A 56,069-nucleotide genomic window follows, 5' to 3' on the forward strand; every position below is an offset into this window, starting at 1 on the left:
CGCGTCTCGCCCGCGATCTGCACGCCCTGAGCCTCCAACATGGACTCGGCGCTGGCCAGCGGGAACGGCAACCACCGGCCGCGCAGGTGCTGCGGCCACCCAGGCATGGTCATGTACAGCGTGATGCCGACTCGCAGCACCTCGGCTCGTAGATCCTTGCCCGCGACCGAACTGTCTGCGGTCATCATCGTCAGCAGGGATGGCGGGTCCGCGGTGTGGTTCGAGACTGCTCGGTAGGCGTTAGCCGGCCCGTTGACATCGGCGCGCGTCGTCCAGGTGAGTGAGCCTTCGTCGCCGATCTGCATCACCTGGGTTTCGATGTGCTCCGCGGTGGTGGCCATGGTCTTGGTGACCGCGGTCTTGACCTCGTCGAGCTTCGCGGGATCGCCCGAACACGCGCTCGTGGCGAGCAGGCTCGCGGTCAACGCGAGGCCGAATCTGGCAGGGATCGATGTCACTGGTGGTTTCCCCCTTTAGATGACAAGAGCGCTGAACACTACACCCGTGTTCAAACCGGTCGAAAAGGTTATTGCGCAATGGTTTCCGGCACTGCTGCGATCGGGCTAACACGTTGTGGCGAATTGCCGCCGGATGACCGATCGCCTGGATGTACCGCCGGTAGTCTCGAAGGCGGATCGAGGTGGGAGGAACCGTGCCGGAAATCGGATCCCTGTCAGTTGCCATCGTCGGCGGAGGTCCCATCGGGAAGTGGACCGCGCTAATGCTTGCCAAGGCTGGCGCGAGCGTCACCATCTTTGACGATGGTTCACTGAATACCGGTCATGTCAATGCGGGCTGGGGATTCGCCTATCACTCGCACGATCCCGCCGTCGGGCATCTCGCCACCCAGGGAATCGAACTTTACCTCCGGATGCAGGACGAAGTTCTGCCGCCCGGTGTCGTCACCGAGGAATGGTCGACCGTGCAGCGATCAGCTACGGCGGCACCGTTCCCGGAAGGGCTCGACGAGCTTGAGGGATACCGGCTGCTCGACCCTGCTGACTTGGCCGTGAACATGGTCGAAGGCGTTGTCGTGCATTCGGTCGTGGTCCCTGGCGAATTGCTTCTCGGAGCCTTGGACGAACTCCATAAGGACCTTGGCGTCAAACTCATCCGTGAGCACGTGGCGAATCCGGCGGACATTCCCGACGCGGACTTCGTCGTCAACGCGACCGGGTTGGCAAGCGCTTGGCTGTACAACGACCGGGAGTTCACGCCGTCGATGGGAACTGTGGTCAGGCTACGGAAACCGGAAGGCTTCAGCGGTGTCTACGCCTGGGACGACGCGACAAACTGCGCGCCCTACGCCATCTCGCAGGAAGCGACGGGAAACGTGGTCATCGGCGGCACCACGAAACCGGTCACGATCGAGGAAGCCCGTGACTGGGTCGAAGCCGGTTCTCCGCCCGATTTGGCCACCGGCGAGTTTCTCGTCGACCACATTTCCACGTACCTGCCCGAACTGGCCAATACCGAATACGTCCGCACGGACACAGGCATCCGGCCTGAGCGAAGCGACATTCTCCTCGCCAAGGACCAGAACGACCACAGGCTCATTCACGCCACGGGCTTTGGCGGCTTCGGTGTCACGGTCGCGCCCGCGGTAGCCACACGGATCCTGGACATAGTCGTGAGTGGTTAGACGAGTTAGAACCGGCCTAACCACTCACGACAGACTCTAGCCTCGGTCTTTCGCGCGATATCCTGTTGATCTTGCCGGTGGTTTTGTTGATCTTGTGTTGGGCGGTTCGACAAACGGGCGTGGTTGGCTCGCCGACCTGCTCATGTCGGCTGCTCCGGGGTCTTTCGGGTGGTAGGGACAGAAGGCTTGGGGTCAGGTGAACGCGGCGCGGATCGTCAACCAGCCCGTGGCGACAGCCTTGGCGTACTTACAGGTTTCGTCGATGCGGACACGGACTTGCCGTGCACCGCGTGTCATGCGGGCGCCTACGTGTAGCACCAGATTTCGGAACGTGGCGATTTCGGCGTGAGCCAGCGTGGGCGTGCTGGTGAAACCCAGTACTTTCGCCCAGCACACCAGATCGGTAGCCGATAGCAGTGTGTGCAGCCAGGCGGTGTTCTCCGCGAACCCGCGACAGGGCAGATTCCGCAGGCCGCTGGCCTTGGCTTCCCGGATCCGGTCTTCGACCCGGGCGTGCTGGCGGTGGTGCAGTTCCAGCCCTGCGGTCTGGCCGGGAATCATTCGGTCGGGGATGTCGGTGATCAACGCGGTGATCCGATGCCCATCCACATCGGTGAATCGCAACTGGGCACCAGGATGAGGGCGTTCAGCACGCACGATGACCGTCGCACCCTCCGGCCAGGCCGACAGATCCAGCATCCCGGTGACATCCGCGACCCAGGCACCGTCACGGATCCCGCCATCGCGCTGGATGGCCGCTTCCCAAGCCCGGTCGGGAATCTGATCAACCACGGCCTGGATGCGGGCATCCACCGGGAACCCGAAGGAAAACCACACTCCCTTCGTCCGACACGCCTTCGCGAACGCATGCGTTGCACCGGCGGAGTCCGAGCGGGCCACCACCCGCACCGAGTCCGGATCACCTGCACGCGGCCGAGCACGGGCAGGTAACGCGGCCAACGCCTGCTCCAGCACCGCAACGTGATCCGCGGCCGTGTTGGAGCCCGCGTTCCCCGGACGCAGCAGACCGGCCAGCGCTTCGCCACCCGAGACCTCCGGGCGGTCCAGAAACGCCAGCAACGGATGAAAACCAAACGTCCGTTTCCACGTCTTCGCCGCGTTCTCCTTGTCCTCCGAATGGGAAATCGTGACCGTGGCATCGAAATCGATGTCCAACAGATCGCTCAAGTCCGGGCCGGCACCCGCGGCCCACGCCCGCTCTCGCGCCGCCGCCCGCGCCGCGAGCACCCCTGGCAGATGTTCAGCGTCGACCCGGTCGAGCATCCGCCAGGTCGTCGGCATGCTGGCCACCGGCCCGCACACCTGGTGCTGGTCACCGAAGACCTCGATATGCGAGACACAGTCGGCGCCATCAGCGATGGCCACCGCCATATCGGCGAACACCTGGCCCGGTGCGTGCTGCCACGGACCGGCATAAGTATCGGCCAAGGCGGCGGTCACACCCTCGACCAAGCCGCTGTCCTGAGCCAACTCCCGTAACATTCCCACCCCGGCATGCGACACGACCCCAACACCGTCCGCGCTGACCTTGACCCGCTTCGACCACTTGCTACGCTTCACCCGCAAAGTGCCTTCCCGTGAGGACCACTACAGACCTAGACAATCCGTAGTTTCCCTTACAGGACAGGCACTTTCGCGCATTCAAGGACACGATCTGCGTCACACCACATGAAAGACCTGGGCTAGAGCCTGGTGGGAGCTTCGATCCCCAGGAGATCCAAGCCCAGCGTGAGCACCTTGGATGTCAAGGCGCACAACACCAACCGGGACGCACGTAGCTCCTCGGACTCGGCCTTGAGCACGGGACACTTCTCGAAGAACGCGGTGAACGTTGTCGAGGTCTCGTACAGGTAGGTCGCCAGTTTGTGCGGGGTGTAGCCGTCGATCGCGGCCTGGATCGCGGCTGGCAGCTGTAGCAGTTGCACCGCGAGGTCGCGTTCGGCTTGCTCGGCCAGGATCACCTTCGTGCCCGGTTCGACTGTCTGGCCGGACTTGCGGATGATCGAAAGGTTCCGCGCGTTGGCGTACTGCAGGTACGCGGCCGTGTTGCCGTCCGTTGCCAGCATCCGCTCCCACGAGAAGGTGTAGTCCTTCTCCCGGTCGTTGGACAGGTCGGCGTACTTGATCGCGCCGATGCCGACCGCGTGGGCGACTTTGGCCTGGTCGGCCTCGTCGAGCTCGCTGCGCGACCGGACCAGTTCGGCGGCCTTGTGGATGGCCTCGTCCAGCAGGTCGCTCAGCTTGATCGAGCCGCCTGCCCTTGTCCGGAACATCTTGCCGTCCTCGCCGAGGATCGACCCGAAGTTCACGTGCACAGCGGTGTGTTCGGCGCCGAGCCAGCCCGCGTCCCGCGATGCCGCGAAGACCATCGCGAAGTGCTGGGACTGCGGCGTGCCCACGACGTAGACGAGATCCGTGGCGCCGCGCTCACCGGTCCAGTACCGCACAGTCGCGAGGTCGGTGCTCATGTAGCCGTAGCCGCCGTCGCTCTTGCGCACGATCAACGGCAGCGGATCGCCTTCACGGTTGACGAAACCCTTGGGGAAGACGCAAACCGCGCCGTCGCTGATCTCGGTCAGGCCCTTTTTCTCGAGCTCGTCGACGGTGTCGGCAAGGAACGGGTTGTAGAAGCTCTCGCCGTAGTTGTCCTCAGGCGTCAGGCCGATGCCCATCGTCTGATAGACCTTCATGAAGTGCCGCATGGACTCGTTCACGAGCTCATGCCACAGCCGCAAGGTCTCCTCGTCGCCGCCCTGCAGCTCCACCACGCGCAGCCGGGCCCGCTCGGCGAAGTCCGGGTCGGCGTCGAACTTCTTGCGCGCTTCCTGGTAGAAGGTGTTCAGGTCGCTGATCGAGTGCTCAGCGCTGAAGCCCTCGTCGATCAGGTGCTCGATCAGCATCCCGAACGGCGTTCCCCAGTCACCGAGGTGGTTGTGCGGGATGACCTCGTCGCCGTTGAACCGCAGCAGCCGCACGAGCGCGTCACCGATGATCGTCGACCGCACGTGACCGACGTGCATCTCCTTGGCCACGTTCGGGCTGGAGTAGTCGATCGCGATCCGCCGTGGCGTGTCGGTCGCTTTGACGCCAAGCCTCGGGTCGCTGAACAGGCCTTCCATCTGGGTGGTGAGCCAGGTGTCGGTCAGCGTCAGGTTGATGAAACCGGGACCGGCGATCTCCGGTTCGACGATCAGGTCGGTGCCGTCCAATGCTTGAACGATCGCGGCGGCGACCTCCCTCGGCGGCCTGCCGAGTTTCTTGGCAAGGCCCATGGCGGCGTTGCACTGGTAGTCCGCGCCCGGTCGGCTTGACGGGCGGATCAGCGCCTCCGCCAGCGTGATGTCCAGGTCAAGCGACGACTTCACCGCGGCGGCGACCCGCGCGGCCAATTCCAGTCCAACGTCTCCGTGTAGCACCTATCCAGTATCCCAAATGGCGCCAACCGAGTATCAGCCGAGCTTGTCCCAATGCTCCTGCGCGGCCGGGCGCCATTCCTGATGCTTGCGGTGGAACACTTGCGCGGCGTGCGCGCCACGCCAGTTCGCCGGCAGCAAGTCGGCTGGCAACTGCGGGTCGAGGAAGGGGAAGCGGCGCCATTCGTGCACCAGCATTGTCTGCGCGTGCAAGGTGGACGGGCCGTCCTCCGGGTCGAGCGCGCCGAACTCGTCGATGAACTCCTCGTACCGGCGCTCCACTTCGGACAGATCCCACGCGCGGGCGACCATCGAGCCCACTTCGCCGACCGAGCCGTACTCGGCGACGAACGACATGGCGCCACGGGTGAGTTCAAGGCCGGTGAGGATGCCTTTGGCCTCTTCCTGCCTGCTCGCGTCCGGGCAGATCCACACGCCTGCTTCCGGCGAGCCGAACCCTGCCCACGTCAACCGGGTCCGCAGCCGGTGCCGCAGGTCGCGTTTAGACTCAGGCACCGAGACGAGCAACACCAGCCAGCGGCCGTCCCACTGGCGTTCGACGCTGCCGAACTCGTAGATCCGCTGCGCGCCTTCGGTGAGCAGTTTGCGCCCTGGCGGGGTGAGCGACCAGCGGACCCGGCGGCCGACTCGGTCCGAGGTCAGCCAGCCTTCGGCGGCCGTGCGGGCCAGCGCCTGGCGCGCGGACTTCTCCTCGATCTCGAATTTGGCCAGTGTGTTGACAAGGACGGAAGTCCACACGGGGTTCTCGCGGGGCAGCACGTACTCACCGAGTATGGTCATCAGCAGTGAACGCGCGCTGGTGTGACTGACTTCCCTGCGCCGGGTCACCATCGGTCGGCTCATTCCCGACATAATACATGATGTGGACGTGTCGTCACGTTTTTGTAGAACTTCGGTTGTATCTAATTTATACGGGCCGCCCCGAGACTCTCGCTGAGCATCAAGCGAAGGGATCGGGATGAGACTCAGGCGGTTGATGGGGTTGGGTGTCGCGCTGCTCAGTGCGACCGGATTCATTGTCTTCGCGGGGGCGGCGGAGGCGGCCGGGCCACGGCCTGCGTTCCAGTTGCCCTTCCCGTGCAATCAGGCGTGGCACGGCAACTCCAGCAATTCCAGCGCGCACCGGGCATGGGAGATCGACTTCAACCGGGGCAGCACAGCGGACGCGGATCTGGGTGACACAGTTGTCGCCGCGGCCGCCGGCAAGGTGGTGATCTCGGCACATCAGGGTTCCGCGAACGGCTACGGAAACCTCGTCAAGATCGACCACGGCGGCGGCTGGTCGACCTACTACGCGCACCTGCGGATGCGCTCGGTGGCGCTGAACGCGCAGGTCAGCCGTGGCCAGAAGATCGGCGAAGTCGGCGACACCAGCAAGCCTGGCAACAACATCTCGCCGCATCTGCACTACGAGGTCCGCACGACTGACGCGGCATATCCGGCGAACATCCAGAAAGCGGTGTTCAACGGAACGACCTTCGGCTACCCCGACCAAACGGTGACGTCCCGCAATTGCGACGGCGGCGGATCCAACAACCCGTACGACGCGACCGAGGTTTGCGGCAGCGGATTCAATGTCGTCGACTCCGCGGTGATCGGCAGTTCGGCCGCGACGGCCTATTTGCTGTGGAACGCGGGCACATCGCAGAACTGCGTGGTGACGCTGAAGAACACCTCGGTCGGCAGTGCGACGTCGGTGTCGGCGTATTTGGAGGTCCAAGGCTCGGCCCGGCAGACCGATTCCGGAAATTTCGAGTACTACGCCGGACCGGTGAAAGCCGCCGCACCTGACAAATGCGTCAAGTGGGGCGGCTCGTCCGGATCAAGCCGCTACGACAGCCCGTTCGAGCACTGCTCGTGACGGCGCTGCAGCTTTGACGGCTTGGCCGCGCTGGTCATTTACGCACCGCAACACGCCCGACATCGCCCCAGCCATGCTGACGCTCAGCGCACAGCGGAGATGTCGGCTGCGTGGGGCGGGGTGGAAATGACCGGCTCCCGGCGGCCAAGCCCGTCCGAGCGGAGCGAGGACAATGCAACACAGGCGAGGGCTGCCACGGCCGCTACTTCGGTGATGAGCAGCCCTCGCTCGACGGCGCCGAGCGGGATCGCGACCCACCAACGAACACCGGTGGCCGGCTGGAGCATCACGGCACCGAGGATGAACGCGAACCAGCCGAGCGACAGCACGCCAAGCCACATCGGCCACGCGGCCTTCGCCTTACGGCCCACGATGATCGCGGCGATGGGTAGCGTCACGAACGCGACGACGCTGGCGTAGCGATGGATCATGCCGCCGAAGCTCGGCCCGATGGCCCCGTTGTTCTTCGGGAACGCGACGATCGCGATCAGGCACACCGCCCACAACCCGATCAGGATCGACGCGGACGAGAGGGGTTTGATGACCTGGCGGCTGACCAACGCGGCGATCACCGCGAAGGACCCGATGGCCAGTGCCATCACCCCGACATTGAACACCCATGCGTCTTCCAGTAGCGCGTACTCGCTGATAGTTCGGCGAACCGGGCTGACCTGTGACGACGGCGGCAGGACGTGCAGCAGCCCGATGGTGATGACCGAGGCCGCGACGCCGAGAAGGCCAAGGTTGCCGGTCGCTCGGGACCAAGGTGTGATCGCGGCCATGGGGACTACCTCCTGCAGGTGAGTGTGTCTGACAAATGGACCAACTTCCGAAAAATTCGCGTCGTTCCCGGCGACAGGGGTTTGACAGCTTGGGGTGCTGGGTAACCCCCGGCCATGTTTGCCGGCGCCGAGGAACGGATGCTTGGACCACTGGTCTGGGTGCACCTGGTGATGTACAGACCGGTGCTGTTGCCCGACAGGTCGGTCACGGACGTGGTTCGTGACGTCGAAGAGTTGGCCGGGCTGATGGCCGATCTCCTCGCGGTCGATTCCCCGCAACCCGCGGCGCACATCGCGGAAGCCAACCGCGTACTGGACGAATGCTGCGCGTTCGTCGAGCGCTGGACGCTGGGGCAGGAGCGTCAAGGTGCCTTCCGTGGCGACGTGCTCAGGCTGCGCATGCGCCTGGACACGATCGCGAACCGCCTGGTGCCGGACGCGGAGCTTGAGATGGCGCAAAAGGCGTCGTAATCCAGGGGTCTTGCCCTTATCGTTCCCCGGCATGGACGAGGTCTTTGCCGGGGTTCCGCGCGTCAGCGGCAAGGTTTCCGGGTGCTCGCGGTGCTATTCGGAGGCCGAGCTCGAGCTGTTCGGCGGCGATCCGGCGCTGGTGCCCGACCGTCTGGTCGTCTCGTTCGCCACTGACGCCACCGATCACTGGTCCGAGGACCAATATGGCCTGATTTGGCGTGGTCTCGCGCCCCGGATCCTGAGGCTGCTCGACCCGGATCCGGATGAGCGCGTACTGCGCGGCCTGTCCTTCGCCCGATTCTCGACATGGCCGGAGGAAGAACAGGCCGCCGTTCGCCACGAGGTGCGCGAGATCGTCACGCGTGCTTTCACCACTTGGGACCACCCGTTTCCGCTTGAAGAGCTGCTCTGCGCTGTCGCTTACGTGGACGGGGAGTTGGCGCCGTGGCTGGGCTACCTGGACACGCTGGGCGCTGACGCGGATGCCCCGATCGCGTTGCTCGCCGAGCAGTGGGCCAGCGAACTGCCCAAGGGAACGCTGTTGCAGTGGCGGTTGCACGACGAAGACTCGACGGAGCCGATCCGTGACTGGCTCTACTCGGACGCCTTGCACGACCGCCTGAAGCGCATGGGTGACTAGACGAAGGCCGCGACACCTTCGTACTTCGCGGTCGGGGCGACGCCGACGGGTTCGTAGTGCAGCAGCAGCATGCCCGTCGGTGTCACCTCGTGCTGAACGAGCGTGAGGCCCACGGGGTGGTCCAGCAAACGGCGCCCAGTCCCCAGAACTGTGGGCACGACAACGAGCCGGACCAAGTCGACAAGTCCCGCTGCCACAAGCGCATTACCCAACCGGGCGCTGCCGTGGATCTGCAGTTCACGCCCCGGCTGCGCCTTGAGTTCCCCGACGGTCTTGACCGGATCGCCGCGCAGTACGGTCGTCGGGTCCCAGTCGCCCGAGGTAAGGGTGTTGGTCACGACATACTTCGGCAACGCGTTCATCCGCTCGGTGAACGGGTCGTCGGGATCCGTTATCTGCGGCCAATCCCTGGCGAACGCCTGATAAGTCCGGCGGCCGAGCAGCAGGCCGTCCGCGAGGTCTAGCCATTCCGACGTCCGGCGCACGAACACCTCATCCAGGTACGGCACGAGCCAGCCGCCCAGGGTGAAGCCGTCGGTGGTGTCCTCGGTGGGCGAGCCGGGGCCCTGCGCCACCCCATCAAGGGTGACAAAGGATGTGAGCGTGACCTTCACTGTTCCGCCACCTCGGCCAGCTGCTTGGTCACGGTTGCCCAGCCTTCGAAAAAGCCCATTTCCTCGTGACGGGCACGCGACGCTGGATCCCCATGCCGAACAATCGCTTGATAGTCCGTGCCATCCGCGTGATCGCGAAAGATGATCTCAGCCGTGAGGGCCACGGGCTCAGGACTCACCGGCCGCCATGAGCTGTCGATCGCGTTGGTGAACACGAGCCGCTCGAACTCCTCGACCACGAGGAAACTCGCGTCCATGTGTGGCGTGAACTGCACGCCGTCCTCGCTCATCTGCGTCACGAGCCCGCCGCCGGCATGGGCTTCGAGGCGGTCGACCCGCAACACCAGTGGCGCCGGGATGAACCATTTGGCGAAGCGGGCTGGATCTGTCCACGCCGCCCAGACGGCTTTACGTGGGGCGCGGATGATGCGCGAGATCGTCAAATCAAGGTCGGGGTTCATTCGTTCTCCTCGGTGACAAGTCGTTCAAGGCGGTCGGTGCGCTCTTCCCAGACTCGGCGCTGCTCGTCGAGCCAGCCGTCGACCAGCGCGAGCCGTTCGCGGTTGAGCACGCAGGTGCGCACACGGCCGACCTTGTCCGTGCGGATCAGGTCGTTCGCCTCGAGCGTCCGGACATGCTTCATGAAGGACGGGAGAGTCATCGGAAACTCGCGGGCCAGGTCACCCACGCTCGTCGGGCCGCGGCCGAGCCGCCGGATGACGTCTCGCCTGGTCGGGTCGGCGAGGGCGATGAACACGCCGTCGAGCTCAGCCGAATACTGTGCCATGCGGCTAAGTATTAACCCGGCTCGATACTTAGCGCAAGGGCTAAGTATTAGCGAGCCGAGCAGGTCACATCGGGCTTCACCGGGTTCGGGCCGGTGGTTCCGGCGATGAAACCGAACGATGTCGACGAGTCCACGGCCTTGTTCCACTGCGCCGGAGCCACCTGGATGGCCGTGCCGGCCTGTGACAGGGTGCCGTTCCAGAGGTTGTTGATCCGTTGGCCGTTGGGCAGCGTCCAGCTGACGGTCCAACCGTCCAAACGGGCCGTCGCACGGATCGTGACGAGGGCTTCGTAGCCGTTCTGCCACGAGTTCGTGATCCGATATTCGGCTTCACATGTCGACTGTGGACGGCTGCTGGGAGTGCCAGGGGGAATCACGAGTGGCTCTGGCAATGCTTGTGGAGGCTGGCCGCGGTTGATCGCAAGGCCCACCACGAGTCCGATTGCGACAAGGAGGACGGCTGCCGCTGCCAAGAGAATGCCGCGCTTTCGAGGTTTTGGCGGCGGCAGGGCCATAGTCGCTGTCCGTGGTTGAAACTCTGGCGGTCGTTTGCCGGTCCGCAGATAGTCCTCGGCTTCACGCATGGTCGGGCGTTCGGTGGGATCCGTGCGTAACAGCCATAACAGCAACGGACTCAGGGGACCGGATTGTCGAGGTGGGACTATCTCGCCGGTGGAAACCCTGCGTAACAAGGCGATCGTGTTTTCGTCCACACCGAACGGAGGCGTGCCTTCCGTTGCGGCGTACAGAGTTGAACCAAGTGAGTACACATCGGACGGAAAGCCTGCCTTGTCGCCGCCCGCGACTTCCGGCGCCAGGAACGCCGGTGTGCCCGCGATGACGCCGACACTGGTCATCGTCGCGTCGCCGATGGCACGGGAGATCCCGAAGTCGGTGATCTTCACCGTGCCGTCCGGCGCTATCAAAACGTTGTCAGGCTTGACGTCCCGGTGCACGATGCCGACGTCGTGCGCGGCCGCCAACGCCCCGGCGATCTGGGCACCGATCCTGGCTACCTCGTCCGCGGGCAACGCGCCACGGTCGTTCAACACCGCCGACAGGCTTTCCGATGGCAGGTATTCCATGACCAGACAAGGCCTGCCGTCGTGCTCGACGACATCGTGCACCTGGATCGCGTTGGGGTGCTGGATCTTCGCGGCGAGACGGGCCTCGCGCATCACGCGCGCGTCGGCCTGTTCGCCTTCCGTGTCACCGAGAGCCGCGTCGAACGACAGGAGTTTGACCGCGACCGTCCGGTCAAGACGCTCGTCATGCGCGCGCCAGACCACCCCCATGGCCCCGCGGCCGATCTGGCCGACCAGCCGATATCGGTCGGCGACCAGGTCGTCCTTGTTCGTCACCCAGCCGATTCTACTTTTGATCGGCCCATTCCGGGGCCAGCATCGACCAGACCTGTGCGTCCTGGCGGCTCCCGCCGATCGCATACTCGGAGCGCAGCACTCCTTCGAGCGTCATGCCAAGTCGTTGTGCCACAGCGGAACTACGTTCGTTCTCCGGCGCGCACCGCCACTCGACGCGGGACATTCCGCGAACGCATACCGCCCAGTCGATCATGTGCCGCGCGGCGCGTGTGATCAAACCGCGTCCGGCGGCGTCCGGATCCAGCCATACGCCGATCTCGCAGGTGCCGTTGCGGGCGTCGAACGTGCGAAACAGTGTGCCGCCCATCAGCTTTCCGTCGATCCAGATGCCGTAGATCCGGCCTTCGTCACTGGCCAGCTTGTCGATGTAGCGCTGCAGGATCACGCGCGCGCTGTCGGTGTCCGTTATCGCGTGCGCCATGCCGACCCACGGTCCGATGTAGTCGCGGACGTGATCGATGTGCGTCGCGAACTCCTCGGCGTTCCACGGCTCCAACGCGCGTAGTTCGGCATCGTCGGTCAATCGCAACGAGAGCATCCCCAGAACCTCCGTACCAAACGTTTGTTATGTACCATCATGCCATGCCTCCGGCCCCCGGTGACCACGACGCCCGCAGACGTGACGTGTCCGAAGCGGTCTGGCGCGTCCTGGCCGCCCGCGGATTCGGCCAGCTCACGCTGCGTGCCGTCGCCGCGGAGATGGGCGCGTCGACCGGCATGCTCACGCACTACTTCCCGGCCAAACGCGACCTGGTCCGCTATGCCCACTCCGTCGCCGAAGAGCGCACGCTGGCCGCGCTGTACGGCGATCTTGACGTAACCGGGCTGGCGGCGCTATGGAAATACCTGCTCGACGTCCTGCCGCTGACGCCGGAGTCGGTCGCGATGAACCGGGTCTGGGTGAGTTTCTGGGACGCGGCGATCGGCGACGAGGAACTCGCCGCGACCGAGACCGCCCGCTACGAGCGGTGGCGCGGCAAGCTTCGGCCACATGTCCTCGCCGCGGTCGACAAGGGCGAGATCCCGGCGGACAAAGAAGTCGACGACGTGGTCGCATCGGCGGCAGCGCTGACCCACGGCCTTGTCGTGCAGTCCCTTTTCGACCCGGCCCGGTTCCCGCCGGACCGGCAGATCCAGCTGATCGACGACTACCTGAGGACGCTGACATGCCCATCCGCGACCGGTTCGACCAGATTCCCGGCAGCGCGCCAGGCGTCGGATACACCCACGCCATAACGGCATCCGGGCAGTTGGCGTTCGTGTCCGGCCAGGTCGCACTGGACGAGAACGGACAGCTTGTCGGCGCCGACGACTTCGCCGCGCAGGCCCGGCAAGCCTTGCGGAACCTGGCGAACGTCCTGAAGCGGCTCGGCGCGACCTGGGGCGATGTCGTGCGGTTCAACTGGTACCTGGTCGACACGTCCGAGCTGCCGATCCTGCGGCAGATCCGGGACGAGTTTATCCTCCCTGCGCTCGACGGCCGCCCGGCTCCGGCCAGCACGTTGATCCAGGTCGCCGGGTTGTTCCGGCCGGACTGCCTGATCGAGGTGGACGCGGTGGTAGCTATCCCCTGAATCCGCAGGTAGACCCTCGTGAGTGGTTATCAGGGTTAGAACACGGATAACCACTCACGAGGGTCTACCTGGGGCTCGGCACTCGAATGGGCCTGTTTTCCGCCTCGGGCGCGGGGTAGCACGGAAGCTATGCGAGCTGTGTGGCGGGGAACCGTGGCGATTGGCCTTGTGACAATAGGTGTACGCGCCTACACCGCGACCAAGGATCATGATTTCCGGTTCCACCACGTGCATCGGGTCGATGTCGGCCGGATCCGCTACCGGCGGGAGTGCGAGGCGTGCGGCGAGGAGATCGACTTCGCTGACGTGGCAAGGGGTTACGAGCTGCCCGACGGGCGCCTCGTCCTGCTCGACCGTGCTGACTTCGACTCGCTGCCGAGCTCGTCTGACCGCACGATGCAGGTGCGGTACTTCGCGCGGGCTGACGACATCCACCCGGTCTACTTCCAGCGCAGCTACTACCTCGAACCCGAGGACAACGCGGTGCAGTCGTATGCCTTGCTGCGACAGGCAATGGAACGCACAAACCGGCTCGCTGTCGTGAAGATCTGCTTGCGCCGCAAGGAAGTTCTCGCTGCCGTGCAGCCACGCGGCGATCTGCTGGTACTGCACACCATGTTTTGGCCTGACGAGATCCAGCCCGCTGATTTCCCTGTTCTGCAACGGGAAATCACGGTCCGTCCACAAGAGATCGCTGCCGCGACCGCGTTGGTGATGAGTATGGCTGCGGAGTTCCGGCCGGGGGAGTTCGCCGACGACTACCAGGAAGCGCTTGCTCGGCTGATTGAAGCGAAGACCGACGAGGCGCAGTCGCCGCCGATTCCCGTACAGCGAGACGGGGATACGACGATGGATTTGATGGAGGCGTTGCGGCTCAGCGTAGAGCGCGCGCGGTTGGACGATTTCTAGCAACCACGCAACAGGCGAGCAAACGCAACGACAGGCCGTCCAAAGACGTCCATACGAGTGGGGGTTCCCATCCGGCCTTGACCGCTTCCTGGTGAATCTCCTCGGCGTAGATTGCCAATAGCACCAACGGTGGCGCCTGGACAAGGTCCTTACGGATGGCGGCGTCTCGGTCCAATTGGGTTAGTACCACGTGGACATGGTTGTCCAGTGCCGCGGCGATCACTGGATCGTGGTCAGCCGCGGTGTGGCCATGCTGAAGACGGTCGTCCAGCCTGCGCAGCCAGCGCCGGGCGGACCACCTGGCAGCACGGTCCCAAATGCTCACGTATCAGATTCTGTTAGACGGACGTGGTTTCGGCGGCCGTACAAATTTACGCTGTACGGCCGCCGAACGCTCACACCGGCTCAGGAACCTTCTCGTGCCGCTCCTGCTGCCCGATGTGCCGGGCAAGCGTTTCGCCTTCCACATCCACGTTCGGGGTAATCCGATCGAGGAAGCGCGGGAACCACCACGCGGCCTTGCCGAACAGCGTCATCAAGGCTGGGACCAGCGTCATCCGGATCACGAAGGCGTCGATCAGCACACCGAACGCCAGCGCGAAGCCCATCGACTTGATGACCGTGTCGTGCGAGAACACGAAGCCCATGAACACCGCGGTCATGATCAGCGCGGCGGCGGTGACCACGCGGGCGCTGTGGCCGAGGCCGTCGACGACCGCTTGCTTCGGTGTGTCCCCGTGCACGAAGGACTCCCGCATGCCGGACACCAGGAACACCTCGTAGTCCATGGCGAGGCCGAACAGGATGCCGGTCATCAGGATCGGCAGGAAGCTGATGATCGGCGAGCCGTGCGTGACGCCGAGCAGGTCGCCGAGCCAGCCCCACTGGAAGATCGCCACCACGGCGCCGATCGACGCGGCGACGGTGAGCAGGAAGCCCGCGGTCGCCTTGATCGGCACGAGGATCGACCGGAACATGATCGCCAGCAGGATCAGCGACAGGCCGACAATGACGATCAGATAGGTCGGCAGCGCGTTGGACAGCTTCTGCGACACGTCGATGTTCAGCGCGGTCTGGCCGGTGATCCCGATCGTCGAGCCGGTCTGTGCCCTGATCTCGCCCGTCTGCGCGCGCAGCTGCGCGACCAGGTCCTTTGTGGCCTCAGTGGACGGTCCGCTGTTCGGGATCAGTTGCAGTACGGCGGTTGTGCCATCCGGGCTCACGCCCGCGGGCACGACCCTGGTGACGTCCTTGACCGTGCTCAACTTGCCGACCAGCGCACCAAGCGCTTGCTGCGGGTTCACGCCGGACGGCAGGTCGGCGACGACAACCAGCGGGCCGCTGAAGCCGGGCCCGAAAGCCTCGGTGACGAGCGCGTTCGCGCGCTGCTGCGGGCTGCCCTCCGGCGCGGTCGAGTCGTCCGGCAGGCCCATTTCCAGCGAGAACGCCGGAATCGCGATCGCGCCAAGGGAAACAACGATCAGCACGAGCGCGGTGATCGGACGCTTGGACACCGCGCGGCCCCAGCGGTAGCCGAACGCTTCCTTCTTGTCCGGGTCCATGTCCTTGGCGCGGGACTTCTCCGAGACGATCTTCTCCCCGACAAACCCGAGGATCGCCGGGACCAGCGTCAACGCGACAAGAACGGCGATCGCGACGGTCGCGGCAGCGGCAAGACCCATGACCGACAGGAACGGAATCCCGACGACGGTCAGGCCGACCAGCGCGATGATCACCGTAAGACCTGCGAAGAACACCGCGCTACCAGCGGTTCCGATCGCCCGTGCGATGGATTCGTTGACCTCCATGCCACCAAGCACTTGCTTGCGGTGCCGGTGCACGATGAACAGCGCGTAGTCGATGCCGACGGCGAGGCCGAGCATCAGCGCGAGCACGGGCGCGGTCGAGGACATGTCGATCACGCTGGTCAGCGCGTACAGGCCACCGATGCCGATGCCGACGCCGATCAGTGCCGTCAACATGGGCAGACCAGCGGCGACGAGCGAGCCGAACGTCAGGATCAGCACGATCGCCGCGATCACCACACCGATGCCTTCGGTGACGCCGATCGCGACCATCTCGCCCGCGATCTCCTGGCTGTACGCGGCCTCGATGCCCGAGTTCGACGCGGCCTGGACGGCGTTCTTGATCGCGTCCTTCGTCGACTCCTTGACCTCAGGCGGCGAGACCGAGAACTGCACCTGAGCGAGGCCGATCCGGCCGTCCTGCGAGATCGCCTGCGTGACGAACGGGCTGAACGCGCCCGCCACCTGCTCGGTCTTGCCGATCTGCGCGATCACGCCGTCGATGACTGGCTGCTCCTGGGCGAGGGTCCTACCCTGCGGAGCAGCGAACACGATCCGGCCGGACGCGCCCGCGGCCTGCGGCAGCTTCTCCTTCAGGTGATCGAGTGCCTGCTGCGACTCGACGCCAGGGATGGAGAACTGGTTGGTCGTCTGGCCTGCGAATCCGAGTGCACCGACTCCGGCGACCGCCAGCACCAACAGCCAGATGCCGAGGACAAGACCTCTACGCCGTCTGGCCGCGTGCGCGAGCCGGTAGAGCAGCTTCGCCACGGGCGTGCTCCTTCTTGGGATGTTCTTGGTGTGGGAACCGATCCGCGCTGATCAGCTCTGAGGTTGGAATCCGGTGCGCAGGTAGCCGAACGCCTCGTCGACGAGGGCGCTCACGTTGGCTTCCGGGTCGTCACCGGCATGGTTGATCGCGGCAGTGACCAGCCCGAACGCGGCGTGGACCAGTGCGAGAGGGAAGAAGGTGGGGCAGCCGGACGGCATCCGTTCGGCGAGCGCCTCGTGCGCGCCCTGCACCATCCGTTCCCGCACAGCCAGCTCGTACGGAACAAGCTCGGGGTAGTCGGAAGCGATCGTGGACAACCGGTTGATCAGGCCGAGGTTGTCCGGGCGGATGACCTGCTCGACGACCAGGCGCAACGAGTCGAGCAACGGCTCGTCGGCGGGACGGTCTCGCAGTGCGGCCATGCCGTCGTCGAAGACGAACCCGCCGACCGCGACAACTGCCTCTTCCTTGCGGTTGAAGTAGTTGAAGAAGGTCCGGCGGGAGACGTTGACCCGGTCGGTGACGTCCTCGACGACAAACCCGTGCAACCCCTGCTCCGTGGCGAGTTCGAATGCCGCGAAGCCGAGCGCTCGTCGCGTCTCGTACTTCTTCGCCTCGCGAATCCCCGGTTTGGGTGTCACACGATCAGGCTACCGCGTAATCTTGCCCGCCGTGCAACTTTGCCCGCCGTGCAGGAATGTGACCTTGCTCATGGGTTAGCGTTCCGGGGTGCCGAACGTGTTCGATCCACGGGTGTTCGCTGCGGGCATGCCGCACGAGGCTTTCCAGGAACTACGCGACACAGCACCGGTCAGCTGGCAGGACGAGCACGCGGTGCTCGACTGGCCCGCGGGGCCGGGCTATTGGGCGGTGACCCGGTACGCGGACGTGCGGCACGTGCTGCGAACGCCCGAGGTGTTCTCCTCCTGGCTCGGCGCGACCCAGATCCGTGACCCGGAACCCGACGATCTGGCCTTCATCCGGCGAATGATCCTCAACATGGATCCGCCGGAGCACCAACGGCTTCGAAAGATCGTCGCGGCGGTGTTCACCCGGCGCAGGCTGGAACAATCGGCTGCCGAGATCACGGCCCGCGCGTCGGCTTTGCTGTCTTCGGTTGTTTCGCGCGGTTCGTGCGATCTGCCTGTCGACGTCACTGACGACTTCCCGTTGCTCAATCTAGCCGACCTGCTCGGTGTGCCGCCATCGGACCGAAACCTGTTGCTGCGCTGGACAAATCGTGTGATCGGCTACCAGGATCCGGAACACGCCGACGAGGTCGTGCGGGATGCTTCGGGCAAGCCGCTCAATCCACGCTCGCCCGCGATGCTCGCGGACATGTTCGGGTATGCGTCGGAATTGGCTGAGTACAAGCGTAAGCATCCCCGTGATGACCTGATGTCCGCTTTGGTCAGTGCCACAGTGGACGGTCGGATGCTCGACGATGCCGAGCTGCAGATGTTCTTCTTCTTGGTGGTTATCGCCGGAAATGACACGGTTCGCAGTGCGCTGCCTGGTGGCGTCCTAGCGCTTGTTCAACACCAAGGGGAGTATCGCCGATTGAAGTCCAATGTGGACTTGGTTGACTCGGCGGTCGAGGAGATTCTGCGCTGGCACCCGCCGGTGCTGAGCTTCCGCCGGACCGCGGCATGTGACGTTGTCCTTGGCGGGCAGGAGATTCGCGCTGGTGACAAGGTTGTCGTGTACCACGTGTCCGCGCATTACGACTCGCGGCAGTTCCCGGACCCGTTCCGGTTCGACATCACTCGGACGCCGAACGACCATATGGCCTTCGGACAAGGCCCGCACCTGTGCCTCGGGGCGCATTTCGGGCGGCTGCAGATGCGGATCTTCTTCCGGGAGTTCCTTCGGCGGTTGCCGGAGGTGGAGCTGGACACCGAGCCGGTGCGGTTGACGTCGAACTTCATCAACGGCATAACGCATTTGACGTTGAGGTGGAGATAGCGGGTTTCTCAGCCGATCTCGGCAAGAACCGCATCACTCAACACCGGCCACACCTCAGCCGCCCACTCGCCGAAGGCCCGGTCGGTCAGCGCGATCGTCGAGATCCCGGCCTGCGGGTCGACCCACAGGAACGTGCCGCTCTGTCCGAAGTGCCCGAACGTCTCCGGCGAGTTGTTCTTGCCGGTCCAATGCGGACTCTTGTGGTCCCTGATGGAGAACCCGAGCCCCCAGTCATTGGGCTTCTGCGGGCCGAATCCAGGCAAAACCCCGTTCAACCCTGGAAAGACAACGGTCGTCGCCTCCGCGAACAGCTCCCCGGAAACCAAAACAGGCTTCAACAACTCAGCGGCGAACTTGCTCAAATCGGCGCAAGTGGACACACCGGCATGCGCGGCACTGCCCTTGAGCGTCGTGTCGTTCATGCCGAGCGGCGCGAAAACAGCCTCGGCGAGATAGGCGTTGAACGGAATGCCCGACGCCTGCTGAACGGCCTCGGCGAGCGCGTCGAACCCCATGTTGGAGTAGATCCGCCTGGTGCCGGGCTGCGCCTGGATCCTGTCCTCCGACATCGCCAGCCCGGACGCGTGCGCGAGCAGGTGCCGGATCGTCGAACCTTCGGGACCCGCGGGCTCGTCCAACTCGACCGCACCCTCCTCGACCGCGATGAGCGTCGCGTAGGAGGTCAGCAGCTTGGTCACGGAGGCGAGCGGGAACAGTTGCTTCTGGTCACCATGCGACCCGAGGACCTGCCCGTCGCGGCCGACCACGGCCACAGCCACGTTGTCGACCGGCCACGTCTTCACCAGCGCCAAGCTCTCCATGGGCCAAACGCTATACGATCGCCAAGGTGCGGAAGTTCTCGGTGACGGATACCGATCGCCACCCCGTCCGAGATCTTCTTCAGGTGGACTTGCGCTGAAACACGCCAGGGTCAACCGTGATCGAGCCGGTAGCAAGGAAGAACGGCGACGGAACCGGCGGCCGTCGGAGCCTGAGTAGCCGCTGCAACGCAAGCACTGGCCAGTGAGGTGCACGCCTTGTCCCGCTGAAGAACACGGTCGCGGATTCCGGATCCTCGAACGCCAGCGAGGGACCGTAGGTTCCGTGGCCGAACCATGACGGAGTTCCTGGCAAGTCAGTATCGAGGAGACGCTGGGGTGCGGACCATTCCGACCGGCGCCCGCTGGGATGCCGTGCGGTCATCCACCACAGGCCCTGCTCCGGGAAATCAGGCGTGCCATGCAGGTTGGAGCCACGAGCGAGTACCATAACCCACTCGTCGCCGCGGCGAACGACTGTGTTGTCGAAGAATCCTTCCGAGGAGTCTGCGAAGACCGCCGGCGGAGTCCAGCCGGTGAGGCCATCCGAGCTTTCGGTGTACCGCAGCTCGTAGTCCGGTAGCTCGCCAGGACCGACCTCATGGGGATTGGCCTGGTACCACATCCGGTAACGACCTTCGGCGTACACGACGAGCGGTTCAAGGACACTTGACCGCCGCGAATCGCCGACAATGACAGGAGAGTCTCGGCGCACCCATTCGCCGTCGCGCCGCTCCAGTACGCCGATCGAGTATCGGCTCTTTGGCCCGTAATGCTTTGAGGTCAGTCGGCCGGTATAATAGATGCGCTCGCCGTGGCCGCCTGCCGGTGGCACGTAGCTCGGCGTATGCATTCCACCCGCATCCCAGGAACCCCGTGGCGCGTCTGGAGCGAGCGCGGCAACCCGACCTCGGCTGTCCGTATCGAAAACCCAGGCGCCCTCGACCAACTTCGCGCGGTACAAGCGATTGCGGAACCGGGTGGAGAAGCCGCCAAGGAACATCGTCCACTGGCCATCGATATCGTGCACGTCGGGATCGCCGACACCGAGCAACCCTCGGGGCATCGGCCCGTCGACCATGTCCCACAGCACACGGGCTGTCATGACAAACGACCTCCTGAGCAGGGACTCCCCTGTGGCCCAGGTAGGTCGTTGTCACGACATTAGCAGAAAGTTACTTGGGGTCGAGGACGAACACCGGGATCTGCCGGTCGGTCTTGGTCTGGTACTCGGCATAAGGCGGATAGGCCGCGACGGCCCGCTCCCACCATTCGTCCCGCTCGGCGCCGTCGACCTCGCGCGCGACGAAGTCCTTCGTCACGGTCCCGTCCTGGAGCGGGAACTCCGGGTACGCCTTGATGTTGTGGTACCAGGTCGGATGCTGGGGTGCGCCACCCTTCGACGCCACGACCGCGTACCGGCCATTGTGCTCCACCCGCATCACTGGGGTGTAGCGCAGCTTGCCGGTTTTCGCGCCACGCAGCGTCAGCAAAACGATGGGCCTGTCGTAAACCTCGACACCATCAGTGGTGCCGGTCTCGAGGATCTTCGTGGTCTGGTCGTGCACCCAATCCGTCGGGCTGAGCTCTACGGTCTCGTCTGACATGGTCGCTGCCAACGCTCACCGCGCCACGTTTATTCCCGGCGGCGCGATCTGTCCAAAAGGGAGTTGGGCGAGCGCGTCAGCGGCTGCGCTTGAATGCTCTTCGGCTTGCGCGTAATTGCCTTCGGAGCGGCACAGCTCGCCGAGTCCGGACCGAGCGCGGACCTCGGCGAATCCGGCAGCCGGAGCCTGCTGGTCACCAGCACCAAGTGACCGGCCGATTCCGGCACACCGAGATGCACGTTCCGGCACGCCGTGTCCACCGTTGCGGCACATCGTGTCCACCGTTCCGGCACATCGAGTCCGCCTTTCCCATCCGGCGAGGGGAATTTCGGTGTGCCGGAATGTGCGACTCACTGTGTCGCAATGGTGGACACGCCCGGGGGTTTTTAGACCGTGGTTTCCTCGCCGTCGAGGTGCTTGGAGATCAGCCGCAGCAGGCGGTTGTTGTTGACCGGTTTGGTGACGTAGTCGTTCGCACCGGCCGCCAGGGTCCGTTCGCGGTCCTCCGGCATCGCCTTGGCCGTCACGGCGATCACCGGCAGATCCCGGTGTGACGACATCTCGCGGATCGCCGCGATCGTCGCGTTCCCGTCCAGCTCGGGCATCATCACGTCCATCAGGACCAGCGTGATGTCCTTGTACTGCTCCAAAGCACGCACACCCGCGACGCCGTTGTCCGCGTAGACCACGTCAAGGCCGTGCTGTTCGAGCATGGCGGTCAGCGCGAAGACGTTACGCAGGTCGTCATCCACGATCAGGATCTTCTCGCCGTGGAAGCGCAGCGACAACGGGATGCTCGGGTCTTCATCGACCTCGTCCTCCAGCACCGGCGGGCTTTCCACCACCATCGGCGCGGGCGCGGGCGCGGGTGACACCAGCAGCGCCGCCTTCTCCGGCTGTTCCACCGCGAGGTACAGCGTGAAGATGCTGCCAGACCCAGGTTCGCTGGTCACGTGCAGCTCACCGGCCAGCAGTTGGGTCAGCTGCCGGGAGATCGACAGGCCGAGGCCGGTTCCACCGTACTTACGGCTGGTCGTGCCGTCTGCCTGCTGGAACGCTTCGAAGATGACTGCCAGTTTGTCCTGCGGGATACCGATTCCGGTGTCCTCGACGGCGAACGCGATCACCGCGTCGGCCGACCGCATCCGCGCGGTCTTCATCATCGCCGGGTCGACCATCGTGATCCGCAGTTCCACCCGGCCTTCGTGGGTGAACTTCACCGCGTTGGACAACAGGTTCCGCAGGATCTGCTGCAGCCGGTGCTCGTCGGTGTGCAAAGTGGACGGTACGGACGGCTCGACGGTGACCGCGAAGTCCAGCCCTTTCTCCGTGGTCAACGGGCGGCACAGCGCGTCGACGTAGCTGACCAGCTCGGGCAGTGCGAAGTCGTTGACCTGCAGCTCAAGGTGCCCGGCCTCGACCTTGGTCAGGTCGAGGATGTCGTCGATCAGCTGCTGCAGGTCGCTGCCCGCGGAGTAGATCGTCTTGGCGAACTCACGCTGGCGAGCCGTCAGGTTGCCTTCGAGGTTGTCGCTCAACAGCTTCGCCAGGATCAACGCGCTGTTGAGTGGCGTACGCAGCTCGTGCGACATGTTCGCCATGAACTCCGACTTGTACTTCGACGCGGTCGCCAGCTGCTGCGCGCGGTCCTCGAGCTCTTGGCGGGCCTGCTCGATCTCGGAGTTCTTCACCTCGATGTCACGGTTCTGCCTGGCCAGCAGTGCCGCCTTCTCGGCAAGCTCGGTGTTCGAGCTCTGCAGCTCGTCCTGCTGCGCCTGCAGCTGCTCGGAACGGGCCCGCAGCTCGCGCGTCAGGCGCTGCGACTCGGCCAGCAGCGCCTCGGTGCGCGCGTTGGCCAGCAGCGTGTTCATGTTGACGCCGATGGTCTCCTTGAGCTGATTGAGCAAGTCGTGGTGGACCGGCGTGAACTCGTTGACCGACGCCAGCTCGATCACGCCGAGCACCTGGCCCTCGAACAGCACCGGCAGCACGATCACGTTCTTCGGCGACGTCGAACCAAGCCCGGACGAGACCTTGATGTACTCGGCGGGCGCGCCGGTCATCACGATCCCGCGCTTGTCCACAGCCGCTTGCCCGACAAGGGATTCACCGAACTCGAACTTCACCGGACCGTCCGCTTCGGACCGCCCGTACGCGGCGATCCGCCGCAACCACGTCCCCGCGTCGCCGCTCTCGGCCAGGAACACCGCGCCGTACTGGGCGCGGACCAGGGGAGCAAGCTCGCTCAGGATCAGCGACGTGACCGCGCTGAGGTCACGGTGGCCCTGCATCAATCCGGAGATCCGGGCGAGGTTGGTCTTGAGCCAGTCCTGTTCCTCGTTGGTCTTCGTCGTTTCCTTGAGCGTCAGGATCATCTGGTTGATGTTGTTCTTCAGATCCGCGAGCTCACCGGACGCGTCCACGGTGATCTGCCTGGTCAGGTCGCCCGCGGTCACGGCCGTGGCGACCGCGCCGATCGCACGCACCTGCGTGGTCAGGTTGCCTGCGAGCTCGTTCACGCTCACGGTCAGCCGCTGCCACGTGCCCGACACGTCGACCACGTTGGCCTGACCACCGAGTTTGCCTTCCGTGCCGACCTCGCGGGCGACACGCGTGACCTCGACGGCGAACGACGACAGCCGGTCGACCATCGTGTTCAGCGTGTTCTTCAACTCGAGCATCTCGCCACGGGCCGTCACGTCGATCTTCTTCGACAGGTCACCGTTGGCCACGGCCGTGGTCACCTGAGCGATGTTGCGCACCTGCGTGGTCAGATTCTCGGCCATGACGTTGACGTTGTCGGTCAGTTCCTTCCACGTGCCCGCCACGTTCGGCACACGCGCCTGACCACCCAGCGTTCCGTCCGTACCGACCTCGCGCGCCACACGCGTGACCTCGTCACCGAACGCGCGGAGCGTGTCGACCATGCCGTTCATCGTTCCGGCCAGGTCAGCGACCTCGCCGCTGGCGTCGACGTTGATCTTCTTCGACAAGTCGCCGTTGGCCACCGAGTTCGCGACCGTCGCGATGCTTCGCACCTGGGTCGTCAGGTTCTCGGCCATGACGTTGACGTTGTCGGTCAGGTCCTTCCAGGTACCGGCAACGCCACGGACCTGCGCCTGGCCGCCGAGCTTGCCTTCCGTGCCCACTTCGCGGGCCACGCGCGTGACCTCGTCGGCGAAGGCTGACAGCTGGTCGACCATGGTGTTGAGCGTGTTTTTGAGCTCCAGGATCTCGCCGCGCGCGTCAACGGTCATCTTCTGCGTCAGGTCACCACGGGCCACGGCCGTGGTCACCTGAGCGATGTTGCGGACCTGGTCAGTCAGGTTGTCCGCCATGAAGTTCACGGAGTTGGTCAGCTCACGCCACGTTCCCGCGACACCAGGCACCAACGCCTGACCACCCAGCCGCCCGTCGCTACCGACCTCGCGGGCCACGCGCGTGACCTCGTCGGCGAAGGAGGAGAGCTGGTCGACCATGGTGTTGAGGGTGTTTTTGAGTTCCAGGATCTCGCCGCGCGCGTCGACGTTGATCTTCTGCGTCAGGTCACCACGCTGCACGGCCGCCGCGACCGTCGCGATGCTTCGCACCTGGTCAGTCAAGTTCCCGGCCATGAAGTTCACCGAGTCGGTGAGGTCACGCCACGTACCCGCGACCCCGGTCACCTGCGCCTGACCACCCAGGATGCCGTCCGTGCCGACCTCGCGGGCCACGCGGGTGACTTCCTCGGCGAAGGAGGAGAGCTGGTCGACCATGGTGTTGAGGGTGTTTTTGAGCTCCTGGATTTCGCCGCGGGCGTCGACGTTGATCTTCTGGGTCAGGTCGCCCCTCGCCACCGCGGTCGCCACGGTCGCGATCTTGCGGACCTGGTCGGTCAGGTTGCCCGCCATCAGGTTCACCGAGTCGGTGAGGTCTCGCCAGGTCCCGCCAACCCCAGGAACAGTGGCCTGACCACCCAGGATGCCCTCGGTACCCACTTCGCGGGCCACACGCGTGACCTCGTCGGCGAAGGAGGAGAGCTGGTCGACCATGGTGTTGAGGGTGTTTTTGAGCTCCAGGATCTCGCCGCGGGCACCCACGTTGATCTTCTGCGTCAGGTCACCACGCGCCACCGCCGTCGCCACGCGCGCGATGTCACGCACCTGGTCGGTCAGGTTCCCGGCCATCAAGTTGACCGAGTCGGTCAGGTCACGCCAGATGCCGATGACACCGGGCAGCTGCGCCCGGCCGCCGAGAATGCCCTCGGTACCGATCTCCCGGCCGACCCTGGTCACCTCGGACGCGAACAGCGAGAGCTGGTCGACCATCCGGTTCACGGTGTGCGCGAGGTCCAGCACGTCACCGCCGAGCGGCTTGCCGTCGATCTCCACCGGCATCCGCTTGGTCAGATCACCCTCGGCCACGGAGGTCAGCACGTGGTTGATCTCGACAGTCGGCCTGGTCAGGTGGTCGATCAGCTCGTTGACGACCGACGTCGCCACGCCCCAGCCGCCAGTGTCGCCGGTCGGCCGTAGCCGTTCGTGCAACACGCCCTGGGCCGCGACGCTCTCGCGCACTCTCAGTAGCTCGTTGACCAGCAGCTGGTTACGCTCCGCGATCTCGTTGAACGCGGCGGCCAGCTGCGCGGAGCGGCCTCCGCCGGTGGCGACGATGCGGCGCCGGAAATTGCCTTCACGCAGGTCTTCCATCGCGACCAGCAGCCGGTCCAGCGTCGTGTCCTCGCCATCCTGGCTCACAGAATCTTGGTTGATGTGCGTAGTCACGGCGACTGCTCCCCGGATCGAGGCGACGTTCATGGCCTGGGGCGTGTCTGTTCAGACACGCCCTTACCTTGCCATGTTTATCCACAGCCGTGGTGGCAGGTAGCTACCTGCGTCGTCGCAGGCGCTACGGTTAGACCTGAAGTTGCCGAAGCGTCAGCGAGGTGCGGGATGACCGATGCAGCGGCATCGGCCCGTCCGGCCGTTGCCCAGCAGGGTGATACGGCCTTCCTTGCCGAGGTGGGCGGACGGCTCTGCGGCAGCATGGACACCGACACGGCCGCGACGATCGTCGCGGAGCTCGCCAGTCCTGTACTGGCCGAGCGTGCGGTGGTGTTGTTGCCTGCGTCGCGTGGTCGTTGGGAGTGGTGGAGCCACGTCCTTGACGGCCGGTCCACACACGGCAGGGTCAGGAGACTGGCTCCCTCGATAGCGCCCGTGCTCGCCAGAGCCATGTTCGCGACGCAGCCGACGGTCAGAGTGTTGCCGCAGGCCGAGGTCGACGCCATTCCCGGCACGTTGCACGAGATGTTCGCCGAATGTGCCGAGGTCAGCGTGGTCCCTCTGGTTGCGGCGAATGAAACCCCCGGTGTGCTGATCTTGGCCAGGAGCGAGGCGCTGGCCGAGCGGGAGAGGCATGTCGTCATGCAGTTCGCCGAGCGTGCCGGAGCGGCACTCGGCGCGGCAGCCGTGCTCGGCAAAGTGCGTGCCGCGATCGAAGGCCTGGAATCCACGCTGCACCCGGCCGAACTGCCGAGCGTCCCCGGCGCCCGGATGGCCGCGTTCTACCGCCCGGCTGCCAGTCCACTGCAGGTCGGCGGCGATTTTTACGACGTGCACCCGCGCTCGGACGGCACCTTGTTGTTCCTGCTCGGCGACGTGTGCGGCAACGGCCCCGAGGCAGCCGCGCTGACCGGCAGCATCAGGCACGCCCTGAGCGCGTTGCACCTGGTCGAGAAGGAGCCGCAGCGGCTGCTGGACCTGGTCAATCAGACCTTGCTGGCCACGGGGCGCAGCCGGTTCGCGAGTCTCGTGGTCGGTTCGCTGACCGCGCGCGGCGCGGACACGATGCGTCTTTCGTTGGGCTCCGGAGGGCACCCGAGCCCGCTGGTCCTCCGCAGGGACGGTCGCGTCGAAGAGGTGATCATCCCAGGCATGCTCGTCGGGGTGACCGCCAACGCGAAGTTCGGCCAGGAGTCCGTCGAGCTACGCCGTGGCGACATCTGCCTGCTCTACACCGACGGCATCAGCGAAGCGCGCGGCGGACCGAGCGGTGACGAGATGTACGGCGAAACCAGGTTGCACGAGCTGCTGTCCAGCAGCCTCGGGATGCCGATGGACGCCCTGCTCACGAAGATCAACACCAGCGTGCGCGAATGGCTGGGCGGAAACGACCACGACGACATCGCGCTGCTGGCGATCCAGCCCTACTGAACCCCTCGTGAGTGGTTAGGCGGGTTAGAACACGCGTAACCACTCACGAGGTGTTCAATGCAGCCAATGCATCAGGGATCGATGGATAGATCGGCAGGACCTGTTCGAGGCCGGTGATCTTCAGCGGGCGCATGATCGGTGAGCCGCCGGTGACGATGCCCCATCTGATGTTGCGCCGCTCGGTCTCGTGATGCGTCTCCACCAGCGCCGAGAAGCCGAGCGAGCCCATGAACGTCACGCCGTCCAAGTTGAGAACGAAGGCGTTTCCGCTGGCCACACCCTGTGCGAGGCCTTCTTTGAAGGCATCGGCCGACGACAGGTCGATATCTCCGGTCACGTGCGCGACGGTCACCGCCGACTCGTGACGTTCCAGCTGGATCTGGATGACGTCGCTGTCGGACACCATGTCTCCCTACCTGCGGGTTTTGCGTCGGAAGGTCCGCTGGATCCATAAGGCCGCTACCGCGCCCGCCGCCACCAGCCAACCTGCGGCCGCCAGGCCAAGCGGAGGCCCGGCGGGGTTGTTGCCAAGGTACTCCGGTCGTTGCTCCGGTTGGACCACCGCGGGGGTGGGATCGGGATTTCCGGCCGTCGCGATCCAGGTCGCGACGAGTAGCAACAACCGCGCGACGAGATAGATGAACACGAGAAGACCGATGATCGACCCGAACGCGGCCGTGGTGGGGGACCGGCCGAGCAGGCTCAAATAGACGTTGGCGGCGATCTTGAGGATCTCGAAGCCGATGGCCGCGGCGAGCGCGCCACGGATCGCGGATCGCATGTGGACTTTGGCGCGCGGCAGTCTGATCAGGACCCAGAGGAAGACCAGCCAGTCGGCGAAGATCGCCAGTGGAACGGACAACAAGGACAAAACCGTTCCAGCCCAAGGCTGGTCGTCCATGCCCGTCCACCGAAGGACCGCGCTGTTGAGCCAGCTGCCCGCAGCAGTGAGCGAGAACGAGACCAGCAATGCGATCGCGAGGCTGATCAACGCGAGCAGGTCCCACAGGATCGTGCGGAAGAACGGCAGCTGCGGGCGTTCCAGGTCCCACATCGCGGTCAGCGCGTCACGCAAGGCGTTCATCCAGCCCCAGCCCGCGTACAAGCCGATCACCAGACCGAAGACACCGAGTGACGCACGCTGAGCGATGACGTTGTCGTAGACGTTGGCGGCGAAGCTGTCCAGACCGGACGGCAGCGCCTGGATCATGGTGATCCGCAGATCACGGGTGATCTCGTCACTGTCAGCGAGGATGAAACCGGTGACCGACAGGCCGACCATCAAGATCGGCACAACCGACAGCACGCTGAAATACGTGATCGCGGCCGCGTACTGATAGGCGTTGTGTTCGATGTACCGATCGAGCGCCCTGACCAAATGGTCGAACCAGGCGTATCGGTGCCTCAGCCGCGTAATCACCGCACGATTCTCGCTGACGGATGTGTACTGATCATCACCAAGGGCACCCTGCGATCAAACCTTCGAGAAGAGGAGGTCTGTCAATGTCAACGGGTGCGATCATCGTCATCATCGTCGTGGTGGTGCTGGTGGCCGCTGCCGCGGTGTTCTTCCTGATGCCGCAGATGCGTAGTCAGCGTTTGCGTCGCAGGTTCGGCTCGTCCGAGTACGACCGGGTGGTGTCGAGCAACGGCGACGACAAGCGTGCGGCGGAAAAGGAGTTGGCCGACCGCGAAAGGCGGCACTCCGAATATGATCTTCACGCGCTAACCCCTGAACAACACGAGAGGTATCGCGTCGAGTGGACGCGGATCCAGGAGCACTTCGTCGAGGCGCCCGTCGAAGCGGTCGCCGAGGCTGACCGCCTTGTGAATGTCGTGGTCGCGGATATCGGATATCCGGCGGAGGGCTACGACCGGCAAATAGCTGATCTGTCTGTAGAACACGGTGGTGCGGTCGAGCATTACCGGTCCGCGCACGACGTTCAGACCCGTTCCGACGCGAGCACAGATGATTTGCGCAAAGCCATGATCTCGTACCGCAAGGTGCTTGACGACCTGCTCGACCACCGGCCGCGGAAGGCGGTGCAGCGCGCATGACGACCTTCGATCCGAAGGACCGTAAGCACGACGAGGCCCAGCAGGTCGACGTGACCGATCGGGACCACACCGACCGGCCCCGTGCTGATCGAACGCAATCAGACAGAGCCCGGACCGATAGGGACGAGGTTCGCGGGCAGGACCGTACCGGCCAGGCCGAGTTGGGCAAGCACGACAAGGGCCGGCGGCAGACCGACGAGCCCGACGTTCGCGCTGAACAAGCCCGGACGCCGGAGACCCGGACGCTGGATACACAGGGTGCCGAGAACCAGGCGCCGGTCGCGGCCCGCTCGAAGCTGTTCGAGGAGACCGAGGCCGAGCAGTATCGGATGCAGTGGCGTGAGGTGCAGTCGAACTTCGTCGACGAACCCCGCGCGGCGGTCCGCGAGGCGGAGACGTTGGTGTCGCAGATGATGGACTCGCTGACGACCCAGCTGAACGAACAGAAACGCGCCTTGAAGAGCGGCGCGGACGGCGACGACACCGAACAGTTGAGGGTGGCGATGCAGCGCTACCGCTCGTTGTTCGACCAGATGCTGCAGGTCTAGGTCGCGGTTCGAACGGCCAGGCGATCGCGGTCGGGCATGTGAAACACGGCCAAGGTCCGGCGCGCCTGACCCGGCTCACGACTGTGATCGTTTTAGATCGGAGTCGTGAGCCGGACTCGTCCATCGACCGTGACAGCAGTCGCAGCGGTCGCCTTCCTGATCGTCGTCGCCGTGGTGTTCTGGTGGCTGAACAAGGCGGAGTCGACCGCGGATTCCCCCACGGTCCCAACGAGTTCCACGAACCTGGACGAGTTGGTGGTCGTGCCAGCCGGTTCGATGAGCGGCTACAGCCGTGACCGCTTCTCCCATTGGGCAGGGTCAGGAACAGGCGATTCCTGTGACGCACGGGAAATAGTGCTCCAGCGCCAAGGCACAGAGGTGGCACGGGACGCCCAATGCCGCGCGGTGTCAGGGAAGTGGGTCAGCCCGTACGACGGCGTCGAAATCCGCAAAGCCGCGGACGTGGACATCGATCACGTCGTCCCACTGGCCGAGGCCTGGCGCTCCGGCGCGTCGCTATGGACGGACGAGCAGCGCAAGAAGTTCGCCAACGACCTGAGCAACCCACAGCTGATGGCGGTGACAGCGGCGTCGAACAGGTCGAAAGGCGACCAAGACCCCGGCACATGGAAGCCGCCAGCCAAGTCCTACTGGTGCACGTACGCGAAAAACTACGTTGCGGTAAAAGTGTTCTACAAACTGACCGTCGACACGAAGGAGCGCGACGGCCTCGCCACAATGCTCGCGACCTGCTAGATCGTGAAGGTCAGCGCGAAGGCGACGTGTTCGGCCAGATCCCGGTCGCCCTTCGGCTCAGTCTGATCGAACCCTACGTCTGTGGGGATGCGGCCACCGGCCATACGCGTGAACACGGTCGACGACATCGTCAAAGACGCGGTCGCGGGTCCGGGCAACGATGGCACCACGGCGGCGCGGCCATTGATGGCAACGTGGATCTGCCGGTTGACCGGGCCGTTGAGGTTGAACGTGACCGATGATCCTTGGGGCGCCTTGGCTTTCTTGCCGACGATGTAGCCGAGGGCCAGCGTGATCTCGTCGATCGAGAGCTCGGCTCCGGCGCCCGATTCGTTGCCGCGCCGGTCGACCGCTTCACGGATGTCCTGCTCGTGCATCCAGCAGTCGAAGACCCTGATCTGCATGAATCGGGCGTAGGTGCCCTGTCCGGCCGGTGTCCATGATGGTGCTGAGAAGTCCTCTTCGGACATCGCGGTCAGTGCTTCGGCGCGGGTGGCGGTGATTTCACGGAACCGGCGCAGGACTTCGGCGGGGGACTGGCTGCGCATCCATTCCACCCAGCATTCGTTTACCGCGCCGATTTCGTTGCGTACGTGGGAATACGCGCTGACGTCCGGCTGGATCGGCGGCTGCTTGCCGGACAGGCCCAGTTCCGCGCCGACGATGTGGGCGACGACGTCCTGGACTGTCCAGCCTGGCAAAGATGTTGGCGCTGTCCATTGTTCGGTGGGTAGGTCGGCAAGGAGCGTGTCGATTGATGACCATTCGTCGATCAGGGTGGTGACGATCTGCGCCTTGGTCATGCTGTCCCTCCAGAGAAATCGATGATCTCGCCGCGGTTCACGCTCACCCAGTCACGGCCACTGAGATACGGTTGCAGCGTGCGGGCGATCAGTTCTTGATCAGCTTGGGCCTTGGGGCGTTGCAGTTCATAGACATGGGGCAGGTCGGCCATTCCGGTGACCACGTTCCACAGCTTCAACGCGTCTTCACCACGCGGCGGATTGACCAAGACGGGCCCGAAAAGCGTTTGCCCATCGGCGAAAAACAGCGTTGGCACGCCGAAACCGCCCGCGTCGATCACGCGTTGGTGATCCGCCCGCACCTCGTCATGCGTTGTCGGGTCGGTGATTGCCTGCTCCAGAACACGAGGATCGTCCAACATGGCACGCGCGACTTCGGGATCATGCGGTTTCTCGCCGCGAACGTGCAGCGCTTCACCGATCCGGGCATACCACGTATCGAGCGAGGCCATGCTTTGCCGACGCAGCGTCGCACCAATCCGCATCAGCGACCAACCGTACGACCATTCCCGTTCCCACGGGTGTTTCTTGCCCTCGAAACGATTGACTTCTTCGAGGCTGAAAAAGCGCCAGTTGATCGTGATTCCGAGCTGTGCGCGGACGTCACGCAGCCATACCGAGGTCTGGTAGGCGAACGGGCACATCGGGTCGAAATGGAAGTCCACAGTGGAGCGTGTCACACCCGCTCCTTCAGGTTGACGCTGATCAAGGCCCGCACACCGGCGGCGATCTCGGCCGCGGGCCGCAGCCGGACCTTGGCGATCAGGATCTGGCCCTGGATCTGGGCGAGGATCATCTGTGCCAGCTGCTCAGGGGTGACGCCATCACGCAACTCGACCGTCGAGCACGCGGCGATCAGCCGTTTCTCCCACCGGTCGAAAACCCGCGCCACGTGAGCGCGCAGTTCGTCGTCGGTGGTGGAGAGCTCGGCGGCGAGGTTGCCGAACGGGCAGCCCACGATCCGGCCAAACCGTTCCTCGAACTTGCCTTGGACGTGCGCGACCGCACCCGCCACCGCGTAGAGGCCGTCCGATTCGGCCTCGTCGAAACGCTTGTCGAACTCGGCCGCGTGCTGATCGATCACGGCCATCGCAAGCTCGGACTTCGACGGGAAGAAGTGGTAGAAGCTGCCCTTGTGTACTTCGGCCGCTGTGCACAGGTCGGTGATCCCGACCGAGGTGTAGCTGCGGGTCAGGAACAACTTGGCTGCCGACCGGACGATCCGGTCCCGCGACACGACCATGCCCGCACGCTAGCGTGCGCTTGACTGACCGGTCAACTGGTTCACCGGCTCCGGCAGGCGGCGTGCCATCAGCCAGCTCAGGACGGGCAAAACGAGCAACGGGGTGAGTGCTGTCTGCAGCGACGTGCGGTCGGCGATGGTCCCGATGAGGGGACTGGCGACTCCGCCGACGCTGACAGTCAGCCCGAGGGTGACGCCGCTGGCGGTGCCGACCCGCGTGGGCAGGTAATCCTGAGCGAGCGTGATCTGCAAGGAGAACGGGATGTACAGCCCTGCCGACGTGAGCACGACGAACAGATAGAACGCCGGACCGGGTACGAACACAACCCCAGCAACAGCGACGACAGTGGCCAGGTACGAGTGGCGCAGCACAGTGACCCGGTCCCAGCGATCGGCCAGCCTGCTGCCGATGATCGCGCCCACGGCCCCGCCGAGGAACAGCAGGAACAGCGCGACCGTGCCATTGGCGCCGCGTTGCTGGGCGTAGAGCGAGATGAACGTGCTCAGCCCGATGAACACGATCGACCGGAAGATCACGGCCAACGACAGCTTTCCGAACGAGACCTTGTCATCGACTCCCGTGCCCGTGGATCGGGTGCTGGCGCGGGCGGGCAGGTCGAGTGTGCGCACAACAGCCAAGCACAGCACGCTGCCGACGAGCGCGGGAACAACGAGTAGTGGCGTCCATCGCAGGCCGCCAACGGACATCGCGCCAGCGACCATGATCGGCGCGACGGCGAACCCGAGGTTGCCGCCAAGAGAGAACCAACCCATCGCGGTATGCCTGCCACCGCTGGCAATCCTGGCTACCCGGGCCGATTCCGGGTGGTACGCGGCCACACCAATCCCCGATATCGCAACGAAAACCAGCGTCAGCGCGTACGAACCGCTGACACCACTGAGCGCGATCCCAACCCCGCCAAGGATCGTGCTCAACGGCAGCAGCCACGGCATCGACCACCGATCGGTCAGTACACCGAAAAGTGGCTGCGCCACCGAGGAAAGCAGTGACGCCGCGAGTACGATGCCCGACGCGCACGCGTAACCATAGGCGCGCTCGGCCACGAAGAACGGCACCAGCGCGGCCACCGAACCCTGGTAGACGTCCACGCAGGCGTGCCCGACCGAGATCAGAACGATCGACTTTCTCACGGCACCATGATCGTTCCAGCCAGTAGTGTCGCGCTTCCGATAAAATGCCAACCAATGCAGAAAATCCGCCACCTACCCGCGGCGCCGACGCGAGTCCAGACATTGGCCCATGGCGCGGGAATCGACGCGCACAGCCACGACGATCACCAGATCGTCTATGCAGGGCAAGGCGTGCTGGCGGTGACGACCGATCGCGGATGCTGGGTCGCCCCGGCCACCCGGGCGATCTGGGTACCGGCCGGAACCGTGCACTCCCATCAGGCCCACGGCCAGCTTGAACTGCACCTGGTCGGCCTGCCCGACAACCCGTTGCGCCTCACCGAACCCAGCGTGCTCGCCGTCGGACCGTTGCTGCGCGAGCTGATCCTCGCCTACACCCGCCCGCGACACACCGACACGCCCGAAAGGCGCCGCTTGCGTGCGGTGCTGCTTGACCAGTTGCGTGCCTCACCGCAGCAACCTCTGTACTTGCCGACCCCGACTGATCCCAGGGTTCGCGCTCTGTGCGCGATCCTGCACGACGACCCGGCCGACTCCCGGACCCTGGCGGCGCTTGGCACGCAGGTCGGCGCCAGTGACCGCACCCTGAGCCGGTTGTTCAAGGCCGACCTCGGCATGACGTTTCCGCAGTGGCGCACCCAGTTGCGGCTCTACCGCGCCTTGGTCCTGCTGGCCGAGAACACCCCGGTGACCGCCGTCGCGCACATGTGCGGCTGGTCGTCGGCCAGCGCGTTCATCGACGTGTTCCGGCGCGCCTTCGGCCATACCCCAGGGGCACACAATTCAGGGTTCCTGCCCGATGTGGCGGTGCGCTGACCCCGGCACACTCGCGGGGTGGCGGAGTGGACAAAGGACACGTTGTGGGCCGGGGCCGTGCTGGCGGGCGTCCTCGTACTGACGATCGTGCAAGGCCCGCCGCTGGAGTGGACTGGCACCGTCGCGATCACGCTGACCTGCGGGTTGCTGGTATTTCGCAGGAAGTATCCAGTCTGGGTCACGGTCGGCACGATCATCGGCTGCGGCATCTACTATCCGTTCGTCGGCAGCGCGGGACCATTGCTCGCGGTGTACGTGATCGCGCTCTATTCCGTTGCGGCGGTGGGAAAAATCGTGGTCGCGGTGTCGTTCGCGACGGTCTCGATGGCGGCCATTGTGGTTGGCGAGATCTACAGCCCGATCCGGCACGTCGACAACATCGCCCTGTTCATGCTGGTCGGCTGGCTGGTCGCGGTGATCGCGCTCGGCGCGGTCCGCAGCAGCCGCAGAGCCTTGGTGTCAGAAGCGGAGAAACGAGCCGCCGGGGACGAGCGGCTGCGCATCGCCCGCGAGTTGCACGATGTCCTGGCGCACAACATCTCCCTGATCAACGTGCAGGCCAGCGCGGCCTTGCATCGGGGCAACCAGGAAACCGAGGCCCTCGAAGCCGTCAAACAGGCCAGCAAGCAAGCCCTCAAAGAACTCCGGGCCACGCTCGGCGTGCTCAGGCACGTCGACGAACAGGCCCCGACGGCTCCACCTGGCCTGAGCCAGCTGCACGACCTGGTCGAACGAACCAGGGCGACAGGATTGCAGGTCACGGTCGACGGCGAGCCCCGGCCGCTGCCACCCGAGGTCGATCTGGCCGCGTACCGGATCATCCAGGAAGCGCTGACCAACGTGACCAGGCATGCCTCCGCTCGGGCGGTGAACGTCCGGATCCACTATGGAGACAAGGATATGCGAGTACAGGTCGATGACGACGGTCGTGGCGGGAAAGTTCTGGCGGGCAACGGAATCCGAGGGATGACCGAGCGTGCACGATCACTGGGCGGCGATCTTTCTGTACACAGTGGAACGGGTGGCGTGCGGCTTGAAGCCCGGCTGCCGATGGGAGCAAGCGAATGATCAGGGTCCTGCTTGCTGACGATCAGCGGCTTGTCCGCGCCGGTTTCAAGTCCATTCTGGATGGTGAGAGTGACATCGAGGTGATCGCTGAGGCAGCTGACGGCACCGACGCGATCAGCCAGACCCGCGCGCTCAAGCCGGATGTCGTGCTGATGGACATCCGGATGCCTGAACTCGACGGCCTCGCCGCGACCCGTGAAGTCGTCAAGCACTCGGGCGTCCGGGTGATCATCCTGACCACGTTCGACCTGGACGAATACGTTTACGGCGCGTTACGCGCCGGGGCAAGCGGGTTTCTGGTCAAGGACACCGAACCGATGGAACTCATCCACGCCGTGCGCGTGGTGGCCAGGGGAGACGCACTGCTGGCACCGGCCGTGACCCGCAAGTTGATCGCCGAATTCGCGGGGCGCGTGGCCCGCCCGGCGCCGAGTCCGCGGCTGAACTCGTTGACCGAGCGGGAACGCGAGGTGATGACCCTGGTCGCGGGAGGGTTGTCCAACGACGAGATCGCCTCGAAGCTCGTGCTCAGTCCGGCAACGGCGAAAACCCACGTCAGCCGGATCATGACCAAGCTGGACGTGCGCGACCGCGCGCAGTTGGTCGTGTTGGCCTACGAGTCGGCCATGATCACGCCTGGGTGGATGTCAACCTAGGGCGTACGGGATCGCCAGTAGGGAACAACTGGGGGAGTAGCCGAACTGTCCGCTTTGGCCTGACGACCGCAACCTGGTGCGTAGCCGACTCTTTTCGCCGTGAACACACCGAAACTCAGCCGATTCGAGCGGCTCGCGGGCTGGTCGCGACGACACCGCTGGCTCGCCGTGATTCTCTGGGTGGTGGCGCTCGCCGGGATCACGTTCGCCTCGCAGGCGATCGGCAGCGACTACCACAACGACCACACCATGCCAGGGACCGAATCCCAGCAGGTCGCCGACATGTTCAACAACAGCAACACGGTGGACACGATCCAGGTCGTCGCCGAGGGCGACCTGTCGAAATTTCCCGCTGTACTGGACAAAGTCCGCGGTTTGCCGCATGTCGCGCAGGTCCAGGAGCCTGAGACGAGCGGAAACATCGCGTTCGCGACCGTCGCGTTGGACGCCAAAGGCGTGCCGGACGAGGATGTCCGCCGGATCATCGACACCGCGAAATCCACCGAATTGAAGGTTGAGCTGGGTGGCGAGCCGATCCGCGCCGCCGAGGAAACCGCGGGCGGCGGCGCGGAAGGCCTGGGAATGCTTGCCGCACTGGTGATCCTGGTGCTGATGTTCGGCTCAATCCTGGCCGCGGGACTGCCGATCATCACTGCCGTTTTCGCGGTTGGCACGACCGTCGGGATCATCGTGCTCGCGTCGCACCTTGTGGACCTGCCGGATTACGCGCCGCCGGTGATGATCCTTGTCGGGCTTGGTGTCGGCGTCGACTACGCGTTGCTGATCTTTGCAAGGTATCGCAGTGAGCTGCTGGCCGGTGCCTCTCGGGAGGCCGCCGCGACCAGGGCTTTGGACACTGCTGGCCGGTCGGTGCTGTTCGCCGGTTGTACGGTGATCATCGCATTGCTTGGGCTCTTGGCACTCGGCCTTGGATCGTTGCAGGGGCTCGCGTTGGCCGTGACGTTGACTGTCCTTTTGACACTTGTCGCCTCCCTGACTCTGTTGCCTTCGCTGCTTTCCTTGTTGGGGAAACGGATCGAGAAGGCCGTCATGCGCCGGGCACACAAGCCGCACGGCAACCGTTGGCGTGCTTGGGCTTCTGGTGTGCAAAGGCGCCCATGGCCCGCGTTGGTTCTCGCTGTTGCTGCTCTTGGCGCGCTGTCGCTTCCTGCAGTGGGAATGCGCCTGGGTTTTGCTGACGCGGGGACGGAATCGACGAGTACGACCTCCCGTCAGGCGTATGATTTGCTGGCAAAGGGTTTCGGCCCTGGTTTCAACGGTCCACTTGTGGTCGTGTCCCAAGGAGACGAGCCACGGTTGCCGCAGGCGCTGGCCGAAACGCCTGGCGTTGCCAAGGTCTTGCCGCCGCGTGAGACTCCACAGGGGACCGTGGTGATGCTCTATCCCGCGACGGCACCACAGGACGCGGCAACCAACGACCTCGTTGTCCGGTTGCGTAACGACGTTCTGCCTCGACTGTCCGGGACATTCCTGGTCGGCGGGTCCACAGCCGCGGCTGATGACTTCGCGACGGCCGTCAGCGACCGATTGCCGCTGTTCATCCTGGTCGTCGTGGGTCTGTCGGCCCTGCTGCTGATGATCGTGTTCCGGTCGATCCTGATCCCGGTCAAAGCGGCCGTGCTGAACCTGCTGAGCATCGGCGCGTCGATGGGCGTGGTCACCCTTGTCTACGGCGACGGGCTTTTCGGTGTCCAATCAGGACCGATCGAGGCGTTCGTGCCGGTGTTGATCTTCGCGATCGTTTTCGGACTGTCCATGGACTACGAAGTGTTCCTGCTGTCCCGGATGCACGAGGAATGGCGCAGGACCGGCGACGCCGCGTTGGCCGTTCGCGAAGGGATGGCCAGCACCGGCGGCGTGATCACGGCGGCTGCCGCGATCATGATCGTGGTGTTCGGCGCGTTCCTGTTCAGCGAGGACCGGATGCTGCAGCAGTTCGGGCTCGGCCTCGCGGTCGCCGTGCTGCTGGACGCGGTCGTGATCCGGTGCCTGATCGTGCCTGCGGTGATGGGGCTGTTCGGGCAGGCGGCATGGTGGCTACCCCGTCCGATGCAGCGCGGATTGCCCGAATTGGCTCTGGAAAAGGCCTGACAGCGGCATAAATACCCACCCGGAAGGCCGGTGAAATGTGCCTACCATCTGCGGGTGGTGCCGGGGTCCGCGGAACTTGAGCTGCTCAGCAGCGGGTTGCGCTACGCGCTCGACACGGCCTCGGCGACGCTGTTGATGGTCGGAGCCGGTGTCGTCGCCAAGCCGGAACCCTGGTTGTGCGATCAAGCCGCGCGCGACCTCGCCGGAATTCGCGCATCGAGAGACGTCGAGCTGGTCACCTTGTTGACCGGCTTGGCATCCGGCTCTCTTGATCCGGGTGACCCGGTTTTCCGACGCCGCTGCTCGCTGACGGCCGCACGGCTCCGGCGACTGTTCACCGAAGCCGACCCATTGTTGTCCGAGCTCAGAACCTGCATCGAGCACGCCGAACGTAACGGTGTCTCGGTCCGATTCGCCGAGCGCGGTCTCTGTCCACGGGTTCCCGTCGAGGCGCGCTGTGTGCTCATCGCACCCGCGGTCGCGATGCTGGCGGCCGCGAGCGTCGCAAGAGTGTCCGTTGTCGGCGCGCCGGAATCCGTGACCGTGAGCGTGGTGTCCGACTCACCGCCGGAGTCGGTACCTGCGGTTTCGTGTGTCGGCGTGAGCATGTCGACCGTCCGGTGCGGTCAACGAATCTGGGTCGAGACGACCTGGATGAGGGGTGAATGACTGTCACACTGAGCGGTCGGTGGTGAATAACGTGATGCCATGGGGATCACAGTCGGGGTGATCGAAGACCACCCACTCTTCCGCTCAGCCGTGGCGCAGCTGATCACGGAGTCACCAGACTTCGAGCTCGACGCGGTGGCCGAATCCGTCGCCCAGTTCGCGGTCCGCCGAAGACACCCATCAGCGGTGGTCATCCTCGACCTCGGACTGCCAGGATTGTGTGGTGCGGCGGCAGTGATGGAAGTCGTCACCATGGGCCACAAAGTGCTTGTGGTCAGCGCGAACGCAGGCCAGCACGAGGTACTCGGTGCCATGGCCGCGGGGGCACGCGGATTCCTCGCGAAGGACGTCGAAGCGGACGAGCTACTGCGCGCCCTGCGCCAGATCGCCCAGGGCGACAGCTACATCTCGCCAACCTTGGCCTCGTACATGCTGTCGGCCTCGCGCGGCAGGCACGTGATCGAACTGTCCACACGGGAGCGTGAAGTCCTTTCCCTTGTGGCGTCCGGCGAACGTGACCAGGATATCGCGGTTGAGCTCGCGATCAGCATCCGTACGGTCAGGTCCTATCTGGACAGGATCAGGGACAAGACCGGCCAGCGCCGCCGTTCCGAGCTGACGCGTTATGCCATCGAGCAAGGAGTGCTCACCCGCCGATCAGCCTAGCCTCGTGAGTGGTTATGCGGGTTAGAACACGCATAACCACTCACGAGGTCGTCAAAGGCCTGAACGGCGCCGCGCGGCCGTTGCCTGCCTTGCATATCCTCGGAAATTTGGTTACCGCCGGTCGTGCCGTGCTTCGCGGCCAACCAGGGATTCCTGGCACGATGAACGGTGTTTTCGTTGCCACCGAAGAGATTTCCAAGCCGGTCACGCAGATCCGGCCGATCGCGTCGCACTCCGGGCGTCGGTTCAAATGGAGGAGCGGGTTCGACGTGAACCCGGTGATGTGGAAAGTATTGCAGGAAAAGGGCATTGCATTTCGCGGGCCGGAACCGGCGGAATGGGGGCTCGATCCAGAACCTGGCGCGCTGCGGTCGTGGACCCTTGATCAACTGAATGACCACTGGCGCTGGTTCGCGGAGAAATGTTTGTCCGACGACCCGCCGCGTAAACCGTTCATTTCGGCGAGCAAGGTGGCCATCGCGCGGGTGACCGGGGCGCCGAGGCTGCACTGCACGGTCACCACCGGCGAGATCATCTCGAAGGACGCCGCCGCGCAGTACGCGCTGGACACGTTCGGTGTCCGGCTCGGTGATCTCAAAACCCCCAGGCAGGTGGGGGAATTCATGCTCGAGGTGATTTCCGACGCCGGACGGGAGTCTTTTCGCGGTCTCGAACGTTGATGAGAGTATGCCCGTTTTGATCCTGTTGTTGCTGGCGATGGCGGTCGAGCTCACCGTACTGGTGCTGATCGGCTCGGCGATCGGTGTGCTGCCGACGATTCTGCTGGTGGTCGCGGCCACCGTGATCGGTGTCGTGCTGCTGCGCCGCGAGGGGATGCGGGCGCTGACGGCGTTTCAGTCGAAGGTCAGATCCGGCCAGGAGCCGCAGGGGGAGATGCTCGACGGCGTACTGATCGCGGTCGCCGGGATTCTGGTCGTGCTCCCCGGTTTCGTCAGCGATGTACTGGCGATCGCCCTTTTGTTCCCGCCGACGCGGGCGTTGATCCGCGGCCGCGTGCTAAAACGGGCTGAAGCGCGTGCGCGTCGCTACCGCGAGGGCGGTGGGCAGATCTTCATCGTGGACGCGCGGCCAAGTGACTAGTACGGCAGCAGCCATTCGTTAGCTGACCTGGGTGATCTTGATGTCGCGGGCGAGTCTGGCGCGTTTGTGGAACCAGCGTGATCGTGCTTGATGCCTGCGGCGCCAGTTCACCCAGTGGGTTGCGTGTCCAGGTGGTCGGGGTGTGGTGGTGCCGGCGATCAGATGCTTGATTTCGGGGATGGTGAGCGGGATCAGGCCGGGATCAGCGGGTGGGAGCTGGTCGGGGTGTAGGGGTTCGGGGGCTTGACTGTCGGTGCGGTCGCGGAGCAGTGCGGCGGTGACCGCGCAGACCGCAAGAGCGGCGCATACAAGCACGGCGTGTCGGGCGATCGCGGTGTAGAGCCTGACCTGAGCCTGGTCCAGGCCGAAACAGTCTTTGCCGAACTCGAATCCTTCCTCGACAGGCCAACGCAGCCCGGCGGCGCGGATCAGCCGGGTCTTGGTGAGCAGTGCGCTTTCGGGCACGTAGCAGTAGTGGAAGGCCAACTCGCCGGTGCGCAGGTGTTTGCGGATGAGGAGGTAGTGGCGGGCCGAGTTGGTGGCGATCCAGGCCCAGGCATACCACCGGTCGCCTTTGGAGCCCTTGCCGGCCGAGCGGATTTCCCACTGTCGCTCGCGTTTCAGCAATGTCTTCGTGGCCTGGTCGCAGGACAGCTCCATGCCGCTGGACAGGATGATCCGGAAGTTCTTCTGAACCCGCAGCACATAGGCTTGCTTGTCGGCCTCGAAGTGGGCCCGCAACTCGGTGCAGCTGCCGTAAACCTCGTCCCCGCAGTAGAAATCAGGCCGGAACCCGTCCGCGGCCACCGTCGTGCAGATGTCGATGGCCAACTGTCCTTTGGTGCGGAACGTCAGATCCAGGGGAAGCGCCGAGCGCAGCGACGTCACCGGGTCGCTGATGTGCTCTTCGGGAATCCACTGTTGGAACCCGATCAACGCATGCCCGACACCTTCGCGCACATAGGACAGGTGCACCGTGTTGATCCCGTTCTCCACCCGACCCGCGCAGCCCAGATGCTGCCGTTTGACACCCGCGGTGGCTTCACCTTTCTTCTGCTGCCCCGTCTCATCCAGCGCCCCGATCACCAACTTCCCGCGCCGGCGCCCGCCCTTGCGGGCCGCTTCCTCCAACCCGGACACCGCGAACCGCCGGATCTGCGCCATCGCCTCGGCCTCGTCCCACACCGCCCGGTTCAGCAGCCGCTGCGTCCGATCCGGTGTCCGGTCCCCGACATACTCAGCGATGGTCCAGCCGTTCCGTTTCGGCAGCTCGCTTGTCACCGCCCGCACGTACTTACGCGCCTGCACGAACGGCTCGATCCGCCGAAAACACGAACGCAGCCGTTCGGACAGCTCACCCAGTTTCCGCCCAGCCAACCGAGCACCTATCCTGGCAGCCGCAGCCGCCTGCGATCCTGTAGTTCTCACAAACACATGATCAACAGGCGGCTGCCCCATGTCGCCACCGGCCCCAGCTACACATCCCCACAGGTCACAACCCGAATGGCTGCTGCCGTACTAGAGGGGGCCCATGACCGTCAATCGCCAGGTCCGGCTGCGGTTCGAGACCGGTGCCGTCGAGGCACAGACGCACGTCAACCTGTCCGCGGTCCGCAGCGACGGGCGCTATCTGTGGATCGCGGGCGACGAGACCGCGACCATCGAGCGGTTGACCGCCGACGAGATCGGCCGTCCGGCCGAGTACGCGGAACACGTGACGTTCCCATTACCAGACGTGATCAAGCTGCCCGGACAGGCAGAAGAAGAGGTCGATGTCGAAGGCCTCACCCGCGTCGGTCCATACCTGTGGGCGGTCGGATCGCACAGCGCGAAACGCAAGAAGCTCAAGCGGGAACACTCCGATGCCAAGTCCGCCAAGCGATTGGCGAACGTGAGCATGGAACCGTCCCGCCGCGTGCTCGCCCGCCTTGCCATCGAGAACGACGAACCAGTCGCCCGCAGCAGCGACGGGTACACGAGTGCCGCGCTGGGCAAGCCCGGCCTGATCGACCTGTTGGAAGACGACGAGCACCTCGCGCCCTTCCTCGCCATTCCCGGCAAGGACAATGGTTTGGACATCGAAGGCATCGCGGCGGCGGGTCAACCAGGCGAGGAGCGCGTGTTCCTTGGCCTGCGCGGGCCGGTGCTGCGCGGCTGGGCCGTGATCTTGCAGCTGGCGCCGCGGGCCGATGGGGACGAGCTGAAGCTGGAGAAGCTCAACGGCGACCGGTACGTCAAACACTTCCTGGACATCGACGGCCTTGGCGTGCGCGACATGTGCGTGCACGGCGACGACCTGTTGCTCCTGGCCGGTCCGTCGATGGATCTCGACGGGCCCGTGCGCGTCTACCGTTGGCGGAACGCGGCGGACCTGAAGACCGCGGATGTCGTGCATCGGGATGAGCTGGAGAAGGTCCTCGACCTGCCTTATGGCGAGGGCGACGATCACGCCGAGGGCATCGCGCTGCTGCCCGACAACGAACTGCTCGTGGTGTACGACAGCCCGGCGGAGGCTCGGCTGATCGAGCCGGGCGTGGTTCTCGCGGATGTGGTGAGCTTGCCTTCGTGAAAGTCCCGGACCGTGTCCGCTGGGCCTTGTCGGTCGTCGACCCAGGCCCAGCGGACCGCGTCCTGGAGATCGGCTGCGGCCCGGGTGTCGCCGCCGCGTTGGTGTGCTCCTTGCTGGAAACCGGGCACCTGCTGGCAATCGATCGCTCGGCGGTGGCTGTCCGGCGCACGGCTGAGCGCAATGCGTCTTATGTGGACTCGGGCCGGCTTTCGGTCAAGCAGGTGAGTCTTGGCGAGCTTTCGTTGCCACCTGCCAGTCTGGACAAGGCTTTCTGCGTGAACGTGAACCTGTTCTGGGTTGGCAATCCCGCTGCTGAGCTTGCCGTGCTCCGCAAAGCACTTCGCCAAGGCGGGCAGTTGTATATCTTGTACGGCGATGGCCCGACAAAGCATGACCGTGTGACACCGATGATCGCCGATGCGTTGCGGGACAACGGCTTCACCCAGGTTGAGGTGCTCACGGGCGGCGGCGTCGGAGTCCGCGCCAAGACTCGATGAATACTCCACTGTGGCTCTGATCAGGGTCGGGTATTCCGGGCGCTGCCTTGAAAAGCGCGGATCTTGCCGGAATGGTGCAGCACATGACCGAGTTCCGCAGAACCAGTTCAAGGACAAGACTTGCCGCAGGGGAGCACGGCACCAGGCGGCTGCGCGACCAGATCACCAAGTGGGGCGCAGCGCTGGCAGGTCCGGGCCCGCCATCGTGCGGATCAGCTTGGTGAGTTCGATCCGCAGACCGGGGAAGTCGACGGTCTCGCCGAGCTCGGCTTCCAGCCCCCGCAGGATCCGCCCGGCCACGGCCAAGTGCTGCGATGCCTTGTCGGTCAGCACGATCAGCTTGCGCCTGCCGCCTTCCGGATGTGGCTGGCGGGTGACGTACCCCTTCTCCGCGAGTTCGTCGACGATCTGACCGGCCGCTTGTTTGGTCACGCCGAGCCGGTCGGCGAGCTCGGTACCGGTCGCTCCCGACGACTTCAACGCCTGGAACACCGCGCCGTGGATCGGCCGCAGGTCCTGGTAGCCGGAGGCGTCAAGACGCGTGACGAACTCGCGCAGCACAAGCTGGAAACCCATGCCGAGCAGGAACGTCAGCTCGGTTCGGGCCAATGGGTCCTCTGGCACATCCCTATCTTGACACACCTGAGTCAACCAACTTTACTCAACAGTGAGTAAAGCTACTTGACTCACTAACCGAAGGAGACACCTTGATCCACGTTGAGAACGCCCGCACCACCGAGTCGCCGAACGCCGTGCTCAACAGCCTGGCCACGCCAAGCCTCGGCAGCGCCGAGTTAACCGTCTGGCGGGTCAGCATGCGGCCAGGTGCCGAGGGGCCGGTGCACGTGATTGACCGTGAGCAGGTCTGGACCACGCTGGCGGGCTCGGTCGAGATCACTGCGGACGGTTCAACGAAACTTGTCCAGTCTGGACAATCGGCCATCCTGCCAGCCGGGGAGGTACGGCAGGTGCGGGTCGTCGACGGCCCGGTCGACGCGTTGGTCTGCATGTCGGTCGGGGGTTGCGCGACCGCGCCAGGCTCCGACGAGCGGCATCCGTTGCCATGGGCGCAATGACGCAAGCCTGGCAAGAGTGAACTTCATCCGCTGCCTTCCGGTGAAACCTTGGTATACCGTCGGCCAGGAACCGGTGTGGAATCAGGAGGTCACCTGTGCACGACGATCGGCGGCTGGTTGAGGACCGGCTGGCGCGCATGCTCAACACCCGCATCGCGCCCGCCAGGTACGCCGGGTCCTATCCGCTGGAAATCGAGGTCTGGCACGTCCCCGACGAGCCGGTGCCGGTGGCCGAGGCGCTCGCCGCGGACTACGAGCCGTTCACTGTCGGGCAGCGGTGGGGCGCGCCGTGGTCGACAAGCTGGTTCCGGGTCCGTGGCGCGATCCCCAAGGAGTGGCACGGCAAGCGCGTCGAGGCCGTGATCGACCTCGGCTTCAACAAGGCGCAGGCCGGGTTCCAGGCCGAGGCGCTGGCGCACGACCTGCACGGCCGCCCGATCAAGGGTCTTGCGCCACTGAACAACCACGTCCCGTTGAGCGACGACGTGGTCGGCCTGCTGATCGAGGCGGCCGCGAACCCGGACGTCCAGGAAAACGGCATGCAGCCGACGATGCTCGGGGACAAGGAGACCGCGGGCAAGGATCCGCTGTACACCTTCGCCGCCGCTGACGTGAAGCTGCTCGACGAGGACGTCTGGCACCTCCAGATGGACATGGAAGTGCTCAGTCAGCTGATGCACGAGCTGTCCACTTCGGATCCAAGGCGGCACGAGATCCTGCGTGCCCTTGAGCGCGCACTGGACGTGATCGACGTAGCGGACGTTTCCGGCACGGCAGCGGACGCGCGAGCCGAACTGGCCGAGGTGCTGTCACGGCCCGCGCACGCCAGCGCGCACAAGATGTCGGCCGTCGGCCACGCGCATATCGACAGCGCGTGGCTGTGGCCCCAGCGCGAGACCATTCGTAAGACTGCCCGCACGTTCGCGACGGTCACCGCGCTGGCGCAGGACTACCCGGAGTTCATTTTCGCGTGCTCGCAGGCGCAGCAGTACGCGTGGGTCAAGGAGCACCAGCCGCTCATCTTCGAGCGCATCGCAGCGGCCGTGAAAGCCGGTCAGTGGGCGCCGGTCGGCGGGATGTGGGTCGAGTCCGACGCCAACCTTCCCGGCGGGGAGGCTCTTGCCCGGCAGTTGGTGCACGGCAAGAGGTTCTTCCTCGACGAGTTCGGCTATGAGTGTGAAGAAGTGTGGCTGCCGGACTCCTTCGGCTACACGGCCGCCTTCCCCCAGTTGGCCAAGCTCGCCGGGGCGCGCTGGTTCCTGACGCAGAAGATGTCGTGGAACCAGACCAACAAGATGCCCCACCACACCTTCTGGTGGGAAGGAATCGACGGGACGAAGGTGTTCACGCACCTGCCGCCGGTCGACACGTACAACTCCGAGTTCTCCGGCAAGGAAATGGCTCATGCCGTCTCGAACTACCTGGAGAAAGGCCGCGGAACTACATCGCTCGTGCCGTTCGGCTACGGCGATGGCGGCGGCGGTCCCACCCGCGAGATGATGGAGCGTGCGCGCAGGCTGCGTGACCTCGAAGGCACGGCGAAGATCACGATCGAGAAGCCGAGCGAGTTCTTCGAGAAGGCATACGAGGAGTACCCGGACGCCCCGGTCTGGTCCGGCGAGATGTATCTGGAGCTGCACCGGGCGACGTACACCTCGCAGGCCCGTACCAAGGCGGGAAACCGTCGAAGCGAGCACTTGCTTCGGGAGGCTGAGCTGTGGGCGGCTTCCGCCGCGGTCGCCGGTGCCTTCGACTATCCGTACGAAGCCTTCGACCGGTTGTGGAAAGTCGTTCTGGTGCACCAGTTCCACGACATCCTGCCGGGCAGTTCGATCGCGTGGGTGCATAAGGAAGCCGAAGCCAAGTACGCCGCGGTCGCGGCAGAGCTTCAGGCGATCACGAACGCGGCCGTGTCCTCTTTGGCCGGTTCGGGCGACAAGACGCTGGTGTTCAACACGAGCCCACGCGCCCGTACCGAGGTTGTTGATGGGACGTTGACTTCCGTGCCTGCTTCGGGTGCGGCCGTGGTTTCCGCCGTGGACGCCGCTGATGTGACCGTCACGGATCGTCTGCTGGACAACGGTTTGGTCCGGGTGACGGTGGATGACAACGGCTTGATGTCCTCTGTGGTCGCGGACGGCAGGGAAATCCTGACCAGCCCGGGCAACCTGCTGCAGCTGCACCCGGACCTGCCGAACTTCTGGGACGCGTGGGACATCGACGCGCACTACAAGCGTAAACACGTCGATCTGACCGATGTGGACTCGATTTCCGTGGTGAGCACGGGAGTCGAGGGCGCGATCGAGGTCGTCAGGTCCTTCGGGTCGTCGCGGATCAAGCAGGTGATCAGCGTACGGGCGGGCAGCCGCCGGATCGACGTGCGGACCGAGATCGACTGGCACGAGGCAGAGAAGATCCTCAAAGCCGCCTTCCCGATCGACATCCACGCCGACCGGTCGGCCGCGGAAATCCAGTTCGGACACGTCTACCGGCCAACGCACACCAACACCAGTTGGGACGCGGCAAGGTTCGAAATCTACGCCCACCGCTGGGTGCACGTCGCCGAACCTGGCTACGGCGTCGCGGTCCTGAACGACTCAACCTACGGCCACGACATCGGCCGCGTGTCCAATGACGACGGTACAACGACAACGACCGTGCGGTTGAGCCTCGTACGCGCGCCTCGGTTCCCAGATCCGTACGCCGACCAGGGCAAGCACGTGTTGACGTATTCGCTGCTGCCTGGTGCGTCTATTTCGGACGCTGTGGCCGAAGGGTACGCGCTGAACCTTCCGGTCCGGTCGGTCCAGGGCGCTTCGGCGCCTGCGCCTCTGGTTACTGTGGACAGTTCGGCTGTGACGGTCGAGGCCGTGAAACTGGCGGACGACCAGTCCGGTGATGTCGTTGTGCGCCTTTATGAAGCGCTCGGCGGACGTGCTTCGGCGGTCGTGCGGACCAGCTTCCCAGTCAAGTCCGCGACAGTTGTGGACTTGCTTGAGCGGCCGTTGTCGGACGCGGAGGTGACGTCGGATGGCATCCCGGTGTCATTGCGGCCGTTCCAGGTGCTGACGCTGCGCCTGAGCAGGTAAGAGCATTGTGGGGGAAGGCTTTGCAGGCCTTCCCCCAACGGCTATTGCGGGGGCTGCTGAGGAGTCCGCTCCTCGGCAGCCATCGAACCGCCCGCGTCGTCGGCGGATTGGCCACGTTCGGTGGCTTCCCGCTCAATCTTCTCGTCCAAAGAGGACGGATGCTCGGTGACGTCTGGCTGCTCCTCTTTCAGGCGTTCACCCACTGGGCGCGGATGGGACTGCTCGTACGGCGTCGTTCCGTACTTGTCGGCGCCGGACCAGTGCTCCGGCGGATCCATCCCGGCTTCCAACGGATCGGCGCGCAAGCGGTCCTCGTCGAGGTCCTCGGCGCTGGACAAGTCGCGGTCAGACGAGCTCATCGCGGTTCCTCTCAGGAAGACTGCAGTGCCTCGGTCAGCTGCTCCCGGCTCATTCCGGACGCGCCGCTGATGCCAGCGTTGCGAGCCTGCTGGAGCAACTCGCCCTTGGTGGCCTGACCTGGCATTTCACCGAGGTGCTTCGCCCTGCTCGCGGCGAATTTCTCCGCCAGCTGGGAAAGCCGGTCGCTGTCGAGCTGTGATCGCATGCCGGGCAGAACGTTCGATTCCTCCTCCTCGACGTGATGAGTCACCGATTCGATGACCTTGTCGAGCAGTTCTTCGTACCTCGAGCTCGTCGGATCGGCCTTGGCGAGCTCGGCGAGGAGCTTCTCCGCCTCGGCGTGCTCCTGCTGACTGTGCTCGACCTCGTCGGTCTCGCCCGCCTCTTTCTTGGCGACCGGGTAGACCTCCGATTCCTCAGCGCGACTGTGCGCGACGAGCAACGCGCACATCACCGGCGTCAACAACGGCCGTTTGCCCGGACTGTTCTTCAGTTCGTTGAACAGCCGTTCCACCTCACGGTGGTCATCCATGATCATGTCGACGACGTCCACAACAACCTCCTCAGGTCGAACCCTTGGCTACCCAGATGAGCGGCGTGTAGTCATCGCCTTTGCGGGTACGCCTAGACGAGAAAGGGGTTGAGTCATGCCTACCTACCACCGCACCCGGACACTGCACGCCGGTGAGGACCGCGTTTTCGAGTACCTGGCCGACGTGAACAACCTGCCGAAGTACTTCGACCACATGAAAACGGCCAAACCGGTCGGCGGCGACAAAGTCGAAGTGGAAGCCGAGGTCCACGGCGAGAAAGAGCATGGCGAAGCATGGTTCCGTGTCGACCGCACGGCCCGACGGATCCAATGGGGTTCGCCCGGCACCGACTATTCGGGCGTCCTGGACATCAAGGCCGCGCAAGACCGGACCATTGTGGACATCGAACTGCACGCACAGCATGAAGACGCGGAAATAGACCAGGCCCTCGACACCACGCTCGACCACATTCAAGCGCAGCTGGAAGCCCCCGACGCCCGCAAAGGCACAGCATAAGCCTCGTGAGTGTTTGTGCCGGTTAGAACCGGCACAAACACTCACGAGGGGCACTAGGGGATCTTCTTTGGCCAGATGGCCTTACGCAGTGCCGCCGCGAACGTGTTTGTCGCTGGCTCGATCTCGGCGAGGTAGGTGTCCAGCCGGTCTGGGCGGCCAGCGGGATCGGGTTCAGGTGGTCGCCCTGGGGTGATCCAGTTCATCCCAACGACCCTGGCCGCGACCTGCCGCCACCAGCCGGTGATTTCTTTCTTGACCTGTTCTTCTTGCTCTGTCGCCTGTTTGATCGCGCGCTCAGCCGCCGCTATCTCCGTTACGACCTCTACTCGGCGACGGCGTTCACGGTCCGCCAGTTGCTGCGAGGCTTGGCGGGTCAGGTCGAGGATCTCCTTGTACTGCGCTACCGGGTCGTCTGTCATGCCGGTTCCACCGTGTCGAAGGGGATGATCACGTCGGGGGAGCTGTGGGTCGATTTGTCGAAGTAGATCGCGCGCTTCGGTCGTGGGGCCCAGTCGATGATCTGGCCAGCGGCGAGCGCGTTCAACTCCGAGCCTTGGACGTCGAGGGCCACCCACGCGCCGATGTCGTCCGTTCCGCCGAAGCCGAGGGTGTCCTTCAACCGGCCGACTCCGCGCCACCAGCCGAAGGTGTGCACGTGGTTGCCTGGACCGTTCTTCAGCAGTGCCCGCAGGTCGTCCAGTCCGCTGCGCATTGTGGGTGGTTCTTTGCGTTCCAGCCATTGATGGGCCGCGTCCACAGCGAAGAACAGGATGTACCGCGGTCGTTCTCCCGAAGCGGGCGTTAGTTTGGCGATCGAATCGTCGGTACGGTGGTCCACCGCGTGACCGATCGCCGTGAGGATCTTCGCCAGCCGGGTGACCCGTTCCTGCAACGCGGGCACTGCACACCAGATGCTGAAATCCACCGAGCCAGGAGAATGCTTACGCGCAAGCGAGAACGTGATGCTCTCCATAATGGACAAAGCATCAGCCGTCGCCGTCCCGACCACCGCGAGGTTACGGCCGGGCACCGCGTCCAAAGCCATGGTCGCGGCCCGGCATTCCACGTCGATGATCTGTCCGAGCAGCGGCCCTGGTGGATCGGCGAAGTCGGCGGACTCGGCGAGCAAAGGCTGGTGTGCGCCGTCGAAAAGCGTTGGCGCCAAGGAATTCCCGGCTGCCCACAGCCGCGCTTGCAGTGCGTCGAACGTTCCCTTCGCCGAGGCGTCCGGGATGTGGGCGACCTGGTTTCCATGCGGCACACCGGAATCGTGGTTGATCACGGCATGCCAGCGCGGCAGGCTGAAAGCCGCGTTGTTGGTCTCCGACAGCACCCGCTTGGCCTTCGGCATCGCGATCCGCAGCGTGCACTGCTCGAACACCGCGGGTTTGCCCCAGAAGGCCTCGATCCCGGCGATGTCCTGACTTGCCAGAACCAGGTGAATGCCTTGCGAACGCCCGCGCCGCGCCACGTCCTCCAACAGAACCGTGGCCTGCTGCGTGATTCGGTCGCGGCCGCCGAACAGTGCCTGGAACTCGTCGATCACCGCGACGATCCGTGGCCAGTGCCCATCCGGATCAGCCTCACGCAACTCGGCGAGCTTCGTGACCTCCTGGCGCTTGGCCGCTTCGGCCCGTCGCGCCAGCTCTTCGGTCAGGAATCGCAGTAAAGCCAACCCGAATTCACGGTCGGTGTTCACGTTCACGCCGACCAGCCGCGCCTGCGGCAGCCAGCTCGGGTCCTTTCGCCCCGGCGCCAGCCCGGCGAACGACACACCTTCCTTGAAGTCCAAAAGGTACAGTTCGAGCTCGCTTGGCGCATAGCGGGCCGCGAGCCCGCCGAGCATCGCGTACAGGAAATTCGTCTTGCCCGACCCGCTCGGCCCGGCGATCAGCGCGTGCGGTGTCGCGTCGCCGATCACCACTTCGACCGGGACGCCGTCGGCGAATCCGACCGGCGCACGCAGTTCTTCCTTCGAGCTGAGCGTGCTGAGCTGCTCGGGCAGTAAATCATCGAACGTCCGTGGCTTGCCGCGGCGCGCGACGAGGTCCTGGGCGATCGAGGCGGCCGCACGGCTGGCCAGGCTGCCGTCTGGGGCGTCGTCGACACGGAACCGGACGCCGGGACCGGTCATGCTGGTTGTCGCGTGCCGCGCGTCGGTGAACGCGATCGTCTCTAGTGGACTGTTCGCGGACAGCGGAACGTCGACACAGATCAGGCTGACGCCAGCGTCGATCCCGGTTCGCGCGACCCGTTGCAGGTCGCGCTGTTGCTCGTCGGCCAGCCGCTCGCCGTTGCCGAACAGCACCACCACCCGCCACGGTTCGATCCGTTCACCCTTGGCGACACACACCGACCGCAACGACGTTTCGCCTTCACGCATCGCCTTGGCGTGCACGCGCCGGATGTGCCCGGCCAGATCCGCCAGCAGGTCGTCGAGCCTGGTCGGATCATGAACAGTGAGTAAACCGGCTGACGTCAACGGTTGCAGGTTCGGCAGTGAACCGGTCAAGTGGCCGATGTCCCACAGATGGATCTTGACAAGACCCGGCCGGAAGTAGCTCATCAGCCGCAGCAGCAACGTCTCGACCAATGAGTCCACAACGGACCGGTTGTCCGGCGCCGAGTTCACCCGCAGGTGCGCGCGGTCGAGTAAAGGGACCGCGACCGGGAACTCCTCTTCCCTCGGCGCCTCTTCGATCACGGCCGTGCCGACCCGCCACATCGCCGGAGCGACGCCGCCGGTGTCCTCGCCGACCCGGCCAAGCCAGTCGTGCCACGGCGAACCCGCGGATCCGGGCGCTGCCGCCGCGACGAGCCTGCGTAGCCGCTCCGGACCTTCCGGATGCCACCGCGCGTAGAGCTCGTCGCGTTCGGCGATCACCTTGTCCCACGTCTTGGCCAACGCTGGCCTGCCGCGCAGCTCGGTGATGTCCGGATCGAGCCTGGCCTTCGCCAAGCCGAGACGCATTACGCTCTGCTCGAATTCGAGCTGGTCCTTGGTGGTCTGCGCGGCTTGCCGAGTCGCTTGGGCCGCGCCGAGCGCGAGCCGCAGTGCCTTGCGCAACTCGTCAAGCGCGTCCTGTGCGCGCTGCCGGCGTTCGCCTCTGCCCAACATCTACAGCCTCAACAAGTAGTCCAGTAGCGACTGACGGGCCAGGGCGATCAGTTCCCCGGCCGTTGACAACTGTGCCATCGCGAGATCGAGCTCGACAGGTTCATACCCATTCGGGTCTCTGCTTACCGCCAACAGTGTCGCCCGGGACTCGGCCAGTAACGGAGCCGCGCTCGCCGTGGTCGCGCGGGCTCGTTCCAGCGTGAGGTTCACGTCACGCAACGCACCGGCCAGCTCCGTGATGCTCAAAGCCGGTTCGCGTATCCCTCAGCGGAGGAGATGCTGGCCTGGATGGCGCCCTGTGCGCCGGCCAGTACCTGCAACGCCTCGGTGAGCAGACCCTGCGCCTGGCTCACGTCACTCTGGCTGCTGCCTTGAGTGGCGGAGAGCAGAGCGTTGCGTGCTTCGTCCAGTTGCATGGAAGCCTGTGTGATCGCGGCGATTCCCGCTTGAGACTTCTCGTTAGCCAACGCGATTCCAGCCTTGATGTCCTCAACACCCGCCATGCCGCCACAAGATACTGTTGATCTCGACGGGCTTGTCACTCGGGTGGCCTAAAGACAATCCACACAGTACTTAAAGCCCGTCCAGCAGCTGAGACACCGCATCGGCTGACCGGTGGTCGCCGGTACGGCGGTGCGCGGCCAGCGACTCGCTCAGCAGTTTCCGTGCTCGCGCGCGATCCCCGGTACGCAGCAACAACTCCCCAGTGTGCTGCCGCGCGTACGCCACGCAGTGATCATCTCCCATGCTATGGAACATGTATGTAGCCTCGGTCAAGTGGCGCAGAGCGTGGGCCGGCTCACGCAGACCGGCCAGCCGCTGCAGAGCGTGTGCTTCGCGGTGCCGGTCGCCTATCCGGGCGGCCAGCTCCCGTGCGCCGGTCAGCCAGCGCTCGGCCGCTGGAAGTCTTTGCTGGGCAAGCAGAGTGGTCCCGACCGCGATTCGGGCAGCGGCCTCGAAATGCGGCTTTTCGGCGCGGACGAACAGCCGTAACGCCCGCCGGTGCTGGCGCAGCGCGTCCTGGTGATCACCGCGGATCCGGGCCGTGGTACCGATTCCGGCCAGCGCGATTCCTACGCCGGTGTCGTCTTCGGTTTCGGTGAACAGCCGCAGCGATTCGCCGGCCGCTGTTTCGGCCTCGGGGTATTGGTCCTGGTAGAGCGCGAGCTGGCTCTGGTTGCGCAGGATGATCGCCTCGCCGTGGCGGTCGCCTTCCTGTCGGACGCCCGATAACGCGATCTCGTGTGAGCGCCGCCAGTCGCGGTGGTTGCCGCGCAGATCGAAGTAGGGCGCGGTCATGGCCGGTATTCGCCAGGCGTACTTGTGCAGGCCGAGTTCGGCCGCGACTTCGAGAATCGCTGTGATGGACGGCACTTCCGCGTCGAACCAGGCCATCGCGTCAACTTCGGTGGACGTGCTCGGCTCGTGCCGCGGCAGGATGCCGAAGAACGGCACTGGCATGCGTGCCGCCGCATGTGTTGCCAGCGCGAGATAACCGTCGAGCACCCGGCGAGCCGCGGTCTGCAAGTCCTGACGCGGTTCACCGGACAAGCGTTCGGTTGCGTAACACCGGAACAGGTCTGGCATCCGGTAGCGGGCTGTGCCCGTCGGATCCACCGAGACAGCGAGAAGATTGGCATTCACCAACGTGTCAAGGACATCGTCGGCCTTGGGTCGATTCAGCAGCGCGGCGATCGTCCAGCCGGGAAACGACACTGGGCCGAGCATCCCGGCGAACCGGAAGGCTCGTGCTGCCATCGTGGGTAGCCGGAGGTAGCTGTCGGTGACGCTGGTCCGGACCGCAAGGCTTCCGGTTGTCAGCTCATCGAGTCGGTTGCGTTCGTCGGTCAGTCTTTCGGCCACGACGCGCAACGGGATCGACGGCCGGGCGGCGAGTTTTGTCCCGGCGACCCGGATCGCGAGCGGAAGATTTCCGCACGCTCGCAGGATTTCCCGCGCGCAGTCGGGTTCCGCGGCGGCTCGTCGGGTGCCAGTCACCCGCGTCAGGAGATCGTGGGCTTCGCTGTCGGTCAACGCGTCGACGTGGACGTGGGTGGCGCCTTGAAGCTCGGGCAGCCAAGTGCGGCTCGTGATCAGCACGGCTGATCGGCCTGAACCGGGTAACAAAGGCGCTACTTGGGCCGCGTCGACGGCGTCGTCCAACACGACCAGCATCGCGCGGCGGGCCAATACCGACCGGTAGCGTGCCGCTCGCTCGTCGAGTTCGGCCGGAATGTCGTGCACGCCCATCGCCTTCAACAAGTACGCGAGCACCTCGGCGGGGTCGCGCAGCCGGACGTGCAGCTGGCCGTCCGGAAAGGACGGTGCGATTTCATGTCCGATATGGACGGCCAAAGTGGACTTTCCGATACCTGGCGCTCCGGTGAGTACGACCGAGGCCGGTGGCCGGGTCAACGCGCCGGTGACCGTGCTGACGATGTCGGTCCGGCCGGTGAAGTCGGGAAGGTCGAGCGGGAGCTGGCAGGCCGGGAAGATGCTTGTCTTGATCTCGTCACGAGCCCTGCGTAACTCCGGACCCGGACGCGTGTGTAACTCCTTGGCCAGAACCTGCTCGGCTTCTCGGTAGGCGTGCAACGCTTCCGAGGACCGTCCACTGTGGTGCAATGCCTGTACGAGACGACGCCAGAGTTCCTCGCGCAACGGGTGCTCGGCGAGCAGGCCGCGCAGTTCCGGGATGGGGACGGCCGGGCTTCGTTCAATGACCGACAGCCGTAGCTCCTCAAGCCTGGCCAATGTCGGTTCCCATGCCGGGCTGCGCGGCAGGTCCGCCACCACGCGGCCACGCCATAACGCGCTGGCTCCGGCAAGATCGCCTTGCTGTGCCTTGGCTTCGAAGACGGTCATGTCGAGCTCGTCTGAGGCGATCGTGACCTGGTACCCGCCTGGGCGGGTGCACACCCGGTCTCCGATCCCGGTCCGCAAGGCGTGCGCGTACGTCCGGACATTGGCGACGGCCGACCGTGGCGGCGAATCGGGCCACAGAACGTCGATCAGTGTGTCGACGCTGACGGTCCTGTTCGGATCGAGAAGCAGTGTGGCCAGTAGCATCCGCGGTTTGCGGCCGCCCAACGCGACCGCGCGCCCGTCGACCGTGACCTCCAACGGGCCCAGGACCCGGAACGCCACTTTCCCCATGGCCCCTGATGGTAAATCCTTGCCCAGGATATGGGGCAGATTTGGTTACTGATTCACTGCGTGTTCCTGCAACGTCCAGTTCGGCCCTGAGCTGGACAACCGCGTGACCGACAGGGGAGAGACGTCGGTCCGCCAGAACGACTGGGCGGGCGCGTTCATCACGTGCACGACGGCCGCGCGGATGACAGCAGGATGCGTCACGGCCGCAACGCGTTCACCGGTGCCACGC

The 56,069-nt window shown here is 65.0% G+C and carries 59 protein-coding genes (2 of these 59 cut by a window edge); 25 read left to right on the forward strand and 34 right to left on the reverse strand.

All coding sequences use genetic code 11. The features are described from left to right. Positions 1-458 carry the 5' portion of a hypothetical protein gene (locus LWC34_RS52400; RefSeq protein WP_233733821.1) on the reverse strand. 394 nt of this gene lie to the left of the window's left edge, so only the first 458 of its 852 coding nucleotides appear in the window; it begins with the start codon at positions 456-458; its stop codon lies beyond the left edge, outside the window. 194 nt (positions 459-652) lie between these two features. On the opposite strand from LWC34_RS52400, the gene LWC34_RS52405 reads away from it, so the two are divergent. Next, complete coding sequence (locus LWC34_RS52405; protein WP_233733823.1) at positions 653-1,642, forward strand: FAD-dependent oxidoreductase; 990 nt, start codon at positions 653-655, stop codon at positions 1,640-1,642. 192 nt (positions 1,643-1,834) lie between these two features. On the opposite strand, the gene LWC34_RS52410 is transcribed toward LWC34_RS52405, so the two are convergent. The 3 genes from LWC34_RS52410 to LWC34_RS52420 form a co-directional block, all read right to left on the reverse strand. Continuing rightward, positions 1,835-3,223: an IS1380 family transposase gene (locus tag LWC34_RS52410; protein WP_233726051.1), complete on the reverse strand. Its 1,389-nt coding sequence runs from the start codon at positions 3,221-3,223 to the stop codon at positions 1,835-1,837. A 122-nt stretch (positions 3,224-3,345) separates the two neighbouring features. Next, the gene (gene argS / locus LWC34_RS52415) at positions 3,346-5,079 is read right to left on the reverse strand and encodes an arginine--tRNA ligase (RefSeq protein WP_233733824.1); all 1,734 of its coding nucleotides are present in this window, start codon (positions 5,077-5,079) and stop codon (positions 3,346-3,348) included. Between the two features lie 33 nt (positions 5,080-5,112). Next, positions 5,113-5,928: a PaaX family transcriptional regulator gene (locus LWC34_RS52420; protein WP_284051986.1), complete on the reverse strand. Its 816-nt coding sequence runs from the start codon at positions 5,926-5,928 to the stop codon at positions 5,113-5,115. Positions 5,929-6,055: 127 nt separating this feature from the next. Here LWC34_RS52420 and LWC34_RS52425 point away from each other — a divergent pair, with 127 nt between their 5' ends. Then, positions 6,056-6,958 carry a M23 family metallopeptidase gene (locus tag LWC34_RS52425; RefSeq protein ID WP_233733825.1) on the forward strand — a complete coding sequence of 301 codons (903 nt, stop codon included), beginning with the start codon at positions 6,056-6,058 and terminating at the stop codon, positions 6,956-6,958. Between the two features lie 83 nt (positions 6,959-7,041). Here the strand turns inward: LWC34_RS52425 and LWC34_RS52430 are convergent, their stop codons facing one another. Beyond that, the gene (locus LWC34_RS52430; protein WP_233733826.1) at positions 7,042-7,740 is read right to left on the reverse strand and encodes a DUF998 domain-containing protein; all 699 of its coding nucleotides are present in this window, start codon (positions 7,738-7,740) and stop codon (positions 7,042-7,044) included. Positions 7,741-7,854: 114 nt separating this feature from the next. Here LWC34_RS52430 and LWC34_RS52435 point away from each other — a divergent pair, with 114 nt between their 5' ends. Next, a complete protein-coding gene (locus LWC34_RS52435; RefSeq protein ID WP_233733827.1) occupies positions 7,855-8,211 on the forward strand; it encodes a hypothetical protein in 357 nt (118 codons plus the stop codon). Positions 8,212-8,242: 31 nt separating this feature from the next. Beyond that, entirely contained in the window at positions 8,243-8,851 is a 609-nt protein-coding gene (locus LWC34_RS52440; RefSeq protein WP_233733828.1) for a hypothetical protein, read from the forward strand. Here the strand turns inward: LWC34_RS52440 and LWC34_RS52445 are convergent. From LWC34_RS52445 to LWC34_RS52465, 5 genes are read right to left on the reverse strand one after another with little or no spacing between them, the layout of a single operon-like run. Beyond that, positions 8,848-9,465, reverse strand: a complete 618-nt coding sequence (locus LWC34_RS52445) for a dihydrofolate reductase family protein (protein ID WP_233733829.1) — start codon at positions 9,463-9,465, stop codon at positions 8,848-8,850. The two genes, LWC34_RS52440 and LWC34_RS52445, sit on opposite strands and share 4 nt — an antisense overlap. Next, entirely contained in the window at positions 9,462-9,926 is a 465-nt protein-coding gene (locus tag LWC34_RS52450) for an SRPBCC domain-containing protein (RefSeq protein WP_233733830.1), read from the reverse strand. Before LWC34_RS52450 ends, LWC34_RS52445 begins: the two co-directional genes overlap by 4 nt. Beyond that, the gene (locus LWC34_RS52455; protein ID WP_233733831.1) at positions 9,923-10,252 is read right to left on the reverse strand and encodes an ArsR/SmtB family transcription factor; all 330 of its coding nucleotides are present in this window, start codon (positions 10,250-10,252) and stop codon (positions 9,923-9,925) included. Before LWC34_RS52455 ends, LWC34_RS52450 begins: the two co-directional genes overlap by 4 nt. Positions 10,253-10,299: 47 nt before the next feature. Continuing rightward, positions 10,300-11,613 carry a serine/threonine-protein kinase gene (locus tag LWC34_RS52460; protein WP_233733832.1) on the reverse strand — a complete coding sequence of 438 codons (1,314 nt, stop codon included), beginning with the start codon at positions 11,611-11,613 and terminating at the stop codon, positions 10,300-10,302. A gap of 10 nt (positions 11,614-11,623) precedes the next feature. Next, entirely contained in the window at positions 11,624-12,172 is a 549-nt protein-coding gene (locus tag LWC34_RS52465) for a GNAT family N-acetyltransferase (RefSeq protein WP_233733834.1), read from the reverse strand. Positions 12,173-12,216: 44 nt separating this feature from the next. On the opposite strand from LWC34_RS52465, the gene LWC34_RS52470 reads away from it, so the two are divergent. The 3 genes from LWC34_RS52470 (at position 12,217) to ku (ending at position 14,117) form a co-directional block, all read left to right on the forward strand. Beyond that, complete coding sequence (locus LWC34_RS52470; protein ID WP_233733836.1) at positions 12,217-12,870, forward strand: TetR/AcrR family transcriptional regulator; 654 nt, start codon at positions 12,217-12,219, stop codon at positions 12,868-12,870. Next, positions 12,801-13,208, forward strand: a complete 408-nt coding sequence (locus LWC34_RS52475) for a RidA family protein (RefSeq protein ID WP_233733838.1) — start codon at positions 12,801-12,803, stop codon at positions 13,206-13,208. Before LWC34_RS52470 ends, LWC34_RS52475 begins: the two co-directional genes overlap by 70 nt. Positions 13,209-13,337: 129 nt before the next feature. Beyond that, on the forward strand, positions 13,338-14,117 hold the full coding sequence (gene ku, locus LWC34_RS52480) for a non-homologous end joining protein Ku (protein ID WP_233733839.1): 780 nt from the start codon (positions 13,338-13,340) through the stop codon (positions 14,115-14,117). Here the strand turns inward: ku and LWC34_RS58565 are convergent. The 3 genes from LWC34_RS58565 to LWC34_RS58570 form a co-directional block, all read right to left on the reverse strand. Next, complete coding sequence (locus LWC34_RS58565) at positions 14,083-14,442, reverse strand: DUF6401 family natural product biosynthesis protein (protein WP_233733841.1); 360 nt, start codon at positions 14,440-14,442, stop codon at positions 14,083-14,085. The two genes, ku and LWC34_RS58565, sit on opposite strands and share 35 nt — an antisense overlap. 70 nt (positions 14,443-14,512) lie before the next feature. Next, on the reverse strand, positions 14,513-16,693 hold the full coding sequence (locus LWC34_RS52490) for an MMPL family transporter (protein ID WP_233733843.1): 2,181 nt from the start codon (positions 16,691-16,693) through the stop codon (positions 14,513-14,515). A gap of 51 nt (positions 16,694-16,744) precedes the next feature. Then, positions 16,745-17,335: a TetR/AcrR family transcriptional regulator gene (locus LWC34_RS58570; RefSeq protein ID WP_233733845.1), complete on the reverse strand. Its 591-nt coding sequence runs from the start codon at positions 17,333-17,335 to the stop codon at positions 16,745-16,747. Between the two features lie 127 nt (positions 17,336-17,462). Between LWC34_RS58570 and LWC34_RS52500 the strand changes: the two genes are divergently transcribed. Then, positions 17,463-18,659: a cytochrome P450 gene (locus LWC34_RS52500; RefSeq protein WP_235731382.1), complete on the forward strand. Its 1,197-nt coding sequence runs from the start codon at positions 17,463-17,465 to the stop codon at positions 18,657-18,659. A gap of 8 nt (positions 18,660-18,667) precedes the next feature. Here the strand turns inward: LWC34_RS52500 and LWC34_RS52505 are convergent, their stop codons facing one another. From LWC34_RS52505 to LWC34_RS52525, 5 genes are all read right to left on the reverse strand, one after another. After that, entirely contained in the window at positions 18,668-19,480 is an 813-nt protein-coding gene (locus LWC34_RS52505) for a serine hydrolase domain-containing protein (RefSeq protein WP_233733848.1), read from the reverse strand. Positions 19,481-19,559: 79 nt separating this feature from the next. Beyond that, complete coding sequence (locus LWC34_RS52510) at positions 19,560-20,582, reverse strand: hypothetical protein (protein WP_233733849.1); 1,023 nt, start codon at positions 20,580-20,582, stop codon at positions 19,560-19,562. 70 nt (positions 20,583-20,652) lie between these two features. Beyond that, complete coding sequence (locus LWC34_RS52515) at positions 20,653-21,084, reverse strand: nitroreductase family deazaflavin-dependent oxidoreductase (RefSeq protein ID WP_233733850.1); 432 nt, start codon at positions 21,082-21,084, stop codon at positions 20,653-20,655. Positions 21,085-21,099: 15 nt separating this feature from the next. Further along, complete coding sequence (locus tag LWC34_RS52520) at positions 21,100-21,438, reverse strand: hypothetical protein (RefSeq protein WP_233733851.1); 339 nt, start codon at positions 21,436-21,438, stop codon at positions 21,100-21,102. Between the two features lie 32 nt (positions 21,439-21,470). After that, complete coding sequence (locus LWC34_RS52525; RefSeq protein ID WP_233734197.1) at positions 21,471-25,772, reverse strand: HAMP domain-containing hybrid sensor histidine kinase/response regulator; 4,302 nt, start codon at positions 25,770-25,772, stop codon at positions 21,471-21,473. 243 nt (positions 25,773-26,015) lie between these two features. On the opposite strand from LWC34_RS52525, the gene LWC34_RS52530 reads away from it, so the two are divergent. After that, positions 26,016-27,278: a PP2C family protein-serine/threonine phosphatase gene (locus LWC34_RS52530; RefSeq protein WP_233733852.1), complete on the forward strand. Its 1,263-nt coding sequence runs from the start codon at positions 26,016-26,018 to the stop codon at positions 27,276-27,278. 43 nt (positions 27,279-27,321) lie between these two features. On the opposite strand, the gene LWC34_RS52535 is transcribed toward LWC34_RS52530, so the two are convergent. Continuing rightward, positions 27,322-27,681, reverse strand: coding sequence for an STAS domain-containing protein (locus tag LWC34_RS52535; RefSeq protein ID WP_233733853.1), 360 nt, complete (start codon positions 27,679-27,681; stop codon positions 27,322-27,324). 9 nt (positions 27,682-27,690) lie between these two features. Next, entirely contained in the window at positions 27,691-28,698 is a 1,008-nt protein-coding gene (locus LWC34_RS52540) for a YhjD/YihY/BrkB family envelope integrity protein (RefSeq protein WP_233733854.1), read from the reverse strand. An 83-nt stretch (positions 28,699-28,781) separates the two neighbouring features. Between LWC34_RS52540 and LWC34_RS52545 the strand changes: the two genes are divergently transcribed. From LWC34_RS52545 to LWC34_RS52555, 3 genes are all read left to right on the forward strand, one after another. Continuing rightward, a complete protein-coding gene (locus LWC34_RS52545; RefSeq protein ID WP_233733855.1) occupies positions 28,782-29,336 on the forward strand; it encodes a hypothetical protein in 555 nt (184 codons plus the stop codon). Next, positions 29,333-29,884 carry a hypothetical protein gene (locus LWC34_RS52550; RefSeq protein WP_233733857.1) on the forward strand — a complete coding sequence of 184 codons (552 nt, stop codon included), beginning with the start codon at positions 29,333-29,335 and terminating at the stop codon, positions 29,882-29,884. The genes LWC34_RS52545 and LWC34_RS52550 overlap by 4 nt, the downstream gene beginning before the upstream one ends. Before the next feature lie 105 nt (positions 29,885-29,989). Continuing rightward, the gene (locus LWC34_RS52555) at positions 29,990-30,640 is read left to right on the forward strand and encodes an HNH endonuclease family protein (RefSeq protein ID WP_233733858.1); all 651 of its coding nucleotides are present in this window, start codon (positions 29,990-29,992) and stop codon (positions 30,638-30,640) included. On the opposite strand, the gene LWC34_RS52560 is transcribed toward LWC34_RS52555, so the two are convergent. From LWC34_RS52560 to LWC34_RS52575, 4 genes are read right to left on the reverse strand one after another with little or no spacing between them, the layout of a single operon-like run. Next, the gene (locus LWC34_RS52560) at positions 30,637-31,443 is read right to left on the reverse strand and encodes a maleylpyruvate isomerase family mycothiol-dependent enzyme (RefSeq protein ID WP_233733859.1); all 807 of its coding nucleotides are present in this window, start codon (positions 31,441-31,443) and stop codon (positions 30,637-30,639) included. The genes LWC34_RS52555 and LWC34_RS52560 overlap by 4 nt on opposite strands. Beyond that, a complete protein-coding gene (locus LWC34_RS52565; RefSeq protein WP_233733860.1) occupies positions 31,440-32,123 on the reverse strand; it encodes a mycothiol-dependent nitroreductase Rv2466c family protein in 684 nt (227 codons plus the stop codon). Before LWC34_RS52565 ends, LWC34_RS52560 begins: the two co-directional genes overlap by 4 nt. Further along, positions 32,120-32,686 (reverse strand): TetR/AcrR family transcriptional regulator, encoded by a 567-nt coding sequence (locus tag LWC34_RS52570; protein WP_233733862.1) that lies wholly within the window; start codon positions 32,684-32,686, stop codon positions 32,120-32,122. Before LWC34_RS52570 ends, LWC34_RS52565 begins: the two co-directional genes overlap by 4 nt. Before the next feature lie 9 nt (positions 32,687-32,695). After that, positions 32,696-33,838 carry an MFS transporter gene (locus tag LWC34_RS52575; protein WP_233733863.1) on the reverse strand — a complete coding sequence of 381 codons (1,143 nt, stop codon included), beginning with the start codon at positions 33,836-33,838 and terminating at the stop codon, positions 32,696-32,698. 54 nt (positions 33,839-33,892) lie between these two features. On the opposite strand from LWC34_RS52575, the gene LWC34_RS52580 reads away from it, so the two are divergent. The 8 genes from LWC34_RS52580 to LWC34_RS52615 all read left to right on the forward strand — a co-directional run bounded on the left by LWC34_RS52580 (position 33,893) and on the right by LWC34_RS52615 (position 40,926). Further along, the gene (locus LWC34_RS52580) at positions 33,893-34,654 is read left to right on the forward strand and encodes an AraC family transcriptional regulator (RefSeq protein WP_233733865.1); all 762 of its coding nucleotides are present in this window, start codon (positions 33,893-33,895) and stop codon (positions 34,652-34,654) included. Positions 34,655-34,672: 18 nt separating this feature from the next. Next, complete coding sequence (locus LWC34_RS58575) at positions 34,673-35,722, forward strand: sensor histidine kinase (RefSeq protein WP_233733867.1); 1,050 nt, start codon at positions 34,673-34,675, stop codon at positions 35,720-35,722. Continuing rightward, positions 35,719-36,378, forward strand: a complete 660-nt coding sequence (locus tag LWC34_RS52590) for a response regulator transcription factor (RefSeq protein WP_233733868.1) — start codon at positions 35,719-35,721, stop codon at positions 36,376-36,378. Before LWC34_RS58575 ends, LWC34_RS52590 begins: the two co-directional genes overlap by 4 nt. 99 nt (positions 36,379-36,477) lie before the next feature. Next, positions 36,478-38,490: an MMPL family transporter gene (locus LWC34_RS52595; protein WP_233733869.1), complete on the forward strand. Its 2,013-nt coding sequence runs from the start codon at positions 36,478-36,480 to the stop codon at positions 38,488-38,490. Positions 38,491-38,544: 54 nt separating this feature from the next. After that, entirely contained in the window at positions 38,545-39,159 is a 615-nt protein-coding gene (locus LWC34_RS52600) for a hypothetical protein (protein WP_233733870.1), read from the forward strand. A 39-nt stretch (positions 39,160-39,198) separates the two neighbouring features. Beyond that, positions 39,199-39,825: a response regulator gene (locus tag LWC34_RS52605; RefSeq protein WP_233733871.1), complete on the forward strand. Its 627-nt coding sequence runs from the start codon at positions 39,199-39,201 to the stop codon at positions 39,823-39,825. Between the two features lie 14 nt (positions 39,826-39,839). Beyond that, entirely contained in the window at positions 39,840-40,505 is a 666-nt protein-coding gene (locus LWC34_RS52610; RefSeq protein ID WP_233733872.1) for a hypothetical protein, read from the forward strand. 7 nt (positions 40,506-40,512) lie between these two features. Next, positions 40,513-40,926, forward strand: a complete 414-nt coding sequence (locus tag LWC34_RS52615; RefSeq protein WP_233733873.1) for an FxsA family protein — start codon at positions 40,513-40,515, stop codon at positions 40,924-40,926. Positions 40,927-40,944: 18 nt separating this feature from the next. Here the strand turns inward: LWC34_RS52615 and LWC34_RS52620 are convergent, their stop codons facing one another. Further along, positions 40,945-42,288 (reverse strand): IS701 family transposase, encoded by a 1,344-nt coding sequence (locus LWC34_RS52620; protein ID WP_443667751.1) that lies wholly within the window; start codon positions 42,286-42,288, stop codon positions 40,945-40,947. A gap of 169 nt (positions 42,289-42,457) precedes the next feature. Here LWC34_RS52620 and LWC34_RS52625 point away from each other — a divergent pair, with 169 nt between their 5' ends. Further along, the gene (locus tag LWC34_RS52625) at positions 42,458-43,495 is read left to right on the forward strand and encodes a DUF3616 domain-containing protein (RefSeq protein WP_233733874.1); all 1,038 of its coding nucleotides are present in this window, start codon (positions 42,458-42,460) and stop codon (positions 43,493-43,495) included. Next, the gene (locus tag LWC34_RS52630) at positions 43,492-43,992 is read left to right on the forward strand and encodes a class I SAM-dependent methyltransferase (protein WP_233733875.1); all 501 of its coding nucleotides are present in this window, start codon (positions 43,492-43,494) and stop codon (positions 43,990-43,992) included. The genes LWC34_RS52625 and LWC34_RS52630 overlap by 4 nt, the downstream gene beginning before the upstream one ends. Before the next feature lie 162 nt (positions 43,993-44,154). On the opposite strand, the gene LWC34_RS52635 is transcribed toward LWC34_RS52630, so the two are convergent. Then, positions 44,155-44,616 (reverse strand): MarR family winged helix-turn-helix transcriptional regulator, encoded by a 462-nt coding sequence (locus tag LWC34_RS52635; RefSeq protein ID WP_233733876.1) that lies wholly within the window; start codon positions 44,614-44,616, stop codon positions 44,155-44,157. Between the two features lie 83 nt (positions 44,617-44,699). Between LWC34_RS52635 and LWC34_RS52640 the strand changes: the two genes are divergently transcribed. Next, the gene (locus tag LWC34_RS52640) at positions 44,700-45,068 is read left to right on the forward strand and encodes a cupin domain-containing protein (RefSeq protein ID WP_233733877.1); all 369 of its coding nucleotides are present in this window, start codon (positions 44,700-44,702) and stop codon (positions 45,066-45,068) included. A gap of 95 nt (positions 45,069-45,163) precedes the next feature. Continuing rightward, positions 45,164-48,157, forward strand: coding sequence for an alpha-mannosidase (locus LWC34_RS52645; protein WP_233733879.1), 2,994 nt, complete (start codon positions 45,164-45,166; stop codon positions 48,155-48,157). Positions 48,158-48,198: 41 nt separating this feature from the next. Here the strand turns inward: LWC34_RS52645 and LWC34_RS52650 are convergent, their stop codons facing one another. Then, positions 48,199-48,516, reverse strand: coding sequence for a hypothetical protein (locus LWC34_RS52650; RefSeq protein ID WP_233733881.1), 318 nt, complete (start codon positions 48,514-48,516; stop codon positions 48,199-48,201). Between the two features lie 11 nt (positions 48,517-48,527). After that, positions 48,528-49,070: a hemerythrin domain-containing protein gene (locus LWC34_RS52655; RefSeq protein WP_233733883.1), complete on the reverse strand. Its 543-nt coding sequence runs from the start codon at positions 49,068-49,070 to the stop codon at positions 48,528-48,530. A 94-nt stretch (positions 49,071-49,164) separates the two neighbouring features. Here LWC34_RS52655 and LWC34_RS52660 point away from each other — a divergent pair, with 94 nt between their 5' ends. Beyond that, positions 49,165-49,566: an SRPBCC family protein gene (locus LWC34_RS52660; RefSeq protein ID WP_233733885.1), complete on the forward strand. Its 402-nt coding sequence runs from the start codon at positions 49,165-49,167 to the stop codon at positions 49,564-49,566. A 53-nt stretch (positions 49,567-49,619) separates the two neighbouring features. On the opposite strand, the gene LWC34_RS52665 is transcribed toward LWC34_RS52660, so the two are convergent. The 6 genes from LWC34_RS52665 to LWC34_RS52690 all read right to left on the reverse strand — a co-directional run. Continuing rightward, the gene (locus LWC34_RS52665) at positions 49,620-49,985 is read right to left on the reverse strand and encodes a hypothetical protein (RefSeq protein ID WP_233733887.1); all 366 of its coding nucleotides are present in this window, start codon (positions 49,983-49,985) and stop codon (positions 49,620-49,622) included. Further along, positions 49,982-52,684 carry an FtsK/SpoIIIE domain-containing protein gene (locus tag LWC34_RS52670; RefSeq protein ID WP_233733889.1) on the reverse strand — a complete coding sequence of 901 codons (2,703 nt, stop codon included), beginning with the start codon at positions 52,682-52,684 and terminating at the stop codon, positions 49,982-49,984. The genes LWC34_RS52665 and LWC34_RS52670 overlap by 4 nt, the downstream gene beginning before the upstream one ends. Then, a complete protein-coding gene (locus LWC34_RS52675) occupies positions 52,685-52,930 on the reverse strand; it encodes a hypothetical protein (RefSeq protein WP_233733891.1) in 246 nt (81 codons plus the stop codon). Continuing rightward, positions 52,927-53,187, reverse strand: a complete 261-nt coding sequence (locus LWC34_RS52680; RefSeq protein ID WP_233733893.1) for a hypothetical protein — start codon at positions 53,185-53,187, stop codon at positions 52,927-52,929. The genes LWC34_RS52675 and LWC34_RS52680 overlap by 4 nt, the downstream gene beginning before the upstream one ends. Positions 53,188-53,257: 70 nt before the next feature. Beyond that, entirely contained in the window at positions 53,258-55,840 is a 2,583-nt protein-coding gene (locus LWC34_RS52685) for an AfsR/SARP family transcriptional regulator (protein WP_233733895.1), read from the reverse strand. Between the two features lie 45 nt (positions 55,841-55,885). Next, positions 55,886-56,069: the 3' portion of a histidine phosphatase family protein gene (locus LWC34_RS52690; protein WP_233733897.1), read on the reverse strand. The gene runs 386 nt beyond the window's last position; only the last 184 of its 570 coding nucleotides appear in the window; its start codon lies off the right edge, out of view; its stop codon occupies positions 55,886-55,888.

Source organism: Kibdelosporangium philippinense (assembly GCF_021390435.2).
Classification (GTDB): Bacteria; Actinomycetota; Actinomycetes; order Mycobacteriales; family Pseudonocardiaceae; genus Kibdelosporangium; species Kibdelosporangium philippinense.

What these genes read in the sequence shown, in the direction of transcription:
- LWC34_RS52435 (WP_233733827.1), top strand. Translation starts at nt 7,855, where the DNA reads ATGTTTGCCGGCGCCGAGGAACGGATGCTTGGACCACTGGTCTGGGTG.
- LWC34_RS52570 (WP_233733862.1), bottom strand. Translation starts at nt 32,686, where the DNA reads ATGGTCGTGTCGCGGGACCGGATCGTCCGGTCGGCAGCCAAGTTGTTC.
- LWC34_RS52505 (WP_233733848.1), bottom strand. Translation starts at nt 19,480, where the DNA reads ATGGAGAGCTTGGCGCTGGTGAAGACGTGGCCGGTCGACAACGTGGCT.
- LWC34_RS52660 (WP_233733885.1), top strand. Translation starts at nt 49,165, where the DNA reads ATGCCTACCTACCACCGCACCCGGACACTGCACGCCGGTGAGGACCGC.
- LWC34_RS52590 (WP_233733868.1), top strand. Translation starts at nt 35,719, where the DNA reads ATGATCAGGGTCCTGCTTGCTGACGATCAGCGGCTTGTCCGCGCCGGT.
- LWC34_RS52670 (WP_233733889.1), bottom strand. Translation starts at nt 52,684, where the DNA reads ATGTTGGGCAGAGGCGAACGCCGGCAGCGCGCACAGGACGCGCTTGAC.
- LWC34_RS52605 (WP_233733871.1), top strand. Translation starts at nt 39,199, where the DNA reads ATGGGGATCACAGTCGGGGTGATCGAAGACCACCCACTCTTCCGCTCA.
- LWC34_RS52450 (WP_233733830.1), bottom strand. Translation starts at nt 9,926, where the DNA reads ATGAACCCCGACCTTGATTTGACGATCTCGCGCATCATCCGCGCCCCA.
- LWC34_RS52650 (WP_233733881.1), bottom strand. Translation starts at nt 48,516, where the DNA reads ATGAGCTCGTCTGACCGCGACTTGTCCAGCGCCGAGGACCTCGACGAG.
- LWC34_RS52625 (WP_233733874.1), top strand. Translation starts at nt 42,458, where the DNA reads ATGACCGTCAATCGCCAGGTCCGGCTGCGGTTCGAGACCGGTGCCGTC.
- LWC34_RS52580 (WP_233733865.1), top strand. Translation starts at nt 33,893, where the DNA reads ATGCAGAAAATCCGCCACCTACCCGCGGCGCCGACGCGAGTCCAGACA.
- LWC34_RS52560 (WP_233733859.1), bottom strand. Translation starts at nt 31,443, where the DNA reads ATGACCAAGGCGCAGATCGTCACCACCCTGATCGACGAATGGTCATCA.
- LWC34_RS52530 (WP_233733852.1), top strand. Translation starts at nt 26,016, where the DNA reads ATGACCGATGCAGCGGCATCGGCCCGTCCGGCCGTTGCCCAGCAGGGT.
- LWC34_RS52550 (WP_233733857.1), top strand. Translation starts at nt 29,333, where the DNA reads ATGACGACCTTCGATCCGAAGGACCGTAAGCACGACGAGGCCCAGCAG.
- LWC34_RS52475 (WP_233733838.1), top strand. Translation starts at nt 12,801, where the DNA reads ATGCCCATCCGCGACCGGTTCGACCAGATTCCCGGCAGCGCGCCAGGC.
- LWC34_RS52510 (WP_233733849.1), bottom strand. Translation starts at nt 20,582, where the DNA reads ATGACAGCCCGTGTGCTGTGGGACATGGTCGACGGGCCGATGCCCCGA.
- LWC34_RS52500 (WP_235731382.1), top strand. Translation starts at nt 17,463, where the DNA reads ATGCCGCACGAGGCTTTCCAGGAACTACGCGACACAGCACCGGTCAGC.
- LWC34_RS52665 (WP_233733887.1), bottom strand. Translation starts at nt 49,985, where the DNA reads ATGACAGACGACCCGGTAGCGCAGTACAAGGAGATCCTCGACCTGACC.
- LWC34_RS52455 (WP_233733831.1), bottom strand. Translation starts at nt 10,252, where the DNA reads ATGGCACAGTATTCGGCTGAGCTCGACGGCGTGTTCATCGCCCTCGCC.
- LWC34_RS52465 (WP_233733834.1), bottom strand. Translation starts at nt 12,172, where the DNA reads ATGCTCTCGTTGCGATTGACCGACGATGCCGAACTACGCGCGTTGGAG.
- LWC34_RS52515 (WP_233733850.1), bottom strand. Translation starts at nt 21,084, where the DNA reads ATGTCAGACGAGACCGTAGAGCTCAGCCCGACGGATTGGGTGCACGAC.
- LWC34_RS52685 (WP_233733895.1), bottom strand. Translation starts at nt 55,840, where the DNA reads ATGGGGAAAGTGGCGTTCCGGGTCCTGGGCCCGTTGGAGGTCACGGTC.
- LWC34_RS52425 (WP_233733825.1), top strand. Translation starts at nt 6,056, where the DNA reads ATGAGACTCAGGCGGTTGATGGGGTTGGGTGTCGCGCTGCTCAGTGCG.
- LWC34_RS52470 (WP_233733836.1), top strand. Translation starts at nt 12,217, where the DNA reads ATGCCTCCGGCCCCCGGTGACCACGACGCCCGCAGACGTGACGTGTCC.
- LWC34_RS52525 (WP_233734197.1), bottom strand. Translation starts at nt 25,772, where the DNA reads ATGGAAGACCTGCGTGAAGGCAATTTCCGGCGCCGCATCGTCGCCACC.
- LWC34_RS52440 (WP_233733828.1), top strand. Translation starts at nt 8,243, where the DNA reads ATGGACGAGGTCTTTGCCGGGGTTCCGCGCGTCAGCGGCAAGGTTTCC.
- LWC34_RS52680 (WP_233733893.1), bottom strand. Translation starts at nt 53,187, where the DNA reads ATGGCGGGTGTTGAGGACATCAAGGCTGGAATCGCGTTGGCTAACGAG.
- LWC34_RS52615 (WP_233733873.1), top strand. Translation starts at nt 40,513, where the DNA reads ATGCCCGTTTTGATCCTGTTGTTGCTGGCGATGGCGGTCGAGCTCACC.
- LWC34_RS52610 (WP_233733872.1), top strand. Translation starts at nt 39,840, where the DNA reads ATGCGGGTTAGAACACGCATAACCACTCACGAGGTCGTCAAAGGCCTG.
- LWC34_RS52420 (WP_284051986.1), bottom strand. Translation starts at nt 5,928, where the DNA reads ATGGTGACCCGGCGCAGGGAAGTCAGTCACACCAGCGCGCGTTCACTG.
- LWC34_RS52545 (WP_233733855.1), top strand. Translation starts at nt 28,782, where the DNA reads ATGTCAACGGGTGCGATCATCGTCATCATCGTCGTGGTGGTGCTGGTG.
- LWC34_RS52430 (WP_233733826.1), bottom strand. Translation starts at nt 7,740, where the DNA reads ATGGCCGCGATCACACCTTGGTCCCGAGCGACCGGCAACCTTGGCCTT.
- ku (WP_233733839.1), top strand. Translation starts at nt 13,338, where the DNA reads ATGCGAGCTGTGTGGCGGGGAACCGTGGCGATTGGCCTTGTGACAATA.